At 61.1% G+C, this 56,072-nt stretch carries 54 protein-coding genes and 1 pseudogene; 32 read left to right on the forward strand and 23 right to left on the reverse strand.

All coding sequences use genetic code 11. The annotated features are described in order from the left end of the window. A pseudogene (locus ABIE13_RS27015) lies at positions 1-290 on the forward strand (SDR family oxidoreductase); the annotation flags it as partial. On the opposite strand, the gene ABIE13_RS27020 reads toward ABIE13_RS27015, so the two are convergent. After that, entirely contained in the window at positions 253-657 is a 405-nt protein-coding gene (locus ABIE13_RS27020) for a hypothetical protein (protein ID WP_354449330.1), read from the reverse strand. The pseudogene ABIE13_RS27015 and the gene ABIE13_RS27020 sit on opposite strands and share 38 nt — an antisense overlap. A gap of 294 nt (positions 658-951) precedes the next feature. After that, positions 952-2,277: a hypothetical protein gene (locus ABIE13_RS27025; protein ID WP_354449332.1), complete on the reverse strand. Its 1,326-nt coding sequence runs from the start codon at positions 2,275-2,277 to the stop codon at positions 952-954. A gap of 242 nt (positions 2,278-2,519) precedes the next feature. Between ABIE13_RS27025 and ABIE13_RS27030 the strand changes: the two genes are divergently transcribed. From ABIE13_RS27030 to ABIE13_RS27100, 15 genes are all read left to right on the forward strand, one after another. Then, a complete protein-coding gene (locus tag ABIE13_RS27030; protein WP_354449333.1) occupies positions 2,520-3,614 on the forward strand; it encodes a hypothetical protein in 1,095 nt (364 codons plus the stop codon). 75 nt (positions 3,615-3,689) lie between these two features. Further along, positions 3,690-3,860, forward strand: coding sequence for a hypothetical protein (locus ABIE13_RS27035; RefSeq protein ID WP_354449335.1), 171 nt, complete (start codon positions 3,690-3,692; stop codon positions 3,858-3,860). Positions 3,861-3,917: 57 nt separating this feature from the next. Continuing rightward, the gene (locus ABIE13_RS27040) at positions 3,918-4,277 is read left to right on the forward strand and encodes a DUF4148 domain-containing protein (RefSeq protein ID WP_354449435.1); all 360 of its coding nucleotides are present in this window, start codon (positions 3,918-3,920) and stop codon (positions 4,275-4,277) included. Then, positions 4,222-4,713 (forward strand): cation diffusion facilitator family transporter, encoded by a 492-nt coding sequence (locus tag ABIE13_RS27045; RefSeq protein WP_436278495.1) that lies wholly within the window; start codon positions 4,222-4,224, stop codon positions 4,711-4,713. The genes ABIE13_RS27040 and ABIE13_RS27045 overlap by 56 nt, the downstream gene beginning before the upstream one ends. Positions 4,714-4,749: 36 nt before the next feature. After that, positions 4,750-5,856 (forward strand): IS630 family transposase, encoded by a 1,107-nt coding sequence (locus ABIE13_RS27050; protein ID WP_354449339.1) that lies wholly within the window; start codon positions 4,750-4,752, stop codon positions 5,854-5,856. 111 nt (positions 5,857-5,967) lie between these two features. Further along, on the forward strand, positions 5,968-6,201 hold the full coding sequence (locus tag ABIE13_RS27055; protein ID WP_354449341.1) for a type II toxin-antitoxin system Phd/YefM family antitoxin: 234 nt from the start codon (positions 5,968-5,970) through the stop codon (positions 6,199-6,201). A 379-nt stretch (positions 6,202-6,580) separates the two neighbouring features. Next, positions 6,581-6,988 carry a type II toxin-antitoxin system VapC family toxin gene (locus ABIE13_RS27060; protein ID WP_354449343.1) on the forward strand — a complete coding sequence of 136 codons (408 nt, stop codon included), beginning with the start codon at positions 6,581-6,583 and terminating at the stop codon, positions 6,986-6,988. 2 nt (positions 6,989-6,990) lie between these two features. Further along, positions 6,991-8,928 (forward strand): tRNA uridine-5-carboxymethylaminomethyl(34) synthesis enzyme MnmG, encoded by a 1,938-nt coding sequence (mnmG, locus tag ABIE13_RS27065; protein WP_354449437.1) that lies wholly within the window; start codon positions 6,991-6,993, stop codon positions 8,926-8,928. Continuing rightward, complete coding sequence (locus ABIE13_RS27070; RefSeq protein WP_354449345.1) at positions 8,921-9,592, forward strand: hypothetical protein; 672 nt, start codon at positions 8,921-8,923, stop codon at positions 9,590-9,592. The genes mnmG and ABIE13_RS27070 overlap by 8 nt, the downstream gene beginning before the upstream one ends. Before the next feature lie 23 nt (positions 9,593-9,615). Next, positions 9,616-10,272: a 16S rRNA (guanine(527)-N(7))-methyltransferase RsmG gene (rsmG, locus tag ABIE13_RS27075; protein WP_354449346.1), complete on the forward strand. Its 657-nt coding sequence runs from the start codon at positions 9,616-9,618 to the stop codon at positions 10,270-10,272. 149 nt (positions 10,273-10,421) lie between these two features. Further along, positions 10,422-11,036, forward strand: coding sequence for a LysE family transporter (locus tag ABIE13_RS27080; RefSeq protein ID WP_354449347.1), 615 nt, complete (start codon positions 10,422-10,424; stop codon positions 11,034-11,036). Positions 11,037-11,038: 2 nt separating this feature from the next. Continuing rightward, positions 11,039-11,824, forward strand: coding sequence for a ParA family protein (locus tag ABIE13_RS27085; RefSeq protein ID WP_354449349.1), 786 nt, complete (start codon positions 11,039-11,041; stop codon positions 11,822-11,824). A 38-nt stretch (positions 11,825-11,862) separates the two neighbouring features. Further along, positions 11,863-12,396 carry an RBBP9/YdeN family alpha/beta hydrolase gene (locus tag ABIE13_RS27090; protein ID WP_354449351.1) on the forward strand — a complete coding sequence of 178 codons (534 nt, stop codon included), beginning with the start codon at positions 11,863-11,865 and terminating at the stop codon, positions 12,394-12,396. 1,162 nt (positions 12,397-13,558) lie between these two features. Then, positions 13,559-14,104, forward strand: a complete 546-nt coding sequence (locus ABIE13_RS27095) for an isochorismatase family protein (RefSeq protein WP_354449353.1) — start codon at positions 13,559-13,561, stop codon at positions 14,102-14,104. Positions 14,105-14,234: 130 nt separating this feature from the next. Beyond that, positions 14,235-15,206 (forward strand): ParB/RepB/Spo0J family partition protein, encoded by a 972-nt coding sequence (locus tag ABIE13_RS27100; protein WP_354449355.1) that lies wholly within the window; start codon positions 14,235-14,237, stop codon positions 15,204-15,206. Between the two features lie 147 nt (positions 15,207-15,353). Here the strand turns inward: ABIE13_RS27100 and ABIE13_RS27105 are convergent, their stop codons facing one another. Then, positions 15,354-15,779, reverse strand: coding sequence for an organic hydroperoxide resistance protein (locus ABIE13_RS27105; protein ID WP_354449357.1), 426 nt, complete (start codon positions 15,777-15,779; stop codon positions 15,354-15,356). 74 nt (positions 15,780-15,853) lie between these two features. Beyond that, complete coding sequence (locus ABIE13_RS27110; protein WP_354449359.1) at positions 15,854-16,306, reverse strand: MarR family winged helix-turn-helix transcriptional regulator; 453 nt, start codon at positions 16,304-16,306, stop codon at positions 15,854-15,856. A 155-nt stretch (positions 16,307-16,461) separates the two neighbouring features. On the opposite strand from ABIE13_RS27110, the gene ABIE13_RS27115 reads away from it, so the two are divergent. The 3 genes from ABIE13_RS27115 (at position 16,462) to ABIE13_RS27125 (ending at position 21,217) form a co-directional block, all read left to right on the forward strand. Further along, the gene (locus ABIE13_RS27115; protein WP_354449360.1) at positions 16,462-18,516 is read left to right on the forward strand and encodes a peptidoglycan-binding domain-containing protein; all 2,055 of its coding nucleotides are present in this window, start codon (positions 16,462-16,464) and stop codon (positions 18,514-18,516) included. Between the two features lie 289 nt (positions 18,517-18,805). Continuing rightward, positions 18,806-19,225, forward strand: a complete 420-nt coding sequence (locus ABIE13_RS27120; protein ID WP_354449361.1) for a type III secretion system chaperone — start codon at positions 18,806-18,808, stop codon at positions 19,223-19,225. A 12-nt stretch (positions 19,226-19,237) separates the two neighbouring features. Further along, entirely contained in the window at positions 19,238-21,217 is a 1,980-nt protein-coding gene (locus tag ABIE13_RS27125; RefSeq protein ID WP_354449363.1) for a hypothetical protein, read from the forward strand. Positions 21,218-21,252: 35 nt separating this feature from the next. Here ABIE13_RS27125 and ABIE13_RS27130 read toward each other — a convergent pair whose 3' ends face one another. From ABIE13_RS27130 to ABIE13_RS27180, 11 genes are all read right to left on the reverse strand, one after another. Next, a complete protein-coding gene (locus ABIE13_RS27130) occupies positions 21,253-22,437 on the reverse strand; it encodes an acetyl-CoA C-acyltransferase (protein WP_354449365.1) in 1,185 nt (394 codons plus the stop codon). A gap of 52 nt (positions 22,438-22,489) precedes the next feature. Continuing rightward, on the reverse strand, positions 22,490-24,598 hold the full coding sequence (locus tag ABIE13_RS27135) for a 3-hydroxyacyl-CoA dehydrogenase NAD-binding domain-containing protein (protein ID WP_354449367.1): 2,109 nt from the start codon (positions 24,596-24,598) through the stop codon (positions 22,490-22,492). A 98-nt stretch (positions 24,599-24,696) separates the two neighbouring features. Then, positions 24,697-26,325, reverse strand: coding sequence for a long-chain-fatty-acid--CoA ligase (locus tag ABIE13_RS27140; protein WP_354449369.1), 1,629 nt, complete (start codon positions 26,323-26,325; stop codon positions 24,697-24,699). Between the two features lie 227 nt (positions 26,326-26,552). Beyond that, positions 26,553-27,671 carry a CaiB/BaiF CoA transferase family protein gene (locus tag ABIE13_RS27145; RefSeq protein WP_354449371.1) on the reverse strand — a complete coding sequence of 373 codons (1,119 nt, stop codon included), beginning with the start codon at positions 27,669-27,671 and terminating at the stop codon, positions 26,553-26,555. Then, positions 27,671-28,327 (reverse strand): 3-hydroxyacyl-CoA dehydrogenase family protein, encoded by a 657-nt coding sequence (locus ABIE13_RS27150; protein WP_354449373.1) that lies wholly within the window; start codon positions 28,325-28,327, stop codon positions 27,671-27,673. The genes ABIE13_RS27145 and ABIE13_RS27150 overlap by 1 nt, the downstream gene beginning before the upstream one ends. A 2-nt stretch (positions 28,328-28,329) precedes the next feature. Continuing rightward, positions 28,330-29,205 (reverse strand): 3-hydroxyacyl-CoA dehydrogenase family protein, encoded by an 876-nt coding sequence (locus tag ABIE13_RS27155; protein WP_354449375.1) that lies wholly within the window; start codon positions 29,203-29,205, stop codon positions 28,330-28,332. A 34-nt stretch (positions 29,206-29,239) separates the two neighbouring features. Next, the gene (locus tag ABIE13_RS27160; protein WP_354449377.1) at positions 29,240-30,406 is read right to left on the reverse strand and encodes an acyl-CoA dehydrogenase family protein; all 1,167 of its coding nucleotides are present in this window, start codon (positions 30,404-30,406) and stop codon (positions 29,240-29,242) included. Between the two features lie 16 nt (positions 30,407-30,422). Further along, complete coding sequence (locus ABIE13_RS27165) at positions 30,423-31,169, reverse strand: SDR family NAD(P)-dependent oxidoreductase (protein ID WP_354449379.1); 747 nt, start codon at positions 31,167-31,169, stop codon at positions 30,423-30,425. Then, positions 31,169-31,936 carry an enoyl-CoA hydratase/isomerase family protein gene (locus tag ABIE13_RS27170; protein WP_354449381.1) on the reverse strand — a complete coding sequence of 256 codons (768 nt, stop codon included), beginning with the start codon at positions 31,934-31,936 and terminating at the stop codon, positions 31,169-31,171. The genes ABIE13_RS27165 and ABIE13_RS27170 overlap by 1 nt, the downstream gene beginning before the upstream one ends. After that, the gene (locus ABIE13_RS27175; RefSeq protein WP_354449382.1) at positions 31,937-33,607 is read right to left on the reverse strand and encodes a class I adenylate-forming enzyme family protein; all 1,671 of its coding nucleotides are present in this window, start codon (positions 33,605-33,607) and stop codon (positions 31,937-31,939) included. A gap of 24 nt (positions 33,608-33,631) precedes the next feature. Further along, on the reverse strand, positions 33,632-34,411 hold the full coding sequence (locus ABIE13_RS27180; RefSeq protein WP_354449384.1) for an enoyl-CoA hydratase-related protein: 780 nt from the start codon (positions 34,409-34,411) through the stop codon (positions 33,632-33,634). 411 nt (positions 34,412-34,822) lie between these two features. On the opposite strand from ABIE13_RS27180, the gene ABIE13_RS27185 reads away from it, so the two are divergent. The 3 genes from ABIE13_RS27185 (at position 34,823) to ABIE13_RS27195 (ending at position 38,056) form a co-directional block, all read left to right on the forward strand. Continuing rightward, positions 34,823-36,493, forward strand: a complete 1,671-nt coding sequence (locus ABIE13_RS27185; RefSeq protein WP_354449386.1) for a sigma-54 interaction domain-containing protein — start codon at positions 34,823-34,825, stop codon at positions 36,491-36,493. Positions 36,494-36,638: 145 nt separating this feature from the next. Next, positions 36,639-37,088, forward strand: coding sequence for a PaaI family thioesterase (locus ABIE13_RS27190; RefSeq protein ID WP_436278496.1), 450 nt, complete (start codon positions 36,639-36,641; stop codon positions 37,086-37,088). Beyond that, positions 37,085-38,056, forward strand: a complete 972-nt coding sequence (locus tag ABIE13_RS27195; RefSeq protein WP_354449388.1) for a 3-hydroxyacyl-CoA dehydrogenase — start codon at positions 37,085-37,087, stop codon at positions 38,054-38,056. Before ABIE13_RS27190 ends, ABIE13_RS27195 begins: the two co-directional genes overlap by 4 nt. Positions 38,057-38,182: 126 nt before the next feature. Here ABIE13_RS27195 and ABIE13_RS27200 read toward each other — a convergent pair whose 3' ends face one another. The 5 genes from ABIE13_RS27200 to ABIE13_RS27220 are packed head-to-tail and all read right to left on the reverse strand — an operon-like array spanning position 38,183 to position 42,651. Beyond that, complete coding sequence (locus tag ABIE13_RS27200; protein WP_354449389.1) at positions 38,183-38,971, reverse strand: SDR family NAD(P)-dependent oxidoreductase; 789 nt, start codon at positions 38,969-38,971, stop codon at positions 38,183-38,185. Continuing rightward, positions 38,968-39,852 carry an NAD(P)-dependent oxidoreductase gene (locus tag ABIE13_RS27205; protein WP_354449391.1) on the reverse strand — a complete coding sequence of 295 codons (885 nt, stop codon included), beginning with the start codon at positions 39,850-39,852 and terminating at the stop codon, positions 38,968-38,970. Before ABIE13_RS27205 ends, ABIE13_RS27200 begins: the two co-directional genes overlap by 4 nt. Next, a complete protein-coding gene (locus ABIE13_RS27210) occupies positions 39,849-40,286 on the reverse strand; it encodes a carboxymuconolactone decarboxylase family protein (RefSeq protein WP_354449392.1) in 438 nt (145 codons plus the stop codon). The genes ABIE13_RS27205 and ABIE13_RS27210 overlap by 4 nt, the downstream gene beginning before the upstream one ends. Before the next feature lie 27 nt (positions 40,287-40,313). Next, positions 40,314-41,450 carry an acyl-CoA dehydrogenase family protein gene (locus tag ABIE13_RS27215; protein ID WP_354449394.1) on the reverse strand — a complete coding sequence of 379 codons (1,137 nt, stop codon included), beginning with the start codon at positions 41,448-41,450 and terminating at the stop codon, positions 40,314-40,316. Positions 41,451-41,460: 10 nt separating this feature from the next. After that, positions 41,461-42,651 (reverse strand): acyl-CoA dehydrogenase family protein, encoded by a 1,191-nt coding sequence (locus tag ABIE13_RS27220; protein WP_354449396.1) that lies wholly within the window; start codon positions 42,649-42,651, stop codon positions 41,461-41,463. A 235-nt stretch (positions 42,652-42,886) separates the two neighbouring features. On the opposite strand from ABIE13_RS27220, the gene ABIE13_RS27225 reads away from it, so the two are divergent. Next, positions 42,887-43,336: a carboxymuconolactone decarboxylase family protein gene (locus ABIE13_RS27225; RefSeq protein ID WP_354449398.1), complete on the forward strand. Its 450-nt coding sequence runs from the start codon at positions 42,887-42,889 to the stop codon at positions 43,334-43,336. Beyond that, positions 43,333-44,115: an SDR family NAD(P)-dependent oxidoreductase gene (locus ABIE13_RS27230; RefSeq protein ID WP_354449400.1), complete on the forward strand. Its 783-nt coding sequence runs from the start codon at positions 43,333-43,335 to the stop codon at positions 44,113-44,115. The genes ABIE13_RS27225 and ABIE13_RS27230 overlap by 4 nt, the downstream gene beginning before the upstream one ends. A gap of 45 nt (positions 44,116-44,160) precedes the next feature. Here ABIE13_RS27230 and ABIE13_RS27235 read toward each other — a convergent pair whose 3' ends face one another. The 3 genes from ABIE13_RS27235 to ABIE13_RS27245 all read right to left on the reverse strand — a co-directional run bounded on the left by ABIE13_RS27235 (position 44,161) and on the right by ABIE13_RS27245 (position 48,333). After that, on the reverse strand, positions 44,161-45,891 hold the full coding sequence (locus ABIE13_RS27235) for a long-chain-fatty-acid--CoA ligase (protein ID WP_354449402.1): 1,731 nt from the start codon (positions 45,889-45,891) through the stop codon (positions 44,161-44,163). A gap of 19 nt (positions 45,892-45,910) precedes the next feature. Next, positions 45,911-46,897: a Bug family tripartite tricarboxylate transporter substrate binding protein gene (locus tag ABIE13_RS27240; RefSeq protein ID WP_354449404.1), complete on the reverse strand. Its 987-nt coding sequence runs from the start codon at positions 46,895-46,897 to the stop codon at positions 45,911-45,913. 272 nt (positions 46,898-47,169) lie between these two features. Further along, positions 47,170-48,333, reverse strand: coding sequence for an alpha-hydroxy acid oxidase (locus ABIE13_RS27245; RefSeq protein ID WP_354449406.1), 1,164 nt, complete (start codon positions 48,331-48,333; stop codon positions 47,170-47,172). A gap of 131 nt (positions 48,334-48,464) precedes the next feature. Between ABIE13_RS27245 and ABIE13_RS27250 the strand changes: the two genes are divergently transcribed. From ABIE13_RS27250 to ABIE13_RS27285, 8 genes are all read left to right on the forward strand, one after another. Beyond that, positions 48,465-49,334: an alpha/beta hydrolase gene (locus ABIE13_RS27250; protein WP_354449408.1), complete on the forward strand. Its 870-nt coding sequence runs from the start codon at positions 48,465-48,467 to the stop codon at positions 49,332-49,334. A 108-nt stretch (positions 49,335-49,442) separates the two neighbouring features. Then, positions 49,443-50,243 (forward strand): SDR family NAD(P)-dependent oxidoreductase, encoded by an 801-nt coding sequence (locus ABIE13_RS27255; protein WP_354449410.1) that lies wholly within the window; start codon positions 49,443-49,445, stop codon positions 50,241-50,243. After that, positions 50,240-51,190, forward strand: coding sequence for an SDR family NAD(P)-dependent oxidoreductase (locus ABIE13_RS27260; protein WP_354449412.1), 951 nt, complete (start codon positions 50,240-50,242; stop codon positions 51,188-51,190). Before ABIE13_RS27255 ends, ABIE13_RS27260 begins: the two co-directional genes overlap by 4 nt. 247 nt (positions 51,191-51,437) lie before the next feature. Further along, on the forward strand, positions 51,438-52,421 hold the full coding sequence (locus ABIE13_RS27265; protein WP_354449414.1) for a Bug family tripartite tricarboxylate transporter substrate binding protein: 984 nt from the start codon (positions 51,438-51,440) through the stop codon (positions 52,419-52,421). Between the two features lie 74 nt (positions 52,422-52,495). Then, positions 52,496-52,930: a carboxymuconolactone decarboxylase family protein gene (locus ABIE13_RS27270; protein WP_354449416.1), complete on the forward strand. Its 435-nt coding sequence runs from the start codon at positions 52,496-52,498 to the stop codon at positions 52,928-52,930. A 266-nt stretch (positions 52,931-53,196) separates the two neighbouring features. Continuing rightward, positions 53,197-54,108, forward strand: coding sequence for a CsgG/HfaB family protein (locus ABIE13_RS27275; protein WP_354449418.1), 912 nt, complete (start codon positions 53,197-53,199; stop codon positions 54,106-54,108). 104 nt (positions 54,109-54,212) lie between these two features. Beyond that, positions 54,213-54,851: a LysE family translocator gene (locus ABIE13_RS27280; RefSeq protein WP_354449420.1), complete on the forward strand. Its 639-nt coding sequence runs from the start codon at positions 54,213-54,215 to the stop codon at positions 54,849-54,851. Positions 54,852-55,032: 181 nt separating this feature from the next. Continuing rightward, positions 55,033-56,007 carry an NAD(P)H-dependent flavin oxidoreductase gene (locus tag ABIE13_RS27285; RefSeq protein ID WP_354449421.1) on the forward strand — a complete coding sequence of 325 codons (975 nt, stop codon included), beginning with the start codon at positions 55,033-55,035 and terminating at the stop codon, positions 56,005-56,007. The last annotated feature ends 65 nt before the right edge of the window (positions 56,008-56,072 follow it).

Here is a 56,072-nt window from a genome sequence, read left to right on the forward strand (position 1 = left end):
ACTTGCGAGAGCTCCTGGTACAGGTGGCACAACCCATTGGCTTGAAGCCTCCCAGGCATCACATTTCGCTCCGATTGCTGAAGTTGCTACTGAGGGTTCCTTTCGTCGCGCGGGTTTTGAATACAAACGCCGAAGCCTTGGACTTTATCCAGACCACTCGTTTTAATACAGCGGCGCTTGAGCAATTTGCCAACAGGCATGGAATAGCCAAACCGGACATACGTCAGTCTTTGCAGCACACTGCAACCTTCGTCAACTCATATTGCATAGCCAACGGCAGGGCCCGCTGACCTCCATGTGCAACCGGCTGCGCTGATGTTGTGCCCCCGACTTCCGGATTGATGCGAAATGCTCTCGCCAGGAGTTCACGACGCCAATGACTTCGGCAACCAATTCAGCTGCTTCTGTCTGCGTAAAGCCGAAAGCTTCCGTTTGCGTCATGGCGTTGGCAAGAGAGGACTCGTTGAGGTTGTCCCCACAAATGAAGTCCTGAAAGCCTTGCCCTGAATTTGCTGGCGCCGCAAGCTCTGCAATGGCACTGTCACGACTCATGAGCCACAGAGCACTGGCTACGATTCCTATGCTGATGGTCAGGTCACCGGACTCCAGGTGCAGCAATGTGGAGATGCTGACCCCTATGCGTTTTGCCCAGCTCACCAATGACTAACGGTTGTTTCAGGTGCAGTGGCGGGTGGGAATGTGAGGGCACCCCAGCTTGTTCACCCGTACTGATTGTCCAGACGCATCGCCTTGGCACTGCCGCGCGAGGGCTCCGGCCGGAGGATATCGTGGCCATGTGCGCAGCGTCGGCCATTGAATACTCGCAGCATCCCTCGATAGGGTGTGCGCAGGAGCGGTAATGGAGCCCTTCCCCCGACTGCTATTCCAGAGTCGCTGGCGGCCATGGTGCCCGACGGACCGGCCAGCCTGGTGTTTTTGCGGATTCGAGCGTTATAGGGCTGGCTCGCTCGTCTTCAATGACCATTGGGTGTTGAAACTGACGCTATCGCCACCTGCGGTGCAGGTGATTCCTCGTGCCCCTTCTAGCTTGGCGGAATCGGCTCCATATGAAGGAAGTGTTCCGCCTCCAGCGATCACCTCTTCAGGGCAGGAGTTGAGAAGCCCGTAGAGACTGAACCAGTATCGTCCAGCCAATGGCGTGCCGCTGCGCACTGGGTCGTAGACGATCAGGACACCCTGTTCTCCGCTCAGGCCCAGGGTTTCCGTTTCAATACGGCCCGACCCGTAGCGGGTCTTGATGGTCAGACTTCCGCGCGCGACATATTTCCTCAGATCACCTGGCAGGTCCTCGAACGGAATGAATTCCAGAGAGCCCGCCTGATAGGTGATTTCCGTGTCTTCCGTCGTGGCAGTGCCGGAAATACCCCCTTGATAGCCCATGAAATCATCCGTGATGGTGATGTTCGAGACCAACAGCAGCTTTCCTTTGGCGCCTTGCACTTCTGCCGCCACTGCCACAGGATTGGCTTCGGGCTTTTGCTTCGGCGCCGTGTATTGGGCGGTCACCTCGTTGCCGGTTACCGTACCCACCGTGTCATTGCCGCCACGCGCTCCATTGACAGACCAGGTAACCGGTGTATTCAGAGGTGCCGGAGCATTTTCGCTCTCGCAGTCAAACGCCAGAGGCGCGAGCAGATCGTCATTACTGTATGAAGGCGCATAGCAATAAGCGATCCGAAGAGCTACACCGCTGCTCACCTTGGCGGTGGCGCTTGGGGGGCGCAGCTGGAGCCCCTTGACCAGTGACCAATCACTGAAATGCGTGGTAGCGGCCGTCACGGTCCGGGCCGCCTCATTCAGGGCGCCCGCTTGCCATTTCCAGGTGCCATCGGATTGCTGGAACGCGATGCCCAGTGCCTGGGCATGGCTGCCAGATAAGTCGGCATTGTCATAGGCAAAACTGAGTTGCACTGGCTTGGCAAAGGTGACGCCTTCAGGCAGCAGGCGATACCCCGCACCGATACGCCCGGGTGCGTTGTTGGCAACGGGTTGAATGGTGAGGGTTGTGGCCGCCTTCAAGGCGCCCTCAGGCACGGTGACGGTCAACTTGCCGTCCGAACTGCTCACGCTTCCGCCAGCTGAGGTCAAAGCGGCGCTTGTGGGAGTTCCTTGAGCCGCACCAACAGGCGTTATGACTGGCTTGGGGCCGTTGGGGTTGGGTTGGGGCTGCGAATCAGAGTCCCCGCCACCGCAGGCCGTCAGTGCAAATGCAACAGAGACCGCCCAAGCCAGGCGAGAAAGTAGGGAGTATTTCATGGTGAAGTTGAGCAAATATTTTGAGAGAGCTGTACTGCAGGTAGCCAATCGCGTGCCGAGCCAAGCGCCCATTCAGGGCCTTCGCTGGGCTTGCGGATCGATTATTGAGCTCCCCTGTCTGTGCCTGCCATCCCCCAAGGGCTACCGTCATCGACCGCCGATTGCTTTGACGGCTATTTGCGTGACCAGAGGTCGTGCTTCATCTGTGCGCTGGAGATAATACGGATCTCCATGCTTCAAAGATGAAACCACCACCATCCACGAGCGCAGCCGAGCGGCAGCGGCTTTGGCATAAGCTAGACCTGCTTTGCCGGCTTGGCCTGGGTCTTGCGCCAATCGCTGCCGAGGTATGTGCCGTGCTGCGTGGGCTGGTGGGGGCAGACGCAGCCGCCTTGTTCTGGCTCGATGAGCAGGGCCTTCCGGCAGGCTTTCACCATGAAGACTCTCCGGCCAGCGTGCGCAACCTGTTCCTGAATGAGTTCCATCTGTTCACGGGACCTGGGGAAACCAATATCCTCGCCCTGGCTAGGCCCGAGGGTCCGCGGGTGGGGCGGCTGCTGTCGCCCGGCGCATCGTATTTCCGCTCGAACAGCCACAACCTTCTGATGCGGCCCAATGGCCATCACTACACGCTGGATCTGCGCGTGGAAGTGCCGAGCCCAACGGGGCCCGTGACCCGCGCCGTGGCTGCCTTGTTTCGCACGCGTAGCCCAGTCAGTGGATTCAGTGCAGCAGAAGCCAGCACGCTCGAGCGCGCCTCTGGCAGCCTTCAGCGCGCGTTCCTGCTGCAGAACAGTTCCTGGCCCGGCGGTGCTTACGGCGCCAGTGGCCATGTTCTGCTTGATGGCGCAAGCCTTCGTCCGCTGTCGGCCGATAGCGAGGCGCTACAACTGCTGCGGTCCGCTCATGTGCGCGGCTTAGGCCTGTATGGCGCCGGCGCCGCAATGCTACCGAAAGATTTGCTCGCCTTGCTGGGCCTGCAGCCCGGCGAGAACCGCATCCTGCCGGTGCCTCAGGGTCTGCTGGACATGCGCACGAGCCCGATGAACGCCATTGCGCAGCAGAACCCTGCGCCAACCGCCACCCACTTGCTGCTGACGTTGCAGCTCCAGCGCCCGTATCAGATCGATATGGTGCGGCGTATCGCGAATATGCCACTGACTTCGTTGCAGCGCGAAATCGCTATGCTCGCGGGCCTCGGGCATGCGCGCGCTGAAAGCCTGGCGCTGACCGGCGTCAGCAATGCGGCACTCAAGAAGCATCTTGGCACCATTCTCGATGTGGTACACGCAAGCGACTGGGAGGACTTGGGGCGCAGCTTGCGCGGTAAGCTCTGAACGTATCGCATGGTCACCGAAAACAAATTGAGCATCTCCCAACACAACACTCTCGTGCCCGCCTGAGCGCGGACCGTGCTCGGCACGCCCAGCCTCGAAGGCTTCATCGACGTGGAGGGCTGCGCGATCCACTACATCGCCTGGGGCGACGCCACCAAGCCGCCGCTGATGCTTATCCACAGCAATGCGGCAAGCGCGAGTGGTGGCGTTTCATTGCGCCTCTTCTGGCTGATCAATATGAAGTGATCGCCACGGACCTGGCAGGCATGGGCGATCATCGCCGGTCTGCTTGCCGCGCCGTCTCTGGCACAAGCAAGTTCCGCCTGGCACCAGGGCAATGGCGATATCGTTCGCTTCACGCCCGAACATGTGGCCAGCACCAAGACACGCGCACAGGTGAATGCTGAACTGAACGCCGTCATCGCCAACGGCACGCTGCGGTATTACCAGTGGAGCGTGCCCGTGCCGGCCAAGGCCACTGCTCAGTCCGTGACACGCCAGCAGGTGATCGAGGACATGCTCAATCAAACTCCCAAGCAACAGCGCGCTGAGCGGGTTGCCTGCGGTGGCTTCCACCGGCATGCTTGCGGTCGCCACGCTGGGTCTGATGGTCAATCTGATTTCCATGAGGTTGCTCAAGGCGGGCAGTGGCCAAACCCTTAACGTCAAGGGCGCCTATCTCGAAGGCTGGGGCGACATGCTCGGCTCCGTGGGCGTCATCGCTGCTGCGGTGATTATCAAGGTGACAGGATGGACCCTGGCCGACCCGGTGGTCGCCGTGCTCCTGGGCCTCTGGGTGTTATCGCGTGCCTGGGTGCTGCTGCAAGGAGTTCCGGAAGGCGTGGATACAGAGGCCATTCGGCAGGCCATCCATTCGGTGAATGGCCCTATAGACGTTCACGAGTTTCATGTGTGGGCGCTCGCGTCCACGGAACCGGTCCTGACGGCCCATGTGGTGGCGGATCAAGCGGTCACTACGGCCGACACCTTGCGCGCCCAGCTTACTGACTTACTGCATGAAAAATTCGACATCGAGCGGGTCACGCTTCAGATAGAAGCTACTGCTTGCGCCTGTTGCGGTGTCTCAAAAATAATTTGAATTAAGTAGAAATAGGGTGATCGAAGGAGTTTGCATATGGGAGACTGCGCTGATGGCCCGTACAGGACGCCCGCTACGCAGTTGCAAATCACCGACGCCGAGCGCGCCAAACTCAAGGCGCGTTTGCAAGTGCGCAAGGCGCCAGAAGACGAGAAGCTGCGAAGGCGCATTGTGTTGGGCTGCGCAGATGGACAGTCAGGTACAGTGATTGCCCGGCGCTTGGACACCACGATTCAGACTGTCTCCAAATGGAGGCGGCGCTACCAGGCCTACCGGCTGGCTGGTTTGAACGATGCACCGCGTGCAAGCCGATCGCGCAGTGTGGGTGACCAGCAGGTTCAGCAGATCGTGGACAAGGTGCGCCAGAACACGCCCGGCAACGCCACGCACTGGAGCGTGCGCCAGATGAGCCGCGAGACAGGTGTGTCGCCAGCGAAGGTGCAGCGCATCTGGCATGCGTTTGGTCTGAAGCCCCACCTGCAAGAGACGTTCAAGTTGTCCACCGATGCGCATTTTGTGGACAAGGTGCGCGATGTCGTCGGGCTGTATCTGGCCCCGCCCGATCGTGCCCTGGTGCTGTGCGTGGACGAGAAGAGCCAGATCCAAGCGCTCGACCGCACCCAGCCCGGCTTGCCCCTTACCTTCGGCAAGCCGGCCACGCGTACGCACGAATACAAAAGCCATGGGACGACCTCGCTGTTCGCAGCGCTCGATGTGGCCACGGGCAAGGTCATTGGGCAGCTCAAGCGCCGTCACCGCAGCGCGGAATTTCTACAGTTCCTCAAGGCCATTAATGCGGCAGTACCGGGCCAACAAGAGATTCACCTGATCATGGACAACTACGGCACGCACAAAACGGAGAAAGTGCGTGCGTGGTTAGCTGCTCATCCTCGCTATCACGTGCACTTCACCCCGACCTCCGCGTCGTGGCTCAATCTGGTCGAGCGCTTCTTTAGCCAACTGAGCGAAAAGTGGATCAAGCGCAACATCCACACCAGTGTCAATGAGCTGGAGCAATCCATCAGGCAATACATTGATCGTCACAACGAGAATCCAAAGCCTTTTGTGTGGCATACAAGCGCCGACACCATCCTGGCATCGGTTGCTCGGGCTGCATTTTCAATTAATTCCAATTATTTGTGAGACATCACACTAGGAGGGGGTTGAACCGTGCGTTTTTACCCAAAACACCCTTGAAGACGCCCCTGAGGCGGCCTACCCATATAAAATGTACAAAATATATTAATTTGTACAATGCAAACAATCTCAGTGACTGAGTTCCGCGCCCGTGCGGCTGAAATGGTGGAACGCGTACAAAACGGCGAAACCGTACGCATCTTGCGTCATGGCAAGCCCGTGGCCGAGCTGGTGGCCCCTAGTGTTGAACGGACGCATCTCCCCCGCTGGAAGACGCCCATAGAGCGCCCGTTCGTCATTCAGCGGCCTGACGGCAAGTCTGGCGCCCAGCTCATTATTGAGGGAAGGTAATAGACCCCCCTGAGTCGCTGACGCGCCATCCCCCAGGGGACGCCACTAACGGCCGGGCCAAGCCAGAGATAAGGTTCCCCCTGAGTCGCCGACGCGCCATCCCCCCGGGGGACACCACTGACGGCCGGGCCAAGCCAGAGATAGGGTTCCCCCTGAGTCGCTGACGCGCCATCCCCCAGGGGACGCCACTAACGGCCGGGCCAAGCCCGCTCCGTGGTGGCACTGGAAAGACTTGGTTCGCAGCCAGCTGTGTTTGCTCCCTCTCCCGCTGGCGGGAGAGGGTAGGGGTGAGGGCAGGGGTGTAGTGAAGGAAACGGTTGGTGGTCGCTCTGGCGCTGCCCTCCCAGCATTAGAGGTTTTTTATATTATGAGAATTTTATTGGACACCTCCGCACTCTATAAGCGCTACGCCCAGGAGGGCGGTAGCTTGCAGGTGCAGAAGGTTTGTGAGCAAGCCGATGGCATTGTGCTGGCCGCTCACTGCATGGCCGAAATTGCCTCGGTGTTCGCTCGCCATCTTCATGACGGTGCTATCACGCAGGCTCAGTTCCGGGAAGCCTTGGCTGTGGTCACAGGAGATTTCTGTGAGTTTGATGTGCAACCTCTGAACCCTGCAACTGAGCGCCACACTATAGAGACCATGCAGCGCAGCCGGCTTCAGACCATGGATGCACTTCATATTGGCACGGCCCAGGCAGCCGGTGTAGATTTATTCGTTACGGCCGATCGCGATCAAGCGCGGGCGGCAGAGCAGGCCGGGCTGGCCGTGGAAATGGTGAACGCATGAGCATGATTTATCCCCAAACCTTTGATGTCATCGTAGTCGGTGGTGGCCATGCGGGCACTGAGGCCGCCCTGGCTGCAGCCCGCATGGGCTCCAAGACACTGCTGTTGACTCACAACATCGAGACCCTGGGTCAGATGAGTTGCAACCCCAGCATTGGGGGCATTGGCAAGGGTCATTTGGTCAAAGAGGTCGATGCACTGGGCGGTGCCATGGCGATTGCCACGGATGAAGGCGGCATACAGTTCCGAATCCTCAACAGCAGTAAAGGCCCTGCTGTACGGGCTACTCGCGCACAGGCGGACCGCGTACGCTACAAGGCGGCCATCCGCCATCGCCTGGAGAATCAGCCGAATCTGTGGTTGTTCCAGCAAGCGGTAGATGATCTGATCGTTGAAGGCGACAAAGTGGTGGGCGCGGTGACGCAGGTCGGCATTGCGTTCCGCAGCCGTGCGGTCGTGCTCACCGCAGGTACTTTTCTTGATGGCCGCATCCATGTGGGTCTGGACAACTACCAGGCGGGCCGCGCTGGTGACCCGCCTGCTGTGTCACTCTCGGCTCGCCTCAAGGAACTGAAGCTGCCTCAAGGCCGCTTGAAAACCGGCACCCCACCCAGGTTGGATGGCCGCACGATCGATTTCAGTCAGTGTGAAGAGCAGCCTGGAGATCTTGACCCCGTGCCCGTGTTCAGTTTCATGGGTAATGCCAGCATGCATCCTCGGCAGGTGCCGTGCTGGATCACCCACACGAACTCACGCACCCACGACATCATCCGTAGCGGGTTTGACCGCAGCCCCATGTTCACAGGCAAGATCGAAGGCATTGGCCCTCGCTACTGCCCCAGTGTGGAAGACAAGATCAATCGCTTCGCGGACAAGGAAAGCCATCAGATCTTTCTGGAGCCGGAGGGGTTGGACACGCACGAGATCTACCCCAACGGTATTTCTACCAGCCTGCCGTTCGATATTCAGTACGAATTGGTGCGCTCCATGAAGGGCCTGGAGAACGCCCACATCCTTCGTCCGGGCTACGCCATTGAATACGATTATTTCGATCCACGCTCCCTCAAGAGCAGTTTCGAAACGAAGCAGATTTCAGGTTTGTTTTTTGCCGGACAGATTAACGGCACGACGGGCTATGAAGAGGCTGCTGCTCAAGGCCTGTTCGCCGGCATTAATGCAGCCCTGCAGTGCAGGGGGGAAGAAGCTTGGCTGCCTCGCAGGGATGAGGCCTATCTGGGTGTATTGGTGGATGATCTGATCACCAAAGGGGTCACCGAGCCCTATCGCATGTTCACCAGCCGGGCAGAGTACCGGTTGCAACTGCGCGAAGACAACGCGGACATGCGTCTGACTGAAATCGGCAGGCGTCTGGGTTTGGTAGACGATGCACGTTGGGATTCATTCTCCCGCAAGCGCGATGCTGTTTCACGTGAAACAGAGCGCTTGAAAGGCACATGGGTCAATCCTAGAACTCTGCCTGCTTCTGAGTCGGAGCGGGTACTGGGCAAAGCCATCGAGCATGAACATAACCTGTTCGATTTGCTTCGCCGGCCTGCGGTCAGTTATACCGACCTGCTTTCACTTGATGGTGGAAAACACGCCTCATCCGATGTTTCACGTGAAACATTGGGGGAGCTTTCAGATTCCGTCATCGAGCAGATTGAAATTGCGGCCAAGTATTCGGGCTACATCGATAGGCAGAAAGATGAGGTGGAGCGTGCTGCCCACTACGAAGGACTTCGCTTGCCGGAAGATCTGGACTACCTGGGCGTGGCCGCGCTGTCATTTGAGGTCCGGCAAAAGCTTCAGAAGCATCGCCCAGAGACCCTCGGGCAGGCCTCAAGAATCTCCGGCGTGACCCCTGCGGCTATTTCATTGCTGCTCATTCACCTTAAAAAGAGTGGGTTCAAAGGCTTGATTGCAGACGCCGCGCATGCTTGAGATTTTGGGCGCCAAGCGGGGCCATAGGATGGCTCTCGCATGCTGTCTGGTTGTCGCCGGCTGCGGGGGAGGGGGATCCGACAGCTCATCGCCAAGCTTGGCCGACTACACGCTGTATGGACGGGGAGCCAGTGTGGCCCGATCCGCCGTGTCGGGCGAAATTCCCTCTTCGGGCATATTCCGTAAGCTTCCCGATGGCGCTGAAACCACAGACATCTTGATGCATTGTGTTAGCGCAGCTTCGACGGTTGGGTCTCAAGCCCCTGTCCAGCAAAGCGTTTCAGCAGGCGTGCGGACAACGAAGGCCTCTGTCATTGGCAACTTCAACGCCTTGGTGACTGCTTCCGCGGGCAAGACATTTTTCTATGCCGAGAACTGCAATTACCTCGCCGCAAACGGTGAACCGTTGACCCCTCCATTAGGCGCATCTGCCATCTCCATGGTGGTAAATGACAAGGGATCCCACATCCTGAGCGGCCCATCCAATACTCCTTCTGAGGTGGATGCTGTACTTTCTCCACGCGGCATGGTGGTGAAGGAGGGGCCCACGATTCACTGGTTTGCCTACCAGGTGGGTAGCGCTGTTGTCATAGTGAACACCACTCATCACTCCACAAGTGCTGTACCCGCCAGTGATCGGGTCGGCGCGTGGATAGCTCCATAACTGTCCCCATAAAGCCAGAACCCGTGTCTCATCCGTTTCAAGACCAGCTCGTAAAAGGCCTGACTCAGTTAGGCCTGTCATTGTCTTCCTCGCAGCAGCAGAAGCTTCTGGCCTATCTCGACCTTCTATCCAAATGGAACAAGGTCTACAACTTAACGGCAGTCCGTGACCCCGGAGAGATGCTTACCCACCATCTCCTTGACAGCCTTGCTGTCATCTTCCCTTTGCGCACCCACACCCAGGGAAAGCCTGTTCGCTTGATGGATGTGGGCTCAGGTGGTGGCCTTCCAGGTGTGGTCATTGCAGTGTGCTGCCCGGAGATAGAGGTGGTGTGTGTCGATGCCGTTGCAAAGAAAGCAGCCTTTATCCAACAGGCCGCAGGGACGCTAGGGCTGCCGAATCTCAGGGGTGTTCACTCCCGGGTGGAATCCATCGGGCAGGAGTTTGATGTCATTACCTCCCGAGCTTTCGCATCCCTGGTTGACTTCACCCAATGGTCCCGTGCGTCCTTGCGGGAGGGTGGGGTTTGGATGGCCATGAAAGCCAAGCATCCAGTGGACGAGTTGGCGCAACTACCATCTGATGTCTCAGTGTTTCACGTGGAACAACTGGAGGTACCCGGACTAGGCGCGGAGAGGTGCATTATCTGGATGAAACCTCATGTCGAGGATGCCTCTTGAGCGTTTACAAGCAAGTCGGACTGCCTGTTTCAAGACACTCAGCTGTGCTTTGCGGGTTTAAACCTTGAAAGCTTCGTTCCCGTGTGCGTGGGAACTCGTTTAGGCCATTACACTTCTTTGGACCGAGTTCGATCCCCACTAGGTGAACCATGCTTGCCATTACCGACTACCCTGCGTTTGTTGTCGCGATATTGATTTTTCTGGCCATTCCCGGACCAGGAAATCTGGCGTTGATTTCCAGCACGGCGCAGGGCGGTATCAGAGGTGGTTTGGCCGCGACGCTGGGGGTTATCGCCGGTGACCAGATTTTGATGTGGTGTGCCGTAGCCGGTGTGGCCGCCTTACTCAAGGCCTATCCGACAGCCTTCGCGCTCGTGCAATGGCTGGGAGCGGCCTACCTGGCATGGTTGGGGATTCGCATGCTGCTGGCCAAGCCAGGGGAGGGGGCTGTTCTCAAGATAGCTCCACACCACTTTGCCAGGCAGGCCTTCTTCATTACTTTGCTCAATCCCAAGGCGATTGTCTTCTACATGGCCTTCTTCCCGTTATTTGTCGATCCTGCCCGGCAACCCGGTCTGATGACGTTTGCGGTCATGGCGTTGACCATTGCCGCATTGACATTCATGTATGGCCTGGCGGCTACCTTGATCTCTCATTTCATGGCAGAGCGCGTGCGCTCAAGTCCGCGTCTGTCGGGCGCTATCACCAAACTCGCTGGTGTATTCCTGATAGGTTTCGGTGTTCGGCTGGCATTAACCAAGTGATCATGGCGCAAATTTTCTGCATCGCAAACCAAAAGGGCGGCGTCGGTAAGACGACAACCACCGTCAATCTCGCCGCCGGCTTGGCGAAGATCGGTCAACGCGTCCTGCTGGTCGACCTGGATCCTCAGGGCAACGCCACCATGGGCTCCGGGGTAGACAAGCGAGCCATGGAGCTTTCTGTCTACGATGTCCTTCTGGAGTCGGCCACGGTGGCTGAGGCGGCCGTCATCCCCGAGAAGCTGAAAGAGGCAGGCGCTCCTTACGCCGTGCTGGGTGCCAACCGTGAACTGGCCGGGGCGGAGGTTGAGCTGGTGGCAGAGGAGCGCCGCGAGCGTCGCCTCAAAGACGCCTTGGCTCAGGTCAGCTCCGAATATGACTTCGTACTGATTGACTGCCCGCCCTCTCTCAGCATGCTCACCCTCAACGGCCTTTGCGCTGCTCAGGGGGTGGTGGTGCCCATGCAATGCGAATACTTTGCTTTGGAGGGCTTGGCTGACCTTACCAACACCATCAAGCAGGTCCATGCGAACCTCAACCGTGACCTTCGCCTGATTGGCCTGCTGCGCGTCATGTTTGACCCCCGAATCACCCTGCAGCAGCAAGTCAGTGATCAACTCAAGAGCCACTATGGCTCCAAGGTGTTTGACACCGTCATCCCTCGCAACGTGCGCTTGGCGGAAGCGCCCAGCTATGGTTTGCCTGGCCTGGTGTTCGACCCCTCCGCCAAGGGCAGCCAGGCTTTTCTGGCTTTTGCCAAGGAGATGGTTGCGCGAGGCTTGCAGGGTTGATTTTGCTATTAAATAAGTAGCAAGTTAACGTTGACGTCATGAACCCTCAAGTCTTGACCCTCCCCGGCTGGCAGGGCAGTGGCGCAGAACATTGGCAAAGCCGCTGGGAGGCTCTATACGGCTTCCAGCGCGTGGAGCAGCACGACTGGATGCGGCCCTTGCGCGGTGACTGGACTGCACGGTTGGAAGAGGTGATTCTGGGTTGTGACCAGCCCGTCGTGTTGGTCGCTCACAGCCTGGGGTGCATCCTGGCTGCGTGGTGGGCTGCGCATTCGCGTCATGCCAGCCGCGTGACGGGGGCATTGCTGGTAGCGCCTCCTGATATCGAGCGCGAAGACCTCAGGCAGGTCCTGCCGGGCTGGTCGCCGGTGGAGCGCAGACCCTTGCCTTTCAAAAGCATTCTGGTGGCCAGTAGTGACGATCCTTATTGTGGATTGGGGCAGGCTGAGCGGTTGGCTTTGGATTGGGGCTCGGCGCTTCATGTCCTGGGGGCCAGGGGGCATATTAATGCGGAGTCTGGGGTGGGGGATTGGGAAGAGGGGGTTGGGTTGATTCGGACTTTAGGTATTTGATTTTTGGCTTGTTGGTGGGTTTCTCCCTCTCCCTTTAGGAAGAGGGCAAGAGGCGGTTGAATTGTTGTCTGTGCTTTCTAGTTAGCTTCTGTTCTTGTATTGAGGTCGGAGGCCGGGGAGTGCGCCCGGCAGCGCAGCCACCTTCTTTTGCTCCGCCAAAAGAACCTGGCGCAAGAAAAGGCGGCCCCAAGTCCGTGTCCCTGCGCTTCGCTACGGGCAACCTGCGGTACTCGTGCCCAAGGCGGTGCGGCAGAACTCGCGGCGTTCGCTTCGCTCTCTCTGCTCAAACAGCTGCCGCAAGCTAGTTCACGAAGCAAGAGCATCTTGCAGTGCTCTTGCCTGCCTCGGGCACTGCGCTCCTCGGCACGGCCACAGGGGTGGGAGCCTGATTCGGGCCATTGCTTCGCTCGGCCCTCGAATAACCAGTCGCTGGCGCGAGGATGCTGCCCCCTCTCCTGCTTGCGGGCGCCCGGGTAGGGGGGAGGGTTAGGGGCCGGCCAACCGTTGAGGGGCTGCGGCGTCGCCATGCAAACAACTCGTCGTCGATATCGCAAGCGCGTCTCTTGGGGAAGTTTCAGAAAAAGGCGACACTTAAAACACATCTCTGATTGTTCGGTGTTCCAAGGCCGAGCGAAGCAATGGCCCGAATCAGGCTCCCACCCCTCTGGACGTGCTGAGCAGCGCAGAGCGAGGGGCGGGCAAGGGCACTGCAAGATGCCCTTGCTTCGTGATCTAGCTTGTCGCAGTTGTTTGACCGAAGTGAGCGAAGTGAACGCAGGGAGTTTCTGCGACACCGCCCCTCGCACGAGCAGCGCAGGTTGCCCGTAGCGTAGCGCAGGGACACGGACTTGGGGCCGCCTTTTCTTGCGCCAGGTTCTTTTGGCGGAGCAAAAGAAGGTGGCTGCGCCGCCGGGCGCACTCCCCGGCCTCCGACCTCAAGAGAAGAGCAGAAGGTAATTAGCCACTGCAGCGACTCAATCAACCGCCGCCTGCCCTCACCGGTTGCCGGCCCCGCACCACCCTCTCCCAGAGGAAGAGGGAGAAAGAGAAACCCCCATCAAGCGCAAAACACCATTAGAAGCAAAAAACCAAACACCAAGAGACCGAATCAACCCAATACCCTCAAAATAAACCCCATACCCCAAGCATCCAGAAAGCCCCCATGACCCCAGCCCTCCTGATCATCGACATGCAGCAAGCCCTCTGCCAGGGCTCCGCAACCCCCCTGGACTGCAGCGCCATCATCCAACGCATCAACGCCCTGGCCAAAGCTGCCCGCGCAGCAGGCGCCCCTGTAATCTGGGTGCAGCATGAAGATGCAGGGGAGCTGCGTGCCGACACACCCGGTTGGGAAATCGCCCAAGGGCACGACATAGACGCAGCGGACCACCGCATCCGCAAAACCACGCCGGATGCCTTCAACCGCACCGATCTGGATGCTCTGTTGAAAAAGCACTCCATAGACACTTTGATCGTCTGCGGCATGCACACGGAGTTCTGCGTAGACACCACTTGCCGGCGTGCTTTGGCATTGGGCTGGCCCGTTATCCTCGCCCAGGACGCCCATACGTCTGCAGGCAATCTCGTGCTGACGCCCGCACAAGTCATCGCTCACCACAATGCCACGCTGACCGCGATTTCCAGCTTTGGCCCTCGCGTGCAGACCTGGCCTACCCAAGCGCTTTTGCGCGCGCTACAGCCCGCTTGAGCCGGTAGCTACCGTATGGCCAGCAGCGTCCAAAAGCTCTGCCAGCATGGGGATAGCTCAGTCCTAGGTATAGTTGCGCCTCGCGCAGCACTCATGCACGCGCAACCGCATTCCACACAGGTTCAGTTAAATGGTCACTAAAAAACCCAAAGGCTTAGGCCGCGGCCTCGATGCCTTGCTCGGCCCCAGCCTGTCGCTCGGAGGTGCTGACAGTACGCCGGCAACGCCCGCGGGCACCCCCATGATGCTGTCCCTGTCAGACATGCGCGCGGGCCAGTACCAGCCCCGCACGCGCATGGACGAAGGTGCCTTGTACGAACTTGCGGAGTCGATCAGGTCGCAAGGCATCATGCAGCCCATCCTGGTCCGCAAGCTCGGTGAAAGCGCCAGGAATTCCGCCAATAAAGACTCTGATGCTCCTGATTCAGGAGCAAGCTATGAAATTATCGCGGGCGAAAGGCGTTTTCGCGCTGCCCGCCTGGCTGGCCTTACGGAAGTGCCTGTCCTGGTGCGTGAAGTGCCGGACGAAGCCGCCGCCGCGATGTCCCTCATCGAAAACATCCAGCGCGAAGATCTCAACCCGCTGGAAGAAGCCCAGGGCTTGCAGCGTCTGGTGAATGAGTTCTCGCTTACCCACGAACAGGCGGCCAAGGCGGTGGGCCGCAGCCGCAGTGCAGCCAGCAATCTGCTGCGCTTGCTGGCGCTGGCAGAGCCCGTGCAGACCATGCTCATGGCGGGCGATATCGACATGGGGCACGCCCGCGCGTTGCTGTCACTGGAAGGCGCAGCGCAGATCACGGCGGCCAATCAGGTCAATGCCAAGAAAATGTCCGTGCGGGAGACCGAGAGTCTGGTCAAGCGCCTGGGAGCCGAATTCAACCTCACGGCTTCCCGCAAAGCGGGCGGACCAGCGGAAAAATCGGGCGACGTTCGCCGGGTGGAAGAAGATCTGTCGGATCTGCTGATGGCGCAGGTTGAAGTGCGGATCAAGAAGAAAACAAAACGCGCCGGCAAGCTGGAGCAGGCGGGTGAACTGGCCATTCATTTCGGTTCACTGGAAGAGTTGAACGGACTGATTGACCGACTGCGCGGCCAATCCTAGCCCCCAGCCCCAGCCCTAGGGCGGAAACTCAAAAAAAGCGCTCTAGAACCTTTTCAGTTCTGAGCGCTCGGGTCGCTCCCAAGATGAAAAAGCCCCCTTGGGGCAGCGGACCCCATGGAATGGGGAAGCGTGGGGGCCATTTCTCTTTTAGGCGATCACCAGTTCAACTGGGATGTTGCCGCGGGTGGCGTTGGAGTAGGGGCACACTTGGTGAGCAGTGTCCACCAGCTTTTTCTTGGTGTCTGCGTCCAAGCCAGGCAGGGTGATCGTCAGTTTCACCGCAATACCGTAGGCCGCGCCGCCGTTGGTTGGGCCCAGGGAAACATTGGAGTCAATCGCCACGTCGTCCGGAACCTTCACGCCAATCTTGGGGCCTACGGCTTTCATGGCTCCGATGAAGCAAGCTGCGTAGCCCACTGCGAAGAGCTGCTCCGGGTTGGTGCCTGGCTTGTTGGTGCCGGGTGAGCTGAGCGTGACTTCCAGCGCGCCGTCGCTGGTCTTGCCAGTGCCTTCGCGCCCGCCAGTGGTGTGGGCTTGAGCGGTATACAGAACTTTGTCGAGTTGGGTGGTCATGGTCGTTCCTTCAGTGGTGGTGAAAAATGCTTCGAATGAAGCGGGAGAAAAATAGAGGAGGCAGGCCCCGAGTTTCAAGCCGCCTTGATCTGTTCGCGCAACCCACGCAACTGTTGCGTGAGGTTGACCAAGTCATCTATGGAGCGTGTGGTGGCAGCCAGCACGCACTGAGGTACCTGCACAGCTTTGGCCTTGAGCCGGCGGCCTTCAGCCGTCAGGACGATGTGCACACGGCGCTCATCAGCGGCATCGCGAATTCTGGAGACCAGGCCTGATGCCTGCAGGCGCTTGAGCAATGGCGTGAGCGTGCCCGAATCCAGCGAGAGCCGCTGCCCCAGGGCGGAGACCATCTGTCCATCTTCTTCCCACAGCGCCAGCATGACCAGATACTGCGGGTAGGTCAGGCCAAGAGAGTCGAGCAAAGGCTTATAGAGCTTGGTCATCGCCAGAGAGGTCGAGTACAGGGCGAAGCACAACTGGTTGTCCAGCTTGAGCAGATCGTCGGCGGGGATGGTGGTCTCGGGCATGGATGAATTGTAGCGTCAAATTAAATTGTGTGCAATGTAATTTAACGGTCAGTCAACACGCCTCGTCTGGGTGCCGTCAATATTTTGTTCCGATGGAGCAGCATGCAAGCAATATGTCGTAATCTCCGAGCATCTCTGTTGTGACCTGTAACGCCATGAGCAAGCCCGCAAAAATTCGAGTCATCGCGCGCGCAGCGCTTCTGTGTGCAGGTGGCTTGACGCTCGCTAGTGGTGTGCACGCTGCGTCGCCCAACGAATGTTTCGCCACCATCCTGACGCCAGCACGTTTCGAAACCCGGACTGAGCGCGTCTTGGTGGCACCGGCTACGCGCCGCGAAGAGCTGGTACCTGCCACTTACAAGACTATCACCGAGCAGGTGCTGGTCAGCCCGGAAATACGCCGCCAGGTGCCTGTACCGCCCACCCTTCGTACTGTGACGGAAGACGTGGTGGTTCGGCCTGCCGGCACGCGTGAGGAGCCGCTGGCGCCCACTTTCAAGACCACCACGGAACAACTCATCACGCGAGAAGCAGCGACCCGCATCGAAGTGCTTCCAGCCACCTACCGTACAGAGATGGTGCGCGTCGTGGACGTGCCTGAACACACCATCACACGGGTCATCCCTCCGGTCTACGAAGAAATAGAAGAGCAGGTCCTGATCAACCCTGCGACCACACGTACCGAAACGATTCCTCCAAGCTACCGTACGGAAGTCGATCGCGTACTGGTGCGGCCGGAGGTAGTGCAGTATGTGCCCGTGCGCATGCCCGTGCGCCAGGTTGCCGAGCCGCGTTTGCGCAGCGAAGCAACCACCCGGGTTGTACCTTTGCCGGCACTCATGCGCACAGAAGTTGAGCAAGTCGAGGTGCGTGCCGCGACGACGCGACAGGTCGAAATCCCGGCGGCCTATCAAATCGTGACGGAACAGGTCAAGGTCAGTGAACCATATCGTGAATGGCGCAGAGGCCGAGCCTGGGTTGGCCAGGCCGTGCAGGTGGTGCCGCTGCGTGGTTTTGTGGTGGATTCACAAGGACGCTTTGAGGGCCACGCCCTGGGTGCAGGACAGTCCCTGGTGCCCGCGGCGACGGGAGGCGTCTCCCGCGGCGTCATCGATCCAGGCGCTACGGCCTCGGACAATGCGCAACTGGAAGACGATGTCATGTGCCTGGTTGAGATACCAGCGCAATACCAGAGCGTGACACGACAGGTGTTGAAAGCGGCGGCCACCACCAGTGAAGTTGTGGTGCCAGCTGAATACAAGTCGGTCACACGCCAGGTGATCGATCGACCTGCCGGGCAACGGGTGGACTCGATTCCAGCGGTCTACCAGAACGTGTACAGATACGAGCTTGATCTTGAACGCGCGCGTAAGCTCGGCTTTCAAATAGACGCCAGCGGCGAGCCGCGCGCTACCCCGGCCGGAGAGCGCATGCTGAGGGCTTCTGCCGTGTCGGGACAGGCGGGATCAGCGCTTGACCGCGCCGTGACGGCGGACGCCTGGGTGCGTGAAGTGCGCATTGCCGCAGACTACCGAAACGTCAGCCGCTATGTGGTGGATCAACCTGCCAGCGTACGCATCATTGACGTGCCTGCAGCCTACCGCACCATCAAAAAACGGGTCCAGGTGAAGCCCGCAATGACCGAATCAGTGCCCGTCCCTGCGACTTTCAAAATGGTCGCCAGACAGGTCATCGACACACCAGAGTCCACGCGTCAAATCGCAGTGCCCGGTGAAGTGCTGACGGTGGTCAAGCGCGAGCTGCTGCAACCAGCCCACCTGCGCACCGTACCCGTACCAGCACTCACGCAAACGTTTGCGCGCCAGGTGGTGGACCGGCCCGCCACCCTGCGTGAGGAGATCGTGCCCGCCGTCTACCGGACAGAGACTCGTCAGGTCGTGGACCAGCCGGCCACCACGCGCTGGGTGGACGTACCTGCGCAATATGATCATCTGACCTGGCAGGTCAAAGTGGCCGAGGCCCACGAGGACCGCCGCGCCGTGCTGTGCGAAACCAATACATCGCCGGAGAAGGTCACGGAGATCCAGCGTGCACTCCAGGCTGCAGGCTTTCATCCAGACCCTGCAACCGGAATTTTGGCCCAGTCCACGCTGGATGCCGTCGCCCGCTACCAGCAAGCGAGGGGCTTGCCTGTCAATGGCTATCTTGACGTGGAAACAGTTCGCGGTCTTGGTGTAGCCCCCCAGTAAGCCAGCAGACCGTGCCTCCGGACGCAGAGCGCTCTTCGGGCCTTGCAGCTAGGGCTGCAAACGGAGCGCCGGCTGTCACGCATCTTTGGCCTTTGTCTTCTCTGGCTTGAGCGGGCGCGTCTTTTGAATGTCTGAGAAGTTGGCTGATGCGGACCGCATCGGCCAGCGTCGGCCATCGCATGGAACCGACTTCTCGCTGCGGTTACTAAAGAAAGAATGTTTTTTGCTTCATTCCTAAGGCGTTTCTGACGCCTGGAGGCATTTCCGCTTTGTTTGGGGACATCGAACCGTGACACGCTACAGCGCGCTACTTCAAGACTATGCACGCCACACCGGATTGCCGGTGGAGGAGTTTCTGACCAACCAGGAGATCGTATTCGCCGACCTCGAGATTGCTCTGGCGCCTGAAGGCGACGAAGACACGGGAGATATCGCCTTCTTTGCGAGCCTGGGACATCCATCTGCAGGCGTCGACAAAACGCAATTGATGCAGCTCATGCTGGAGGCCAATGGCCTTTGGGTCGGTACCGGAGGCTGCACGCTGGGTCTGCAGGCGGGCACAGGCGTGGTGCTTTTGTGCGCCCGCCTGCCATTGGAATTGACAGACGCAGCCTCCTTGTCTGCTGCGTTGCAGGCATTTTCGACCGTGGCCATGATGTGGCGCGAAGTTGTAAGAGGCAAGGTCATGCCTCAGTTGCAAATGGTTTGAAAGAGGTCGTTCATGCCAGTCAATGAATATCAGCTTCAAGGGGCGATCGCGCCTACCAGGCCCATTTCGCCGAAAAACGCGGACTCACCCGGCACTGCGGAATCAGGGGGCCGAGAGATCTCAGTAAGCGTTGAAACCCAGGCCCCATCCCAGGAGGGCCCGAGCCTTGCCCCGCTTGATTGGGCTACCTGGTGCAAAAGCCTGCTGCCTTGCACGAGGCCAGTGAAAATCCTGGATGCTGAAAGCGAAAAGAACTTCATATCCACATTCAGTGCAGTGCCTTCGCGCAGCGGAATGAGCGCGGCGGAGTTGGCCCGTGAGGAGATGGCAGACATCGAAGAACAAATTCTCAGCCAGGGGAAACTTCTCATTCAGCTTCTGCGCAGCCTCCACCACAGCGCGAAGCTGGAGGCCGAACTGGACGCGGATTTTCGTAGCATTGGTATTCGGAGCGGCATCGGCTACTTTGAGGGCAGCGGTAGTCTCGCTAGCTCGAATGCGGCGGCGCGACGCAACGCCCTGTCGTGGTGGGACGTGGGGATTGGCTTTCAGTCCACGGTGGGACAGGTGATCAACTCTGGCACCAGAGTGGGCGCTATCATCGTAGCGACTTCAGTGGCTGGGTTCTTCGCCTCCTATTTCGTGGGCGGGGTGGCAGTGCATGGTGTGCACCTCTTGGGGGGAGGGCTGGCGCTGAGCCAGGCCTACACCACGATCACGCAGCTTCCTCAGACCGTGAACGAAGAGGCCTTCAAACACCGAGTCAGAACCAGCATGCCAGTCCTTGGGGATAGGGTGAGGAGACTGGCTGAGTTGGAAGGACAGGAAAAAAGGCGTGAGCCTTTGAGCGACATTGCGAATGTGGTCGCGCAAGAAAATCAAAAGCACATAAAACAACTGACTGCTCAAAGCGAGCAAATAGAGGCTGTATTGAGTGAGCGAGGCCCCAATGATCCCAGCCTTGAGCTTCTGTTGGGATCTGGGGGCACGGGCCAGAAACTCTTGCGTGCGTTCAGGCAGGCGAAGGCGGCGTTTGTATCCTTCTTTTCGCCCATTGTCCGCAGCTTGTCGATTATTGGTGGGCTCTTGACCGGGCTGCCCGATGTGGTCCGCCGAGCCTGTGCGCGCAGGCGGGCAGACAAGCAGGAACAGGCCTTCCTGGTGCAATACCAGTCGCAGGTTGAAGTGTTGGCGAGACCGCTCATTCCCACCGTCAGGGAATGTCTCATCGAACACCGCGACGTCGCAAACGCGACCCGCCGGGCTCGCTACCATGGGTCAGGCAGAAATCGGACAGCCGAAAGCGTGGCGCGCCAAGCCCAGATGGGAGCCAACTTGGCATACCTCATTCGGAACAACCCCAAACCGGTTTACCTTGAAGTCCAGGTCAACGCCCACGGAGCAATCCCAGCGAGCCTGACTCTCGCGCGCGCGCTGAGTTGGTATCTCGAGATCGAGGCTCATAAGGAGAGCACTGCTGACGACGGCGGTTCCATCACGGTCAGCGATCCTGATGGAAAGCTCTACGGATTCCTGACCAGCGTACCAGTGGCCTACTCCGGCACCATGGCTGCCGTGAGCGATGGCCGTGCACCACTGGGTGTCTTGAACATCGACGACCATGGCGCTGGTTTTCCGCAAGGCGCAAGCTGCATGCAATTCGAGCAAGAGCTCGGCGACAACGACCAGCTTCGCCTGCGCATGAGCTTCGTCGAAGATCCTGTCGCGCATGTCTATGCTCCCCTGGGCAACGCCGGTGGCATCTGGAAAGAGCTGGAATCGTCCACCAGCCCCACGGAGATTGGCTTGCAACAGCCAGGTGAGGCTGATTTTTCAGAAACCTCCAACGTGGCCTTGCAACGTCAGCAGGAGGCGCTGCATTTGCAAATCGCGATGAAAAAGAGACTCCAAAAGCTGACTGAAGCGCACATCATGGGGGCAGAGAACTGGTCCCAGCTGCGTTTCATGAGGCAGGGTTTGGCGCAGGCATAGGGCAGCGAGTAAGGCGTACGGGTAGGGGATAGGTTTCAGCAGATCTCGAATAGTCCGGCAGCCCCCATGCCCCCGCCGATGCACATCGTCACGACGACATAGCGAGCACCCCGACGCTTGCCTTCGAGTAGCGCATGGCCGGTCAGGCGCGCTCCAGTCATGCCATAGGGGTGTCCAACCGAGATGCCGCCGCCGTCCACGTTGAACAGCTGAGGGTCTATACCCAAGTGATCACGGCAGTACAGGGCTTGAACGGCAAAGGCTTCGTTCAGTTCCCACAAACCGATGTCCGACACCTTCAGACCGTGCTGCTTGAGCAACTTGGGCACAGCGTAAATGGGACCGATGCCCATCTCTTCTGGCGCGCAGCCGGCTACGGCGATACCGCGGTAAATTCCAAGGGGCGTGAGGTCCCGCTTTTCAGCCAGGCGGCGGTCCATGAGCACGCATGCCGATGCACCATCGGACAGTTGGCTAGCGTTGCCGGCCGTCACGGTGCCGTCTTCAATGACTGGCTTGAGCTGGGCCAGCGACTCGTAAGTGGTCTGCGGACGGTTGCCTTCGTCCTGACGCAGCTCAACATCGCGATAGCTCACTGCACCGGTTTCCTTGTCCGTCACCGCCATCGAGGCGCGGATGGGCACGATTTCATCATTGAAACGGCCGGCAGCCTGGGCTGCGGCAGTGCGTTGCTGTGATTGCAGCGCGTAGAGATCCTGCGCCTCTCTGGAGACCTTGTACTTTTTGGCAACGAACTCGGCCGTTTGCAGCATCGGCATGTAGACGCTCGGGCAGGCAGCGATGACGTTCGGGTCTTGCGCGGCACCGGCAAGCTCGTAGTAGACGTTCTGAACCGCTGAGATGTTTTCTTGACCGCCAGCCACGACGACGTCCATGCCGTCCAGCACGATTTGCTTGGCACCGGTGGCGATCGCCATGAGGCCCGAAGCGCACTGGCGCTCGATAGTTTGCGCGGCGACGCTGACCGGCAGACCACCGGCCAGCGCAGCATGGCGACCGATGTTCATCCCAGCGGTGCCTGCAGTCAGAACGGTGCCGACGATGACGTCGTCGATTTCGGCGCTATCGATCCTGGCGCGCGCCACGGCATGCTCAATGCTGTGGCCCATCAGCGTGGGCGATTTGATGTTGTTGAGTGAACCACGGAACGCACGGCCAATGGGCGAGCGTGCGGTGGATACGATGACGGCTTCTCTCATGGTGACTCCGGAATTGAATGAGTGGATTGAAATGGAAGGCGAGACGTTGGTGTTAAGGCGCGCGTTGTTCGCTCAGGCGCCCGCCCTCCAGGGCCAGGCCCCGCAGCAGTGCGCTGATGTTCCAGTAGCCAAAGGCATTGCCTCGACTTTCGCCATAGTGCTGCAGTGTTTGAACAATGTGCGGCAGGCCCAGTTGGTCGGCCATGAACAGGGGGCCGCCCTGGTGGTCGGGAAAGCCATAACCCTGGGCCCAGACGACATCCACATCGCCACCGCGGTAGGCAATCCCTTCCTCGAGAATGCAGGCGCCTTCGTTGATGAGCGGGTACAGGCAGCGCTGCACGATCTCGGCGTCGCTGATCTCGCTGCGCCGAGCAATGCCATGCTGTCGTGCGAGTTCCTCGCACATTGTCGTGAACCCGGGGTCGTCGGTTGGAGTGCGACCCTCGTAGCGGTAGTAGCCGGCGCCAGTCTTCTGGCCATGGCGGCCGGATTCAAGCAGCCGCACGACTACAGCGCGGTAGCTCGGGTCCGCGGGTAGGCTACCGGCCTTGGCGCGCTCAAGCACGATTTTGCCCGCCACGTCGGTACCGGCCATATCCAGCATGCGACACGGACCCATGGCCAGGCCCAGTGCTTCGATGGCGCGGTCGATCTGCGCGGGCGAAGCGCCTTCCATGAGCAGGAAGTCGGCCTCACGCAGATAGCTCTCCAGCATGCGATTGCCGATGAAGCCATAGCAAACTCCGGAGACGACCGGCACTTTGCCGATGGTGCGCGCAATATGCATGGCAGTGACCAGCACGTCGGGTGCCGTGCCAGCGCCGCGCACGACCTCCAGCAGCTTCATGACATTGGCGGGGCTGAAAAAGTGCAATCCCAGGAAGTCAGCCGGACGGCCACTGGCCTCTGCGAGCAGGTCGATGTCCAAGGTCGAGGTGTTAGAGCCGATGATGGCGCCGGGTTTGCATATCCGACCCAGCCGCTCGCAGACATCTCGCTTGATCTCAAGGTTCTCAAATACCGCTTCGATGACGAGGTCGCAATCGGCTAGCGCATCGAAGGAGAGTGCGCCTTGCAGCAACCCCATGCGGGTTTCCACGTCCTGGCTGCTCAACTTGCCCTTGGCTGCGGTGATCTGGTAGTTGTCGCGAATGCGGGCGAGGCCACGCTCCAGCGCTACCTCATTGTTCTCGACAATCACGGTGGCGATCCCGGCGTTCGCGAAGTTCATCGCAATACCGCCGCCCATGGTGCCCGCACCCACCACGCCAACTTTCGTGATGGCGCGCGGGCGCACCGAGTTGTCGATTCCGGGCAGTCTTGCGGCTTCACGTTGGGCAAAGAAAAGGTGGCGCAGCGCGCCGGAGACACTGGAGCGACGGCATTCGTCGAACAGCTGTGACTCCACGGCCATGCCTTCCTCGAAGGGAAGGTGAACCGCCGCTTCCACGCATTGCACGATGCGCTGCGGCGCCGGGTACGCGGCCCTTTTGTTTACCTGCGCTCGGGCTTGGCTCAGCACTTCTTCGACGCCCGGCGTGGGCAAAGCACGGTCGCGTGTGCGAAGCGGCTTGGCACCGCGCTCGACCAGCGTGCGTGCGAAGCTGCTACCGACGTCCTGGGGTTCGCCGCTCACGACGGCATCAATCAGGCCGGCCTTCAACGCATCATCGGCGCCGATCTGGCGGCCGCTGAGCATCAGGTCCAGCGCGAGCTCCGCGCCAACCAGGCGCGGCAGGCGCTGTGTACCGCCTGCACCTGCGAGCACGCCGAGCAGCACCTCGGGCAACCCCATGCGCGTGCCAGGTGCAGCCACGCGCCAGTGGCACGCCAGCGCCAGCTCCAGTCCGGCGCCTAGCGCAGTTCCATGTAGCGCGGCCACTACCGGGCGGTCCAGCGCTTCGACCTCGCGCATGAGGTCGCCAAAGGACTCGTGAGTGAAGTCCGGCTTGGAAAACTCACGGGCGTCGGCGCCGGCAACGAAGGTGCGGCCGGCAGCGCAGATAACCAGGGCTTGCAGCTGAGCGTTCGCGGCAAAACGGCGCACTTCGTCGCGCAGACGAGCCACGATCGCGAGTGAGAGCGCATTGACAGGCGGTGCATCAATGCACAGGATGGCGATACCATCGTGTTCGTTCAAGGTGACGGTAGGGTTCATTTTTTTCGGGCAAATGGAGGGTTGGCAATGGGGCAATCACACTTTTCGCGCACGAACGCCGGGACGCCCGGGATGTAGGCGCGTGGGTGTGAAATGAGTCAAGCGGGTCCGGGCGTGTAGTGACTGGCGTAGGCTTGGCGTATGGCGGCCTTGTTGATTTTTCCAGTGGCCGTGTGAGGGATTTCGGGCACCGTCACGACGTCATCGGGTAGCCACCAGTTAGCAACGCGAGTAGCGAGAAAGTCGAGCATGGCCTGCTTATTGATCAGCACGCCCGGCTGGGGCACGACCAGCAGCAGCGGTCGTTCATCCCACTTGGGGTGGGTAATACCAACCACTGCGGTCTCCTTGACGCCGGGAAAGCTCATCGCGTGGTTCTCCAGGTCAATCGACGAGATCCACTCACCGCCGGATTTCACGAGGTCCTTGGCGCGATCGGTCAAGTGCACGAAGCCGAGTTTGTCGATCACGGCAATGTCCCCGGTGTCGAAGAAGCCATCTGAATCTAGCGCGCTTCCCGCGGGTTTGCCGAAGTAGGCTCCGGCGATGCAGGGGCCGCGTGCGCGCAAGTGACCTTGGCTGCGCCCGTCCCAGGGCTGCACTTCGTCGGTATCGTTGACTAGCTTGTATTCGACCAGGAAGGGCGCGCGGCCTTGGCTCTGGCGAATTGCCATTTCCTGTTCGGGCGGCAGATGGAGGGTCTCGGGAATGTGTGAGCCGATGCCCGACATCGGGCCCATCTCGGTCATGCCAAAACCTGAGCGTACTTCGACGCCGTGCTTTTGCAGCTCTTCGAGCAGCGCGCGGGAGCAGGCCGAGCCGCCCACGTACACGCGCTGAAGGCTATCGAGCCTCACCCCTTTGGCCGCACAGTGGCTCAAAATTGTCTGCCACACGGTGGGCACGCCGCCGCTCATGGTCACCCGTTCGGCTTGAATCAGTTCCAGCAGCGATTCGGCATCCAACTTCGCGCCTGGGAAGACCAAGCCAGCGCCAGTCATCGGCGCTGAGAAGGGCCAGGACCAGCCATTGGCATGGCTCATGGGGATGACCTGCAGCACCACGTCGTGCGAAGAAAAGGCGTACATGTCAGGCGCGGTGCCCGTGAGTGACATCAGCGTAATCGAGCGGTGGGAATACAGCACGCCCTTGGGCTGGCCTGTGGTGCCCGAGGTGTACGTCAGCGCAGCGCCCGTGTTTTCGTCGAAGACCGGCCAGCTGAAGTCGGCGTCGGTGCCGGCTAGCCAGTCCTCAAAGCTGATCGCGTTGCGCAACGTGGTGACCGGCATGTGCGCGCGATCGCACAGGATCACGAAACGTTCTACGGCCGGGATCTTGTCGGCCACACCTTCGAGCATGGAAACGAAGGTGCTGTCCACCAGCAGCAAGCGGTCCTGGGCATCGTTGATGATGTAGGCGATCTGTTCGGCGAACAGCCGTGGGTTGATCGGGTGGTAGACCGCTCCCAGACCAGCAATGCCATACCAGCAGGCCAGGTGGCGCGCCGTGCTCCAGGCGACCGTGCCCACGCGGTCGCCGTAGCCGATGCCTTCGGCAGCGAGGCGCTTGGAGATGCGCAGTGAGAGCTGGTGAAGCTGCAGGTAGTCCGTCACCTCGATCGGACCTTCGGGCGTGCGCGTCACAATCCGGCGACCACCATGTTGGCGCGCTGCGTGTTCGATGATCCGCTGGCACAGCAGCGGCCAGTCTTGCATCAGACCTCGCATGGAATACCTCCTGTATCTAGTGATTCAATGTCATGAGGTGCAAGCTCCGTGCCACGCGATGGGGGTGTTTGGCTGGGAGCACAGAGGCGTAGGCAGTGCGTGGTGCGCAATGCGCGGACACGGCGCCAGGCCGGTGTCCGCGCGAGCTACACAGCGTCGTGCTCGTTCCGAACCTGTTTCGTTTGCCCGGGGAATGCGTTTGGATGGAGGCAGCCGTCCTGCGCAGATCAACGTGGCAGCAGGGTGTCGTTGCCTTCACCGAGCGCAGGGAACGTCGGCAATGCGGTGGTGCACAAGCTTGCATCAATGGGCAGCGGCAGCGCCGGCAGTGCGTGCCCTTGTGAATCTTCCACGCGCTGTCCGAACAGCCCACGGTTTTGGAAGTGCGGCTGTTGTACCGCATCCTCCAACGAGCGAACTAGCGACACGCAGGCGTCCTTCCCTTCGAAGCGTTGCAACCATTCGTTGGCGGCTCGTTGCGCAATGATGGCCGCGATGGCTGCCCGAGTGCCTTGCGGATCTCTCGCGTCGTCAAGCAGGTGCGGCGCTTCCAGCACGTTGAGGAAGCTCTCCCAGAACTTCTGCTCCAGCGGCGCGGCGGCAAGGTAGCGCCCATCGAGCGTGCGGTAGATCTGGTAGCGCGGCGTGCCGCCAGTCACCAAGCCATCGTTGGTCGCAGGCCAGCCCGCGCCGGACCAGCCGTTGCCTAACCCCCAATACATCAGCGTGAACAGGTTGTCCGCCATAGCCACGTCCAGGTGACGACCCAGTCCATCACTGTCCCGTGCGCGAAGCGCGAGCATGATGTTCATCATGGCTGGGTAAGCCCCGCCTGCGATGTCGGCTACCAAGGCCTGTGGCAGGCCAGGTGTGCCATCGGAGCCTGCCGCAAGGCCTACCAAGCCGGTTTCCGCCTGGTAGTTCAAGTCGTGTGCGGCTACGTTCGCAAGTGGACCTTGCTGACCCCAACCGCTGATGGAGCAATAGATCAAGCCGGGATTGATGGCTCGCATGGCCTCGTAGCCCAAGCCAAGGCGGTCCATTACGCCGGGTCGGAACTGTTCGATCAGCACATCGGCCTCGCGCACCAGGGAGATGGCCTGGTCACGCGCGGCCTCCGTCTTGAGGTCGAGGGTGACCGAGCGCTTGCTGCGGTTGAGCAGCGCGAAGTTCACGCTTTCGCTGCCAAAGCGAGGCGTATAGGAACGCATTTCATCGCCGCGTTCAGGACGTTCGACCTTGACGACCTGTGCACCGGCCTGGGCCAGCATCAGGCTGCACATAGGACCGGGCAGCAGGGTGCTGAAGTCCACTACTCGTATTCCGGCGAGAGGGGCCTGGCTCATCACGTCGCGCGTTCCACGCGTTGCTTGGCCACCTGTGCCCGGCGTGCCGGCGAGTAGGATTCCTGGCCGAGCGCGGCATGTAACGCAGCGCTCACGTCGTGGTGGTGTACCAGGCCCGTTCGTTCGAGCAGGGTGATCGGGCCTTCGGGATAGCCCAGGCCTAGGCACAGGGTTTTGTCCAGGTCGTCAGCTGTGGCGAGCTTTTCATCCAGGCGACGCAGTGCGGCGTTGAAGTAAGGACGGATCAGGCGGTCGACGATGCGACCGGGAAAGTCGTAGCACACCGCAACCACCATGCCCGCCGACTCGAAGGCGGCGCGTGCTGCGGCCAGCGCGTCAGCCGAGGTGCCAGGCTGTCGCACCAATTCGACCAGTTCGGTGGGCTCGGCATCGCCTAGGCGGTAGCGCGCGAAGCCCAGCACATTCGAGCCTTCTTTGCCACGAGATTCACCCGTGTGTACGCCCAGGCACTCGGTGCCCAGCTCAATCGCGACGAAGCTGCGTGCAGCGAAGTCCTTGCACTGCGAGAAGACCGCCCCAGCATCGCAGCCTGTGATGATCAGGCCGGACCCCTTGGCATCCGCCGCCGCATGCAGCGCGTGCGGCGTGGGAAAGGAACGGCTGTCGCCGGCAGCTTGGATTTGATAGCTCAACATCTTCAGGCTCCAAACATCTTGTTGTCGCCGTAGCTATGGAAGCCGCGACCGCTCTTCTTGCCCAGGTGGCCTGCGGCAATCATGCGTTTGACCAGAGGTGGGCAGGCTGCACGCGGTTCATGCGTGAGGCCATGCATGGCCTCGCATAGCAGGCGCTGTGTGTCCATGCCAACTAGATCGAGTAGCTCCATTGGGCCCATGGGATAGCCCAAAGCCGTCTTCATGGCCTTGTCGATGTCGGCTGGCTCAGCCACGCCTTGCTCCACCAGCCGGATCGCGTCGTTGTGATACGGGATCAGAAAGTAGTTAAGAATGAACCCGGGCGTGTCTTGTGTGCGCACGGGCTTTTGACCCAATGCTTCACAGAAAGTCCAGGCACGCTCGAAGGTAGCCTCGCTGGTCACAATGCCGGGCGACATTTCCACCAGTTTCATGAGCTGTGCTGGCAGGCAGAAGTGCATACCAACGAAACGGTCGGGCCGCCCCGAGCCGCCCGCGATTTCGGTAATCGAAATGGTCGAAGTGTTCGACGCGAAGATGGCGTCGTCACCGCAAAGTGTGTGCAGCTTAGAGAAGATTTCGTGCTTGACGGGCAGGCTCTCGAACACCGCCTCAATAACGAGGTCGCAGTCGGCTAGATCGCTGAGCTCGGTGGTGCCCAGCCAGTTGTCCATAATCTGCGGCAGTTTCTCGGCTGCGAGCTTGCCACGTTCCACTGACTTGCGCAGGAAGGCTTCAGTCTGACCACGTGCTCGCTTCACCGCGTCGGCGTGGGTGTCGAACACGCGGGTGCGAAAGCCTGCACGTGCGCAGACAATGGCAATGCCAGCGCCCATCGTGCCGCAGCCGGCGATGCCGACAGTCTTGATCTCTTTCATGGTTTCTCCGTTGTCTTCGGGGGGGGCGCCGTGCTCACTTCTTCAGGAAGCTGCGGCCGATGAGCTGTCGATGGACCTGGTTCGTGCCTTCCCAGATCTGGGTGATCTTGGCATCGCGCATGAGCCGCTCCACGCGGAAGTCCTTGCAGTACCCGTAGCCGCCCAGCAGCTGAACGGCATCGGTGGTCATCCGCATGGCCAGATCCGTGGCGCGCATCTTCAGGATCGAGGCTTCGATGCCGAAATCCTCAGCGCCCTCGTCTACGGCCTGGGCCATGCGCCACAGCCAGCCTTCACACAGCGCCAGCTCGGCTGCCAAGTCGGCCAGCATGAACTGGATGCCCTGGAACTCGATGATCTTGCGGCCTGACTGGCGCCGCTCGTTGATGTAGTCCACCGCATCCTCAAACGCTGCGCGCGCGATGCCCAGCGCGTGCGCAGCGATGCTTGGACGCGAGCGGTTCAGCGAGGCAAACAAGATGCTCAGGCCGGCGCCGGGGCCCACCAGCAGATTGCTGCGTGGAACGCGGCAGCGGTCAAAGGCCAGCGTGGCGGTGCTTGAGGCGCGCGTGCCCATTTTGTCTTCTAGCCGCACCACCGACAGGCCCGGGGTGTCCTTCTCCAGGATAAGCGCAGAAATCGACTTTTTCGGATCGTCAATGCCCGCCCACTTGCCGAACACCAAGTACAGGTCAGCCACATCTCCATTGCTGATGAAGGTCTTGCCACCCTCGATGAAGATGTGATCGCCGTCTTCGTGGAAGCTTGTCTGCATGCCTGTGGCATCCGAGCCGGCGTTGGGCTCGGTAATGGCAAGCGCGCCCAGGCCGCCAGCGGCTATGCGTGGCAACAGCCTTGCTTTTTGCTCCTCATTACCGAATTCCACGAGCGGCTTCATGCCGTGGAAGTTGGTGGCCCAGATAATGCCAGTGGCCGCGCATGCTTTGGAGACTTCGCGCACACAGGCCAGGTAGCAGGTATACGACAGCGGTGTGCCGCCGTAGGCTTCTGGAATGAACATGCCGTTCAGTCCCAGTGCGTTGAGGGCGCGCACGTTCTCCCATGGAAACTCGCCGCTGCGGTCGTAGTGCTCCGCGCGCGGAGCGATCTGATCGCGGCATAGCGCACGCACGCTGTCGAGCAGCATCTGTTCATCTTCGTTCAGACGCAACGAAGCGTCCAGCCGGTCAAAAATCGTCATGGTGTTGGAATGCGGTTCAGTGGGCGACGCCCTGCGCGCCGTCGATGGTGATGGTCTCGCCGCTCAGGAACGGTACGTCCATCGTGAATAAAGCGGTGACCAGGCGGGCGACCTCGTCGGCCGTCCCGGGCTGCTTGCCTGGAATGCGCTTGTCCAGGTACGCGCGCAGGGGGCCGGCGGTCATGGCCTCATGGTTCAGGTCGGTGTGGATGTAACCCGGTGCAATGGCCAATACGCGGATACCGTCGCCGGCCCATTCGACGGCCAAGCATCGCGTCATAGCGCCCACGGCGGCCTTGGATGCACAGTAGGCCAAGTTGCGCTTGACACCCAGCTTTTCGAAGAACGAGCCCATGTTGACGATCAAGCCATTCTTACGCTCAGCCAGGTAAGGATAGACCGCCTGACAGGCAAGGAACACCGAGGTGGCGTTGGTGGACATGACCTCTTCATAGTGCGCGAGCGAGGCGCTGGCCGCGGGCGCATCCAGGTGCACGCCAGCGTTGTTGATGAGGCCGCCTATCTGAAGGCCGCGGCGGGTCAGCTCGGCCAGTGCCTCGACCATGGCGCCGGTACGCGTGATGTCACAAGCCATCGGGACCAGAAGTTCGGATGCAGGCGCGGCAACGCCGCCCAGTGTGGGTAGAGCGCCTGAGCGTGACAGGCAGGCGACGGTGAAGCCGGCCTCGGCCAGACGCACCGAGATGGCAGCGCCAATGCCGCGGCTGGCGCCAGTTACGACAATGCAAGGACGTGTGGACATCAGCAACCTTTGAAGTGGGCGGGGCGTCGTTCGATGAAGGCACGCATGCCTTCTTCGGCATCGGCGGTGCGGTAGGCGAGCGTAGACAAGTCCGCCTCGGCGCGCAGGCCTTCGGCCAGCGTGGTATTTCCGGCGCGCTGTACGGCCTCGCGCGCGAATTGCAGTGCCAATTGCCCGTAACCCGTGAACTCACGCGCAAATGAGCAGGCCGCTTCTAGCAGCGGGGCTTCCACAATGCGGTTGACCAGGCCGATGCGCAAGGCTTCTTCAGCGTCCACGGTACGGCCGGTCAGGATCAATTCCATGGCGCGCGCTTCGCCCACCAGTCGCGGCAGGCGCTGCGTTCCACCATACCCCGGGATCAGGCCGAGCTTGATCTCGGGCAGGCCGAAACGGGCCTTGGGTGCGGCCAGACGGAAAGTACAAGCCAGGGCGATTTCGCAGCCACCACCGAAGGCATAGCCGTTGACCATCGCGATCGACGGGATGCGTAGCTGGTCGAGGCGGGCGAACACGCGCTGGCCGAGTTCGGCGCCGCTTTTTTGTTCGGCCAGCGAGCGATTCATCAGCTCCGGGATGTCGGCGCCAGCGCAGAATGACTTCTCGCCTGCCCCCGTGACGATCAGTGCTCTGGCGGCCGAGGCATCCACGTCGTGCAAGGCACGGTCGATGTCGCGGATCAATGCGAAGGTGAGCGCGTTGAGGGCCTCGGGCCGATTGATGCGCAGCAGTGCGAGTTCGTCTCGGAATTCGAGCTCTATCGACATTTAGTTCTCCGATGCGGTGGAAGCATGGCGCACGGCCATGGGTTGCAGCCGGCCGCTGTCCACCCAGGCCACGAGTTCGCGCTTGAGCACCTTGCCGCTGGCCGTGAGCGGAAACTCCGGTGCGACCACGTAGTACTCGGGCATGTCAAAGCGCGACAGTCCCAGCCGCGCCAAGTGCGACAGCAGGGATTCGCAAGAGGGCGCGAGGCCCTTTGGCACGATGGCCAGGCAGACCTTCTCGCCCAGGCGTTCGTCGGGTACGGCAAAGGCTGCAGCCTTGGCAACTTCAGGGTGGCGGTATGCCAGGTCCTCGATACGGGCCGGGTGAATCTTGTGGCCACCGCGGTTGATGAGGTCCTTCTTGCGGCCCACCACTTGCAGATTGCCCTGGGCATCAAACTGCCCCAGATCACCACTCATGAACCAACCGCCAGCATTGAAGGATTGTTCGGTCGCTTGCTGATCGGCAAAGTAGCCCAGCATCAGCACGCCGCCACGTCCGCCGATCTCTCCCACTTCGCCGGCAGCCACCTCGATGTCGGGGTCGTCCTGGCGAAACAGGCGCACCTCGTAGCCCCGGCAAGCCGTGCCACAGGTGGCCGAGATCGTTTGCACGTCGTCGCCAGGCCTTGTGTACTGGTGCGAGCCGGTCTCGGTCATGCCGTAGACGTTCTGCGGTGTGATACCCAGTTGTAGTAGTCGCAAGGCGATCTCGCGTGGGATGGGCGCTCCGGCCATGTAAAACACAGAGACTTGACCTAAACCTGGGCGCGCGCGCGCGTCCAGCGCGCGCAGCAGGTCCATGGCATGGGTCGGCACACCCAAGACATAGGTCGCACCTGTCTGTTCAATCCACTGAAGTGGCTGAATGCCGGAATGCCGGTCAGTCACGGCTAACTCGCAGCCGGCGACGAGCCACTGGCTCATGGCCACGACCCCGATGTGGTGGCTCATCGGGCTGAGTGTGAGAATGACGGTACGCTCGTCGAGGCGCCAGTCGGCAACCATCGGGCGGCCATTCGCCAGAAGCGTGTTGTCGCTGTGCATGACGCCCTTGGGCTCGCCCGTGGTGCCTGAGGTGAACGCGATGTAGACGACCTGGTCCGCATCGAAGCGGGGCGCGGGCAGTGCCGGCGTTGCCAATGTGCGCGGAAAGGGCGCCGCACCTTCAGGCAGGGCGGATGGGGCGTCGGTCTCAAGTGCGTAAACGGCCTTGAGGGAGGGCATGGCATCGAGCTTCGCAAAGATGCTGTGCAGGGCCGCGTCGGCACCGTAACCGGCCTGCGCGAATAGCGCACGGCTGCCGATGCGCCGGGTCAATTGGACGACCTCAGCCACGGTGTAGTTCTCGTGCAGCGAGGGGTTGCACACGTAGCCCATGCGCGAGCAGGCCAGGAAGATCGCCAGTACTTCGGCGCGGTTGGGCAGCCAGACCGACACGCGGTCGCCCGGGCGCAGGCCAGCGTTGTCCAACGCCTGCGCAATGCAGTCAGCTTCTTGAAGCACCTCTGACCAGCGAAGACGCCTTTGGGCGTCACGCAGGGCGAAAGCATCGCCGTGCTCCTGCGCATGCTTGTGCGCCAGAGAATAGAGCGTTTCCGCGGCCCAGGTTCCGTGCAGATAGTGCGTGCGTGCGGCGCGAGGCTCGTGCAGGGTAAGAATCTTGCTCATGTTGCCAGTCTGCGTACTGACGGTTCAATGGCCGAATTTGCTGCTGTCGGGCGCACGGCGCTCGGCGAAGGCCTGAGCCAGCTCGGTATGCTCTTCGGTGCCGAGGTAGCCGCGCAGCAGCAGGTCATGCGCCATGCGGGACAGCCCGCTCACGCCGCCATGGCGTGCGTTGAAAGCCGCTTTGATTGAGGCCAGCGCAAACGAGCCTCGGTCGGCGATTTCCAGCGCAATCTTGCGCGTGAAATCGTTTAACTCGTCATCGGGAACCACGTGGTTGACCAGGCCCCAGTCGAGCGCTTCGCGAGCGCTGAGCTTTGGGTTGCGGTACCACATCTCCTTGGCGCGTTTCTTGCCGATCAAGTCCTCAAGATACCAGGTACCGTAGCCCGCGTCGAAGCTGCCCATCATAGGGCCGACCTGTCGGAACACTGCACTTTCCTTGGCAATGGTGATGTCGCAGACCACATGCAAAACGTTGCCACCACCAACGGCGAAACCGTTGACCATCGCGATAACGGGCTTCTGCACACGGTCGATAGCCTCATACATCTCCAGCGTGGGAAGCACTCCGGCATAGAGCAGCGTGTCCTCCATGCCCTCCTTGCGCCCCCCGATGCAAAAGAACTTGTCGCCTGCACCCGTGATGACGATCACACGCGTGCGCGTTTCGCGGCGGATTTCGTTGATGCAGTCGCGGACTTCATGACACATCAACGGCGTGAACATATTGCCGTCTTGGGGGCGGTTCAATGTGATCGTGCCGATTGGGCCGTCTTCGGTATAGGTGATCTCCTGGTAGCGCATGATGGTGTCCTCAACTTGTGGAATGCGCTGAGTAACAGCACACTTTGTGCCAGCAATGTATCGGACGCCTTCAGGCCCAAATCTTGCAACGCCAGGAGTCTGTGCGGCTGAAGGCTCCTTGGCGAAATGAGTGACATGCAGCATTGCGAAGTAATAGTCAGAAGCCCGTCGTTGCTCTATCGGCGCAGGAGGATTTGTCGCGATGGGCCGTTTTTTCTGCGCGGTGCGGTCTGCGATGTCACCCTGAATCCTGGGGCAGGGGTACTGGACTGTCCATTCGGCAGACAGCTTGGTGTGTCCTCTAAAAAGGCATAAATTCGTAAAAAAAGCTGATGCTATACTGAATATGTTCACAATAAGGACAGGCAATGGTGACGCAGACCCTTCTGCTGCGCGGCATTGAGACGAAAAATGAAGTTTGAGACAGCTGGTGTGTTGGTGGTGTCTGCCCATGGAGAACCGGTGTTTTCCTCGGGCGTGGCGCGAGATCCGGCTGTTTCCGAATGCGTGATTCGAACGCGGCAGAGCCGGGCCAACATGTCACGGGGACTTTTTTCCGTGCCGGTTGGCGACAAAGGTTACGCGGTGGTGGCGGTGGGTTCGGAAGACGCCAGTGCGCTGATCCTGTTTGAGCGCAGTGCCAACGATGTGCTGTTCGACTTCGCCGCCACGGTGGACTGCGCCGACGACATCCTTCGCCACCTGCTTACAAACCCTTACGAAGCGCTCACCGTCGTCGATCGCGAGGGATTGCTGCGCTTCATCAGCCCGATTCACGAACGGTTTTTCGGCCTGAACCGCGGCGATGCCATTGGCCGCGCCGTGACCGATGTGATTGAAAACACGCGACTGCACGAGGTCGTGCGCAGCGGCAAGGCCGAAATCGGGCAGATCCAGCGCATGCGCGGCACGACCCGCATAGTCTCACGCAGCCCGGTACTCGATCTGCAGGGCAATGTGGTCGCGGCCATTGGTCAAGTTATGTTCAAGGGTCCCGACCAACTGCAGCGCCTGAGCGCAGAAGTCGTGCGTCTGAAAAGCGAGCTGAGTCATTATCAGCAGGCACTGTCGACGCAGGTGAGCCAACGCCATGGTCTAGACCGCATCATCGGCCAAAGCAAGGCGATCCGACGCCTGAAGGAGCAGATCGCGCGCATCGCACCGCTGGATGTCCCGGTACTGCTCGTGGGTGAAAGCGGTACGGGCAAGGAACTGGTGGCCCATGCGATCCACCTGCTTAGTAAGCGGCGTGAGCAGTCCATGGTCACCGTGAATGCGGCGGCGATTCCATCCACGCTGGTGGAAAGCGAGCTGTTCGGCTATGAACCGGGTTCGTTCACGGGTGCCGAGCGAAAGGGCCGACGTGGCAAATTCGAGCAGGCGCATCAGGGCACGCTGTTCTTCGACGAAGTCGGCGACATGCCGCTGGAGATCCAGGTCAAGCTGCTTCGCGTGTTGCAGGACGGTTCATTCGAGCGGGTGGGCGGAGACAAGGCCCGGGTCTCTGACTTCCGGCTGGTCTCGGCCAGCAATCGCGATTTCGAGGCCATGATCGATTCGGGTGAGTTCCGGCTCGATTTGTTCTACCGCATCAGTGCCGTGAGCCTTCATCTGCCGCCCTTGCGCGAGCGCCTGGAAGACATCGAACTGCTGGCCAACCAGGCCCTGTACGATTTCGGGATCAAGCACACCACACGGCAAAAGACCATGGCGCCCGATGTCGTTCCCTTCCTGCAAAGCCAGCGCTGGCCCGGCAACGTACGACAGTTGATCCACGCTGTGGAAACAGCAGCGATCTTTGCCGATTCGGACGTGATCACGATCGAGGATTTCGAAACCGTCATTCGATCCAGCGACGCCATGCCGCCACACACCGGCCCATTCGCAGCGTCGCCCATCGAAGTGGGGCCGATTGGCGTCCAGTCTCCACCAGCGGGCGTACGCGACGCGCTGAGCCAAGTCGAAGAGCAGATGATTCGCGAAGCCTTGAAAAGCTTTGACGGCAACAAGAAACGTGTGGCTCAGGAGCTGGGTATATCTCGCTCATACCTATACAAGAAGCTGGCACACATGGGTTTGTGAACTCATGTGTCTTTTCTGAACACGCTGTGTAGTTGGCGCAGCCAGTGATCCCGTAGCGGAATGCGATTTCCAGAGTGTTCGACCCCCAAGTGAGTGGCATGTCAATTGCATTCCCCCGTCCGAGCAACAGGACAAGGTGGAAGTTTTGGGAATCGGTGCATCGACTCAGCAGACAGAACTCGCAAAGCCGCGAGGACGCCAATTTTTCGGCATTGAAGTCCCCTTTATGGACTACGTTGGCCTCGAGCCAGTGTCGTTGTCCGACGGGCTGTGCGTCACGCGTTTGAACTGGCAACCGCATCTGACCAACAGTCGTGGAGATGCCCATGGTGGCCTGATCATGAGCGCAATGGACTTTACGCTCAGCACGGCAGCGCGCGCGCACGACCCGGATGGACTAGGCGTGCTCACGATTGACATGGCAACGCAGTTCTATGCGCCGGGACGTTCCACCCTGACGATCGAAGGGCGCTGTAAACGCCGTGGCCGATCGCTGGCATTTTGTGATGGGGAAGTGCGCGACGAGAACGGCACCGTGGTGGCGGTTTCACGCGCGGTGTTCAAACTCATTGCTTTGAACAAGGAGGCAGCATGAGCGATCGTGTGCATGGGCAGGCTGCCATAGTCGGCGCGGGCAGTATCGGCGTGGCATTCGCTGTGGTCTTCAGTCGTGCGGGCTGGCAGGTGCGCATGCAGGACCCGGATGCGGCGCGGCGGATGGCCTCGTCTCAGGAGCTGCGCGAGTGCCTGGACGATCTTCGTCAGAACGGTTTGCTCGATGAAGAACCTGGCGAAGTGGCAGCGCGGGTGACGGTGTGCGAAAGCCTGGCGGACGCGCTGACCGGTGCAGACCTGGTGCAGGAGTGTGCGCCCGAACGCGAGGAAGTCAAACGCGCGCTATTCGCGCAGATGGACGCACTCGCACCCGCACATGCCGTGTTGGCGAGCTCCAGCTCGTTCCTGCCAGCTTCGGTCTACAGTTCGGGTCTGGCGGGTCGAGCGCGTTGTCTGGTGGCCCATCCAGGCAACCCGCCCTACCTGATTCCGGTCATCGAGATTGTGCCGACACCCTATACCGACCCGCAAGTCATTGCACGGGCACTGCAGATATATCGTCAGGTAAGTCTGGCGCCCATTCAGGTTCGCAAGGAGGCCGAAGGCTTCGTCTTCAATCGTCTGCAGGGCGCGGTGTTGCGTGAAGCCTATTGCCTCGTGCGCGACGGCGTGGCCGATGTGGACGATGTGGACACTGTCATTCGGGAGGGTCTGGGTTTGCGCTGGAGCTTCATGGGCCCGTTTGAAACTGTGGACCTGAACACGCGCGGTGGCATTGGCGCGCATGCGCTGAAGATGGGTCCGTCATATGAACGCATGGGTGCAGAGCGAGGCCAGAATGACCCTTGGACCCCCGAGCTTGTGGCCCGTGTGGAGGCTCAGCGCCGCGCCCAACTGCCGCTGGAGCAATGGTCGTCGCGTGTGCGATGGCGCGACCTGATGCTGATGTCATTGCGTAAGCTGCGCCAGGCGGCCACGGTGCAGTGGCCGCCTGGCGTCAAGGACTGAAGACCCATTGTCCCTGCGTCAGTATCCAGTGCGAATCAGCGACTTTGACCAAGTTCGCCGTTTGCACAGATGAAGAACCAGGTCAACCATGGAAGGAACGCGAAGGCTGCAGTGCGCCGGGGCGGCTCAAAGCATCCAGCCGGCGTCCACAATGAGGTCACGGCCGGTGATATTGCGAGCGCGCGCGCTTGCCAAAAACAATGCCGCGTTGGCAACATCATCGGCTGTGGACAAACGGCCCAGCGCGGTCGCCGCTTCGAGTGCCTGGCGCCGCTCCTGCGCGAGCGTTCCTCGTTCGGCCGCCATGCGCTCGAGGCTGGCGTCGGCGCGTGGGCCTTCTACATAGCCTGGGCACACCGCGTTGACGTTAATGTTGTAGGGACCCATCTCGCGTGCGAGCACCCGCACCAGACCCTCCACGGCCCACTTGGAGCTGCAGCCAGCCGCATGCCCCGGCTGGCCCTTGAGCCCGAACACGCCGCTGATGGCGACGATCTTGCCTTGGCGGCGTGCCTTCATGAACGGCAGTACGCAACGAACAGGCAGCAGCGTGCCGTTTAAGTTGCCCTGGATGACAGCATCGAACTGCGCAAGGTCCAACGCATCGACGGTGGCTTGCTGCGTGTCGCGCGTGCCGGCGGCGGTCACCAACACATCGACCTGCCCGGCGCATTCGGCATCGATGGTGGCACCGAGGCGCGCCACCTGCTCGGGCTGCGTCACATCAGCGGCCACAGCGATGCCGCGCTGACCCAGTGTTCGGATGGCCGCACAGGTCTCTTCCAGCGCTGCGGCATCTCGGCCCACGACCAGCACATCGGCGCCTTCGCGTGCAAGGGCCAACGCGATGATGCGGCCAATGCCCTTGCCGCCCCCAGTGACGACCGCGACCTGAGTGGCGAAATCGCCACTCATGACTTGCCGCCCGCCTGCGCGATGAACTCGTAGATTCGCGACAGGTCATCGCTGCCATGCCCTTCGGTCACCGCTTGAGTCCATAACTGCTGCACAGCTGTGGCCGCATGGTGCGGCGTGCCGAGCGTTCGGGCTTGCTTGATGGCCAGTTCCGTGTCCTTGGCAAGGATATCCAGCCGTGCTCCGGTGGAGAAACTGCGATTCAGGATCTGAGCCTTGAAGGTCTCTTCGGTTGCGCGGCTGCGGCCCGTGCTGACGTTGATGACTTCGATAGCCGTGGCCTCATCGATGCCGGCACGGCCGGCCATGAGCACCATCTCAATGGCCAGGGTCAGATTGGCGGCGTTGAGCATGTTGTTGGCCAGCTTGAGAACCTGGGCTTGGCCCGGGCGCTCTCCGACGTGGAACAGTCGGTCCGACATGCCACGCAAAGCGGCCTCGCAGGCTTCGAACTGCGCGCGCGGCGTAGCCACAAAGCAGGTCAGCCGCCCCGCGCGTTCCCCCGTCGGGCCGCCGCTGACAGGCGCGTCGAGAAGGCCGATGCGGCGTTCGCCAAGGCCTTGCGCCAAGCGTTCCATCGTGGCACCACCGATGGTAGACATCTCGATGTAGTGGCGTACTCTGCTGCCTTGAGCCACACCGTGCTCGCCCAGTGCCACGCGCTCGCTGATGGTTGGCGATGGGAGGCAGGCAAACACGATCTCGACCGCGTCAGCGACGGCCTGCGCACTTGGCGCGGCGTCCGCGCCATCGGCTACGATGGCAGCCAGCGCTTGGTCGTTGGTGTCGTGCACCGTCAGCGCAAAGCCGGCGCGCAGCAGGCGTCGTGCCAGCGGGCGACCCATGTCACCCACACCGATGAAGCCTAGACGCACGTTCATGCGACCTCCGACTGGTCCAGCTGCGACAGATCGACGCCTTCTTCCTTGAGGATGCGGCGCGCGATCACGAAGGCATCACGCGCGATAGGAATGCCGCAGTACATACCGATGTGCAGGAGCACCTCGCGCAGTTGCGCGAGCGGCACCTTTGTGTGCTTGAGCGCGATGCGAAAGTGCATCTCGAATTCATCCATACGGCCCAGACCGGCCAACATGCCCATGGTCAACAGGCTCAACTGTTTGTGCTCAAGGATGCCACGCGACCAGGTGCGGCCCCACAGTTGGTTGGTGCAGTAAATATTCCATTCGCGGTCGAAGTCATCCATCTGCCCGAGCATGTTGTCGACGTACTTGTCACCAACGATGGTGCGACGCGTTCTCTCGCCCTCGGCAGAGAACGGGCTTTGACTGTTGGTCGATGCGGTGATGTCCATGGTAGATCCTCTGTGAACCGTGCGGCCTCAGGCCGTGAGAAAGTTGGGCTGCGCCTGAAAACGCGCGACATGGTGGTCGGTGTCGCCAAGGCTCAGTTCGATGGCGACTGCGCGGCGGAAAAAATGCGTGAGTCGCATCTCGTCGCTGACGCCCAGGCCACCGTTGAGTTGCACACATTGCTGGCCCACGAAACGCAGGGCCTGGCCAATGTGGGCCTTTGCGGCCGACACACAGCGGCGGCGATCCACCGCGTTGTCGGTGTTGACCTGCGTCATGGCCAACCAGGCCATGGAGCGGGCCTGCTCTAGCTGGAGAGCGACTTCGGCCATACGGTGCTGCAGAGCCTGAAACTTGCCGATGGGCTGGCCGAACTGTCGGCGTGTTCGCAGGTGCTCCAGCGTGTCGTCGCGCATGACTTCCATGATGCCCAGAGCCTCGGCACACAAAAGCGCTGCGCCAAAGTCATTGGCTCCGTCCAGAATTTCCCAGCCTTGGCCGACGTTACCCAGCACGGCACCCGCCAGAACCTGCACGTTGTCCAACTGCACGCTGCTCGCGCGCAGGCCGTCGAAGGTCGCGCTGTCCGTGATCTTCAAACCTGGGGCCTTGGCATCCACCGCAAACAGCGTGATGCCCTCGGACTCGGCGCCGGCGCCAGCTGTGCGGGCCGAGACTATCAGTAGATCGGCTTGCCCGCCATGCAACACCGTGGCCTTGTGTCCGCTCAGGCACCAGCCAGTGGCGTTCCGATGCGCCTGGGCCTCAACCCAGTCAGCATCATGACGGCCCGCGGCTTCCGACACCGCGCATGCCAAGCGCAGCTCGCCTGCGGCCACGCGCTCGAGCAAGGCGGCTTGGTTGCCTGACGCTCGCAGGAAGGCGCTGCCCCACAGTGTGGTGAACAAGGGCTCGGCCAGCAGCATGCGGCCGGCCTCCTGCATGGCCACGAGATGGTCGATTCCGCCAGCGCCCAGACCCCCTTGTTCTTCGGGTACGCCCAGGGCCGGGAGGCCCAGTTCCACGAGCGCGTTCCAGTCTTCGGCGCGGCTGCCCTGTCCGCCGCGCACAAGCTGCTGGCGGTGCTCAAATGGGTAGGCCCGCTCGGCCCACTTGCGAAGGGCGTCAGAAAATTGTTGTTGTTCGTCGCTGAGTTTGAATTGCATGGCGATCTGTTCACAGACCCAGCACATGCTGGGCAATGATGTTCTTCTGGACTTCGGTGGAGCCGCCGTAGATGGTGGTGGCACGACAGGTGAGATAGGCTGGCACCAGGCCGGCGGCTTCGTCGTCGCCACTCAGGCTGTGGGCGCTGTGGCCGTCGAGGAAGGCTGTGTCGTAGGCCAGTGCGCCGGGACCGGCGGCCTTGACCATCAGCTCAGTCAGCCGCTGTTGCATCTCGGTACCTGTGATCTTGATCATCGAGGACAGCGCCCCTGGAGCGGAGCTGGACTCCGCGGCTACGCGCAGCACCGTGATTTCCAACGCCATGAGATCAATCTCCAGCCGCGCGACCTGATCGGCGAAAACCGGGTCGTCCATAAGTGAACGGCCACGCACGCGGCGTTTGGCTGCCAGCTGCTTGAGCTGGCGCAACTCGCGCTTCGAGCGGCCCACGCCGGCAATGCTGGTGCGTTCGTGGCCAAGCAGGTATTTGGCGTAGGTCCAACCCTGGTTTTCCACGCCAATCAGGTTTTCGACCGGAACCGCCACGTCTTCAAAAAACACATCGTTGACGTCGGCCTCGCCGTTCATGAGGTGGATTGGTCGTACCGTGATGCCCGGCGTGCGCATGTCCACCAGCAGGAAGGAGATGCCTTCTTGCTTGCGGCCTTCACTGTTGGTGCGCACGAGACAGAACATCATGTTCGCATGCTGCGCCATCGTGGTCCAGGTCTTCTGTCCATTGAGGATGTAGTCGTCGCCCTGGCGCTGCGCCTTCAGGCGTAACGCAGCCAGGTCAGAGCCAGCGCCGGGCTCTGAATAGCCCTGGCACCACCAGTCCTCACAGCTTAGGATGCGCGGCAGGTAGTAGCGCTTTTGCGCTTCGTTGCCGTAGGCCATGATCACCGGGGCGACCATGTTCACTCCGAAGGGCTGGATGATCGGGGCGCCGGCCTGGCTGCACTCCTCATCCCAGATGTGTTGCTGCAAGGCGGTCCAGCCGGTGCCTCCGTAGACTGTGGGCCAACTCGCGCCGGCCCAGCCACGCGCATGCACTATGCGGTGCCAGCGCACAAAGTCCTCGCGCGTCAGGCGTAGATGGCCTGTCACCTTGGCACGCAAGTCGGCGGGTAGATGGGTCGAAAGAAATTCGCGCAGTTCTCGCCGGAAGGCTTGCAACTCCGGAGTGTCGTCCAGATTCATGAGGTTCCTCGAAAATGTCAGGTTCATTCAGCAACTTTGGTGCCACGACCTGTGGGGCCGCAACGCGGGCCTTGGCGGGGATGGCAGCTGATTTGTGTCTGCGCGGCGGACAGTGGTGGGCACAGTTGCTGGCTGTAGCGGCGACACTTTGGGCTCGGAGAGGGATGGCGAAGCCTATTTGCGGTTTGGCATCGATATTGCTCCTAGGGTGGGCAATCTACACAGGAGAGATTCAGTGAGTTCTTCATCCCCCACTACCAGCGGCGTGCCGTTCGACGCGCGCGGCGAGCAGGTGCGCCGCCAATTGCTAGGCGACGCGGCAATGGACGCTTCGATCGCTGCGATGACGCCGTTTGACCGCGAGTACCAAATCTTCGTGACCAACCAGATTTTCGGCCGCACCTGGGCGCGTGGCATCCTGAGCCAGCAGCAGCTGAGCCTGCTGAATCTGGGCATGTTGGCCGGCAAGGGCTGCATGGAAGAGTTCGAACTGCACTTTCGTACCGCTCTAAAGGTCACCAAGGTGCCCGTGATCCAGTTGCGCGAGGCTATTTTGCACATCGGCATGTACTGTGGCATTCCTATCGCGCGTGAGTGCTTCGTGATCGCGCGACGAGTGTTCAAGGAAGAGGCCGTGGACCTGGCCGAGTTGGAAGCGGAAGACGCCAGGCGAGCTGCACCATGAAGCGCGTGGATGAGAGCGTGTTTCGGCTGGACGGTCGGGTAGCCGTAGTCACGGGCGGTGCGGGAGGCATCTGCAGCGCGATCTGCCGCGCCTATGCCAATGTGGGTGCCAAGGTGGCATGCCTGGACTACGACGGCGAGGCCGCGCAGGCGCTAGCCGCTTCGATCCGAGAAGCCGGTGGCGAGGCCATCGGTCTGGCCTGCGATGTCAGCGATGAACAGGCTACGCTGGCGGCCGTGCAGAACATTAAGCAGCAACTGGGCGCGCCCACGGTGCTGCTCAACGGCGCGGCGGTGCTGGACCGCACGGGCAGTATTTTGGAGATCGACCCGCAGGAGTGGCAGCGTGTGATGTCGGTCAACTTGACCGGCGTGTACTTGATGTCGCGTGCAGTGCTGCCCGAGATGATCGCCGCTGGTGGCGGCTCCATCATCCATCTGGCCTCCATGCACGGGCGCGTGGGCCGCGCCGGTCGCGTCTCCTACACCACGGCCAAGGCCGCGCTGATCATGCTGGCTCAGAACATGGCAATGGACCATGCCGACGACGGTGTGCGCGTTAACTCGCTGTCCCCAGGGGCTGTGGCCACGCGCCGCATCACCTACCGCTATGGCGAGAATGCGCAGGAGCAACTCAAGGCTGCGGCGCAGAAGTACCTTATGAAGCGCTTTGCCGATCCCGATGAGATGGTCGGCGCGGCCCTGTTCCTGGCCAGCGACGCCTCTTCGTACATGACGGGAGCGGACCTGCTCGTCGACGGGGGTTACTGCGCGGCCTGAGCGCCGCGCCCAGCCACCCGCGCGGCCGGGCGCTGAACGGCTGATTCAGCGTGGCGTGGCCGCACTGCCGCGCCGCAATTCCTGTTCCTGCAACTCGCGCCACAGGACCTTACCTGTGGCCGACTTGGGCAATGCTGACACGAACTCTACGTCGTGCGGCACCTTATAGGCGGCCATGTGCTCGCGGCACCAGCCAATGATGGCGGACGCGTGCACATCCTCGTGACCGGCACGCAGCACGATCAGCGCCTTGACCGATTCGCCTCGGTAAGCGTCCTGCGTGCCGACGATGCAAGCCTCCTGCACGGCCGGGTGCTGGTAGAGCTGTAACTCGACCTCGGCGGGCCAGACCTTGAAGCCGCTTGCATTGATCATGCGTTTGAGACGATCGACAAGGAAGAAGTAGCCCTCGCTGTCGACCACGCCGATGTCGCCGGTGCGAAAGTACCTGCCCCGCGGAAGGTCGATGAAGGCCCTCTCGGTGGCTTCGGGCTGGCCCCAGTAGCCGTCAAAAACGCCAGGGCCACGAACTACGATCTCGCCGGCTTCGCCAACAGGGAGCTCGACAAGCGTGGCTGGGTCGATCACACAAGCATCGGTGCTTATGAACGGAATGCCCAGGCATTGCTGCTTGGGTCGTTCAAACGGATTGAGGTGCGAGGGTGCAGCGGTCTCAGTCAAGCCGTAGCCTTCGACGTAGACCAGCCCGTACGCATCCAACAGCCGTTGTGCTACGGCTTTGGGCATGGCCGCGCCGCCGCCCCCGATGTAGTGCAGGCTGGTCAGGTCAAAACTGTCAAAGTGCGGGCTGGCCAGCAGGTCGATGACCATCGTGGGGATGTTCGTCCAGTTGGTCACGCCGTAGTGCGAGATGAGTCGGCCCGCGAGGTCGCGGTCCCAGCGGGGCATGATCACGAGTGCGCCGCCGCTCACGATGGTCGTGTGCAACAGGCTGACGATGCCCGTAATGTGAAACATTGGCACGGCCGCCAGCATGATGGTCTCTGACGAAGACGCCGTCCAGAGCTGCGTGGCCATGGCGTTGTGCATGAGACTGCTGTGGCGGTGGCGGCAGCCTTTCGGTTGGCCCGTGGTGCCGCTCGTGTAGGGCAGTAGCGCCAGGTCGCTGCCGCATACTGTGAGAGCAGGCGCAGCGGGTGCAGTCCCCGATGCGTCCATCAGCTCTTCCCAGGGTGTCACGCGCGTGCCGTCCAGCTCAGGCAGAGGTGCGGTAAGCAGCAGCCAGTCGCGCCAGGCCGCAGGCGGGCTGAATCCAGCGCCCAGGTCCGCAGGCAGACCGTCGACATACTGGGTCACGATGAGCTCGGCCAGTCGATCATCAGGCGCTAGCACTTCGCTCGCCCTGGCAAGGGCTGGCGCCACATCGGCGCTGGCGATGGCGACCTTGGCTTGCGCGTTCTGGATATAGTGGCGCAACTCATCTGCCCGATACATCGGGTTGACGGGTACGACAACCGCATTGGCGCGCATGACGGCGAAATGCGCGATGACCAACTGCGGGCAGTTCTGCATCGCCACCAGTACGCGGTCGCCTTGGCGCACGCCACGCGCATGAAGGTGACCGGCCAGCGACAGCGCGGCATCGCGCACCTGGGCGTAGCTGTATGCGCGGCCTAGGAAATGCAGAGCAGCCTTGTCGGCGTAGCGCTCGGCATTGACCTCAAGGTTGTGCCACAGTGAGGTGTCGGGTACCGTGATGGCCCGCGGCAGACGCCTGGGCCAGTGAGGATGGTGACGGGGCAGGTTCATCGGCATACGCATGTTGCGTTGGGGATCAGTCGTTGACCATACCCAGTTCGGTAGCCGTCTTGCGGTACAGGTCGCGCTGCTCCCCAACATACTTGCCCAAGGCTGCCGGCGAGGCGTATGCAGGCGTGTAGACCAGACCGCTGGCTTGCAGCTTGGTCTTCACGTTGGGATCCTGGTAGGCCTTGGTGAATGCGGCCTGCAGACGCTCCACGATAGGTTGGGGCATGCCTGCGGGGCCGAGGATGCCAAGCCAGCCCCCGCCGAACTCGCCGCCGCGGTGACCTTCCTCGCGTAGCGTGGGAACTTGCGGAAATACTTCGCTGCGTTGTGGCAACGTCGTGGAAATCACGCGAAGCTTGCCCTCTTTGGCGAAAGCGCTGACACTGGTTGTGCCCCACATCGCGTGCACGCGATTGGCAAGGAGATCCGGGGCTGCGCCCATCTCACCCTTGTATTGCACGCGGACCATGTCGAGACCGTACTTCTTTTCGATGTCGGCCATGGTGAGCAAGCCCTGATTGTTGCCAGTCGCGTACGTTACCTTGCCCGGATTGGCTTTCACGTAGTCGATGAACTCTTTGAAATTCTTGGCAGGAAAGCTCGGGTGTACGTAAAGGAAGAACGAGAAGTCCACCGTACCAGTGATCGGCGTAAAAGCCGTTTGGGGGTCGAATGGCGGGTTCTTGCGCAAGGCTGTTGCCACAAGGAGCGAACCAGCGCCGCCCCAGAGAATTCGATAGCCATCAGGCTGAGCCTTGAGCACGTCCCCCGCGCCGATAAGGCCCTCAGCGCCCGGTTTGGATTCGACCACCACGGACTGCCCGAGCTCTTTTCCAGCTGCTTCGGCAATCGCCCGCGCGATCCCGTCCGCACTTCCGCCGGCCAGGTAAGGCGACACCAGTACGATCGGACGAGTGGGATAGTCCGCCGCGTTTGCTTTTATGCTGGGCACCGTCAGCGCCAGTGCGGCAAGGGAAATGAAGTGGCGGCGAAACAGGGGCCGTTGGGTCATGGAGGTCTCCTAATAAGAAAAAAGCGAGCGCCACGCGGCACAGGTGAAGTCGACGAGGCTGACACCCTTTGAGCAAATTGGGTGCCAATGCCGAAGGAGGGGGCTGCATGGGCGCTCCAGCTGCGCTCGTGGCTACTTTCTTCCAGGGATACTGATTCGGATGTGGGCAGGAAATAACCCACGTGGCGTGCCTTCGGATGTGTTCCTGGCGGTCACATGTGTCTGTTGAGGGGACAACTCTGTTACTCGGGTGACACTGTCACGCACGAGCTTTAGTGGGCATTCAAGCGGGCGGTGGAGACAACGAGGTCCGGCGGTAGATCGCGCAGAGAGTTGTTTCCCGTCATCCCCATGATGCCTACTACGTCCTCAGTCAGTAGATCAATAACGCGCCGCACGCCTGCCTCGCCGCCAGCGGCTAACCCATACAGGGTGGCGCGCCCCGTGAATACGAACTTTGCGCCGAGTGCATAGGCAGCCACGATATCGGCACCCGTACGTATGCCGCTGTCCAGCATCACGCACATACGCGCACCGACCGCGGCGACCACCTCGGGCAGGGCCTGCAGCGAGGTGATGCTTTCATCGAGTTGGCGCGCGCCATGGTTGGAGACAATGACGCCATCCACGCCGAGCCGCTCGGCCTGCTCGGCGTCCTCGGGATGCAGGATGCCTTTGAGTACAAAGCGGTGGGGCCAGCGCTCACGGTAGCGCGCCACATCGTCCCATGACTGAATCGCCGGCGACTCACTCTGAAAGAGTGCCACGGCCTGACGTTTGTCGTTGCCGGCGTAGGGTTCCCAATTGCGAAAACTGGGCGGGCCACCATGGCGCAGGTAGTCGAATAGCCAGGCGGGATGTGACAGGCCGTCCCATACCAGCCGCGGTGTGTAGCGCGGAGTATAGGTAAAGCCGTTGCGGCTGTTGCGCTCGCGCCGGCGCCGTGCGGGGGTGTCGACGGTCAACACCAGCGTTTGCAAGCCCGCGTTGCGGCATCGGTCGATCATGCCCGTCACGATGTTGCGGTCCTTGGCGCAGTACAGCTGGTACCAGGCGTGTTCTGGCGCCAACTCGGCCGCATCTTCAATGCGGATGTCGGCCGCCCCCGAGACCATCATGGGTATGTTGGCCGCACGCGCGGCGCGCAGAAGCATCCAGTCACCACGCGGACGTAGCAGACCGATACCGCCCGTGGGCGCGATGCCGAATGGGCGCGTGTACGTGCGCCCGAACAACGTGACTTGCGTGTCGCAGTTCTGTACATCGCGAAGAAATCGAGGCCGCAGGAGTACCGAGCGGAACGCGGATTCGTTGCGATCCAGTCCGAGCTCCCGCCCCAGCCCGCCTTCGACATAGTCGAACACCACACGAGGTAAGCGCCGTCTGGCCAATTTCTTCATTTCGTCGACGCTCAGGGCACGCTGTATTGCGTTCACGGGGATATCTCCTGGTTATAAATGCAGTCGTGTCAAGCAGAAAGCACGCCAGCAGATGCGCGTGGCATACAGATTGCTTTTGAGTTGCTGCAGTTGGGCCCATGTCGGCGCCCAGCGTCAAAGGAGACAAAGTGAATCCACGCGAAGAGGTGAGCTTCCGCACGACAGATGGCCTGCGTTTGGCCGGCTGGCTTTACCGACCCGAACGCACCCAGCCTGGGCCGGCCATCGTGCTGACGCATGGTACGGGCTGTGTTAAGGAGATGGGTCTGGCGCCCTACGCCGAGTTTTTCTGCGCCGCTGGCTACACCTGCCTGGTCTACGACCACCGTAACCTGGGCGCTAGCGAAGGCGAGCCCCGCGCTGAGCTGGATCCCTGGCAGCAGGTCAGTGATATGCGCGATGCGCTGACCTTCCTGTCGATGCAGGATGGCGTGGACCCTCAGAAACTCGGGCTGTGGGGCACGAGTTATGCGGGTGGCCATGTGATCGTGGCTGCGGCCATGGACCGGCGTGTGCGCTGCGTAGTGGCCGTGGTTCCTACGTTGAGCGGTTATCGCAGCAGCACCATTGGCATGTCACAAGAGCAAATAGATACGTTGGTGGCTAGTTTCGCGGATGACCGTATGGCGCGCATGCGCGGCGAGCCACCGCGGCGCCAAAAGCCCACGCCACCCGGAAGCGAAACCGGCGATTGGCTGCATGCTTTTGGCGCTGGCACCCTGTACCGCGGGGATCTCACCTTGCGCAGCAAGGAGTTGCGCATGAGTTACGAGCCCGTCGACTTCATAGGACGCATCGCGCCCACGCCCTTTCTGATGGTGGCCGTCACGCATGACGAGCGCTGCCCGCGTGAAGAGCAGCTTTCCGGGTTTGAACGTGCGCAGGAGCCCAAACGCATGGTCATGCTCGAGGGGGGGCACTATTCGGTCTACGACAAGATCCTGACTGAATCAGCCCAGGCCGCTGTGGACTGGTACCGCGCCCACCTTCCCGCTTGAACCCTTCGTCGGGACCTGCTCTGCAGTCGCGGCGCTGTGCAGCCGCGTCGGCCAGTGGCCCGCACACGCCCGTGTGTTTCGCAAACTTTGGCAATGGAGCCCAAATCAATGTCTGAATCTTCTTTGGTGGTCGTAGTAGGGGGTGCCCATGGCATCGGCGCGGCAACCTGTCAAGTGATGGCCGAGCGTGGTTGGCGCGTGGCCGTTGTCGACCGTGACCTCGCGGCGGCTGAGCAACTGGCCACATCCCTGGGAGCGCAAGCTTACGGAGTGGATGTCACTGACCACGCAGCCATCGACGCTTTGGTGCAGCAGGTTCATGCTCGCCAGGGCGCGGTGCGCGCGCTGGTTGTGGCATCGGGTGCCTTCCAGGCTGTGCTGGCGCCTCAGGATGTGGACGCAGCGCTCTGGGACCAGGTCTTTGCGGTTAACGTGCATGGGTTGTACCGGCTGAACGTGGCCTTTGGTCTCCATATGGTGGCGCAGGGTGGTGGCAGCATCGTCAACGTGGCCTCGGTCACAGGCTCAGCCGGCGCGCCAACCCATGCCTACGCACCGAGCAAGTCGGCAGTGATCACGCTGAGTCGCAACCTGGCCTGCGAGTGGGGCCATGCCGGCGTGCGTGTGAACACAGTCTCGCCCGGCGTGACGCTGGTTAAGCGTATTTTGGACCGCTGGGCGACCGGTGGCGGCACGCGCGCCACGAGTGACCCAGCCTCGCATGCGGCGCTGATGCGATGCGTGGACCCTGTCGAAGTCGCGCGTGGAATCTATTTCTTGGCCAGCGAGGATGCCTCCGCGATCACTGGCGTGGACCTGCCCATCGACGCGGGCTGGCTCGCCGCGTCGGGCTGGGAGATGTATGGCGGCGCGAGGCGCGCGACGGCCAAGTCCGAGGAGACTGTATGAGCTCCGGTGAACCTGGTGATGGCGCTGCAGTAGCCGCCGGTGCATTGCAAGGCAAGGTGGCGCTGGTCACGGGCGCTGGCCGTGGCATTGGCCGTGAGATTGCGCTGCTCATGGCGCGTGAAGGGGCCCGGGTGCTTGTCAACGACCTGGGTGCCAGCGTAAGCGGCGAGGGCGTCGACAGCAACTGCGCGGCGCAGGTTGTCGAGGAAATTTGCGCAGCCGGAGGTCAAGCTGTGGCGCATTCGGGCGATGCCTCAGTTCCGACGCAGGCCACTGACATGGTGCAATCGGCGCTGCAGGCTTTTGGCCGTCTGGACATCGTGGTGAATAACGCGGGGATCCTGCGCAAGGCAGCTTTCACCGAGATCAGTTATGAAGCATGGCAGGCCCTGCACCGCGTTAACCTGGACAGCGCGTTTCTTGTAAGCCAGGCCGCCGCACGTGTGTTCCAACGGCAGCAGGCCGGTGCCTTCGTGCACATGACCTCTACCGCCGGGCTGATCGGCGCGGCCGAGCAGGCTCACTACTGCAGCTCCAAGCTTGCGATTGCGGCGCTGTCCAAGTCGATTGCACTGGAACTTGGCACGCAGGGCATCCGCTCGAATTGCATCTCGCCGATCGCGGCCACGCGGATGATGGTGGCGGCCACGGGACGCGCGCTTAACGCACCTGGTCAGCTGGCTGCCAACGCGGTCGAAGGCGTTGCCGCGATCGCACCGCTGGCCGCGTTCCTTGCTAGCGATCTGGCTACCTCCGTGAACGGCCAGATCATCGGTGCGCGAGGCAATGATGTCTACCTGTTCAATCAGCCACGACCTCAGCGTCTGCTCCAGCGTTCCGATGGCTGGACCATTGCGCGCCTCTCCGAAGTCATGGAGCCGGCGTGGCGCAATGCCTGGGTGCCGCTGGAGCGTACGCGCGATGTGCTTAATTGGGTCGCGAGTTGAGGCTCGCGTGCGTGTGTTTCAGGTACATGGGCTTGCGTGCAAAAAAGACATCAGTGTCGTTAGTGCGCACGCGGCAGGCATCCCTCAGCGCCTGAATAGTTGCGTAACCACCCATCCCCAGGCGCTAGGGGCGCAGCACTGGAGCCACCCTGCGTTTGCAGGTTGGCACCGGATTTGCTGATGCTCAGGGCACCCTAGCACAGGCTGACGGTGCGCATTGCAAGAGAAATTTTGGAGACAAGACAACATGACGAATTCTTTGACTGGCATCACCCGCCGCCTTCTAGTGGGTTTCGGCCTGGCATCGCTGGGGCTCGTGGCCGCGGCGCAATCGAGCTATCCCAACCGACCGATCACACTGGTCTCCCCATTTCTGGCTGGCAGCAGCGCTGACAACACGGCGCGCCAGATCTCAGAGATCGCCGCCAAGGATCTTGGCCAGCCCATCGTGATCGAAAACAAGCCCGGAGCCGAGGCCTTGATTGGCATGACCGATGTGGTGAGGGCCCCGGCCGACGGCTACCGACTGTTGTGGGCTGGCGGCGGATCTCTGATGGGCGTGCCGGCCATGCGCAAGAAGCCTCCGTTTGATCCAGTCAAAGACTTCACCCCGATCGCGGCCAGCGTGGATTTTTCGTTCTTCATGTACGTGCACCCGGACCTGCCGGCCAAGAGCATGAAGGAGTTCATCGCCTATGCACAAGCTAATCCCGGCAAGATCTCATACGCAGTGGGCAACGTGCAAAGCCGAATGATCATGGGTGACTTGGCGCGACGCTACAAGCTGGACATGGTGCAGGTCCAGTACAAGGGAGAGGTGGCCGCGGGCGCCGATTTGATATCTGGTCGCGTTCAGGCCATGTTCGGCACCACGACCCAGTTGCAAATGGCCAAGTCGGGCAAGCTGCGCGTGATCTCGACGTCGCTGTCAAAGCGCTCGGCCATCATGCCCAATGTGCCCACACTGCGCGAGGAGGGTATCGAGGGCGCGGAGTTCGGCGGTGGCTGGCTCAGCATCGTAGCGCCGGCCGGTCTGGACGCGGCTATCACGGCCAAACTGCACGCGGCCTTCACGAAGGCCCTTGCCGACCCCAGTGTGACGCAACGTCTGCAGGACGCGGGACTGGTCTACACCCCCCGCGGAAATGGTGCGGCGCTGGGTGAATTCATGCGCAGCGAATACGCGTTGTACCGCAAGACCGCCATCGAACTGGATCTCGTGCGCGATTGACCCACATGCTGTCTGGGGCAGTGCGGCGCGCAATGGACCTTAGCACTTAATTCCTATTTTTCAGGAGAGACCCGATGAAGTTAACCGAAACGCCTGCCTCCGCGGCTGTCCCCTATGACGCCAAGGCTGTGGAGGTGCGCCGGCATTTGCTGGGTGACGATGTGTTCGAGGCCATGCAGCGCGACATGACTGCCCTGGACGCAGAATGGCAGGCCTACACTACGAATCAACTCTTTGGTCGCACCTGGGCGCGTGGCATTCTCAGTCACCAGCAGTTGAGCTTAATAAACTTGGCCATGCTCGCTGGACTGGGTCGGATGGAGGAATTTGAGCTGCACTTGCGCATTGCTGTGACGCGCACTCAAGTGCCCCTGGTGCAATTGCGCGAAGTTATTTTGCACATTGGAATGTACTGCGGCATTCCCATAGCGCGTGAATGCTTCGTGATCGCACGACGCCTGCTAGCTGAGCTCAACGTGGATTTGTCAGGAATTGACGAGTTGGCCTGAGAGAGGTGGCCTTTTGGTCCAAGGACATATTGTGGAGAAGAGAAGATTCTCTGACCCAAAGCGTTTAGATACGATTTGTGTCTAAAGGCACTCCTGCATACGTCTTGTAAACGCTATCATGTGCGTCCTTGCCGGACTAATTGATCCGGTAAGGGAGGATTGCCCGGCCGCGTGCATTGCCATGGGAAGGTTCGCGCGCTGGACTCTAAACAGAACGGAGCCGGCTTTGCCGATGCGCACGCCGGCCGAACGAGGGAGTGATCAGAATGCTGAAGAGGAAATTGGCCGTTCTCGCGGCCGCTGGCGTGGCTGTTTTCCTGGCTGGTTGCGAAACCACCAACATGAAGATGGGTAACCCAGAGGCCAAGACTGTGGCCACCGGAGCCGCGGGCGGCAGTGCCACCTCTGGCGAAAACACCCAGCTCGAAAAATGCGCGTCGCCGCTAGGCACGGTCTCTCTGGTTGAGAATGAAACCGCTGGCTGGTACACCATCCTGCGCAACGAATACCGTCTGCCCCCCACAGCCAACCTCTTGCGTTTGCTGGTGCAGCAATCCAACTGCTTCGTGGTGGTAGAGCGCAGCGCCGCGGGTATGCGCGCCATGAACCGCGAACGCGAACTGATGAGTTCCGGGCAAAGCCGCCAGGGCAGCAACTTTGGCGGTGGCCAGATGGTGGCCTCCGACTACGGCCTGTCACCCGAAATCATTTTCAGCGAAGGTAACACCGGTGGCGGTGTGGCTGCACTCGGTGGATTGCTGGGCGGCGGCCGAGGTGCTGCCTTGGCAAGCATCGGCGGCAGCATGAAAACCCGTGAGGCCAGCACCATGCTGACCCTGGTCGACAACCGCTCAGGTGTGCAAGTGTCTGCCTCCGAAGGCAGTGCCTCCAAGACCGATATGAACCTGTTTGGCGGCATTGGCGGCTGGGCAGGCGCGGGCGGCCTGGGCGGCTATCAGAACACTCCTCAAGGCAAGGTCATTACCGCCGCCTTCATGGACGCTTACAACCAGATGGTGCGCGCACTGCGCAATTACAAAGCGCAAAGCGTGCAAGGCCAAGGTCTGGGTGGCGGTGGCCGCTTGGGCGTAGATGGCGCAGCGCCACCGCAGCAAACCTACACACCACAAACTGCGCCTGCCAAGTCTAGAACTACCAATCAGCGGAAAAAACGCTAATTTCCTAGTCTTAGACAGAAAACAGCAGCATAAAGGCAGCTAAGGCCGCTCAAAGCGGCTTTCATCCCCGGCGTAAACTGTAGGCGAGATACCTTGGAGTTTGTATGCTTCCTGAGTCACCTTTGCTGCTCGCGTTTGTAGGTGCCAGCCTGCTATTGGCAATCACCCCTGGACCTGCCGTTGTATACATCGTGGCACGGACCCTCGCGCAAGGTCGAGCATGCGGGCTTTCGTCCGTGGCGGGCGTGGCGCTTGGCAATCTTGCCAACGCTTTGGCTGCTGCGCTCGGACTCGCCGCCTTGTTCGCTGTGTCTGCGGTAGCGTTCACAGCAGTCAAGTGGGCCGGTGCTGCATATCTTGTTTACCTTGGCGTGCGAATGTGGCGAACAGCGTCCCCTGACGCCCACACTGCGCCTCAGGTGTCGGCGCAGCCTTTGCGGCGCGTCTTCCGGGATGGTTTCCTGGTTGCCATGTTGAACCCGAAAACCACCTTGTTCTTCGCTGCATTTCTGCCGCAGTTCATGGATTCGCACGGCAATGCGTTGATGCAAACGCTGGCACTTGCGGGCGTCTTCATTGCTATCGCCGCTTGCACGGACGTCATTTATGTGCTGACAGCAAACCTGGTAGCACCACGCCTGGGGCGGGTTGCACGCCACAGCCTCTGGGGTAACCGGCTCGCAGGCACCTCGTTCATCGGTTTGGGTCTGCTCACGGCCATGGGCACGCGCCCATCTCGCTGAATCCCCTGTCCACTGTCTGCTTCTAGCCGAGCGCTGAAGTCTGGCCTTGGAGTCCACGAGGGGCTTCCCATCAAGGTGGAATCGCCAGGCGGTTCCACACGAGTTTGCTGCGGTGCGCAAGGTCGGGCAGTAGAAGTTATGCCAAGATCGTGCATTCACCTACACGCAAAGGAAGGCTGCCTTGAAAACCCGCATAACTGAACTCTTCGGCATTCGCCACCCGATTATTCAGGGAGGCATGCACTATGTTGGTTTCGCGGAGCTGGCGGCTGCGGTGTCCAATGCCGGTGGCCTGGGAATCATCACCGGTCTCACTCAGAAAACGCCGGAACTCCTGGCTCGCGAGATTGCACGGTGCCACGAGATGACCGACCAGCCTTTCGGCGTGAACCTGACTTTTCTCCCGACGTTCGCCTCGCCGCCGTACCCTGAATACATCGCTGCCATCATAGAAGGCGGCATCAAATCCGTGGAGACCGCCGGGCGCAGCCCCGAAGCCTATATGCCTGCCTTGAAGGCTGCCGGTATCAAGGTGATTCACAAGTGCACGTCGGTGCGTCATGCATTGAAGGCAGAGCGCATTGGCTGCGACGCCGTCAGCGTGGATGGCTTCGAATGTGGTGGGCATCCAGGTGAAGACGATGTACCCAACATGATCTTGCTGCCACGCGCTGCCGAAGAACTGAAGATCCCCTTCGTCGCCTCCGGGGGTATGGCCGACGGCCGCAGCCTGGTGGCGGCACTCGCGTTGGGCGCCGAGGGCATGAACATGGGCACGCGCTTCATCGCCACCAAAGAGGCTCCGGTGCATGACAACGTCAAGCAGGCCATCGTCAAGGCCTCGGAGCTCGATACGCGCCTGATCATGCGCTCTTTGCGCAATACCGAGCGCGTGATCAACAACGCCGGGGTGGAACGGTTGATGCAGATCGAGCGCGAAAAAGGCGATGCGCTGAAGATCGAAGACATCATGGAGCAGGTGGCAGGCATCTACCCGAAAGTCATGACAGAGGGCGACATGGATGCGGGCGCCTGGAGCTGCGGCATGGTGGCCGGGCTCATCCATGATGTGCCGAGCTGCGCAGAACTCATTGACCGCATCATGGCGCAGGCGCACGAACTCATATCCAGGCGGCTGACCGGCTTGCTGCAGTAGGCCCCCGGTTTTCACGTCACGTTCTGGGCGATAGCCGTGCGCGAGCTTGGAAGAGGAACCAATCC

Source organism: Ottowia thiooxydans (genome assembly GCF_040548795.1).
Taxonomy (GTDB): Bacteria; Pseudomonadota; Gammaproteobacteria; order Burkholderiales; family Burkholderiaceae_C; genus Ottowia; species Ottowia thiooxydans_A.

Excerpts from the sequence above, each read along its gene's own strand:
- ABIE13_RS27155 (WP_354449375.1), bottom strand. The coding sequence starts at position 29,205 with ATGAAAGAGATCAAGACTGTCGGCATCGCCGGCTGCGGCACGATGGGC.
- ABIE13_RS27255 (WP_354449410.1), top strand. The coding sequence starts at position 49,443 with ATGTCTGAATCTTCTTTGGTGGTCGTAGTAGGGGGTGCCCATGGCATC.
- ABIE13_RS27270 (WP_354449416.1), top strand. The coding sequence starts at position 52,496 with ATGAAGTTAACCGAAACGCCTGCCTCCGCGGCTGTCCCCTATGACGCC.
- ABIE13_RS27220 (WP_354449396.1), bottom strand. The coding sequence starts at position 42,651 with ATGAATCTGGACGACACTCCGGAGTTGCAAGCCTTCCGGCGAGAACTG.
- ABIE13_RS27095 (WP_354449353.1), top strand. The coding sequence starts at position 13,559 with ATGACCCCAGCCCTCCTGATCATCGACATGCAGCAAGCCCTCTGCCAG.
- ABIE13_RS27090 (WP_354449351.1), top strand. The coding sequence starts at position 11,863 with ATGAACCCTCAAGTCTTGACCCTCCCCGGCTGGCAGGGCAGTGGCGCA.
- ABIE13_RS27145 (WP_354449371.1), bottom strand. The coding sequence starts at position 27,671 with ATGAGCCAGGCCCCTCTCGCCGGAATACGAGTAGTGGACTTCAGCACC.
- mnmG (WP_354449437.1), top strand. The coding sequence starts at position 6,991 with ATGATTTATCCCCAAACCTTTGATGTCATCGTAGTCGGTGGTGGCCAT.
- ABIE13_RS27240 (WP_354449404.1), bottom strand. The coding sequence starts at position 46,897 with ATGACCCAACGGCCCCTGTTTCGCCGCCACTTCATTTCCCTTGCCGCA.
- ABIE13_RS27070 (WP_354449345.1), top strand. The coding sequence starts at position 8,921 with ATGCTTGAGATTTTGGGCGCCAAGCGGGGCCATAGGATGGCTCTCGCA.
- ABIE13_RS27185 (WP_354449386.1), top strand. The coding sequence starts at position 34,823 with ATGAAGTTTGAGACAGCTGGTGTGTTGGTGGTGTCTGCCCATGGAGAA.
- ABIE13_RS27275 (WP_354449418.1), top strand. The coding sequence starts at position 53,197 with ATGCTGAAGAGGAAATTGGCCGTTCTCGCGGCCGCTGGCGTGGCTGTT.
- ABIE13_RS27110 (WP_354449359.1), bottom strand. The coding sequence starts at position 16,306 with ATGCCCGAGACCACCATCCCCGCCGACGATCTGCTCAAGCTGGACAAC.
- ABIE13_RS27210 (WP_354449392.1), bottom strand. The coding sequence starts at position 40,286 with ATGGACATCACCGCATCGACCAACAGTCAAAGCCCGTTCTCTGCCGAG.
- ABIE13_RS27135 (WP_354449367.1), bottom strand. The coding sequence starts at position 24,598 with ATGAACCCTACCGTCACCTTGAACGAACACGATGGTATCGCCATCCTG.
- ABIE13_RS27130 (WP_354449365.1), bottom strand. The coding sequence starts at position 22,437 with ATGAGAGAAGCCGTCATCGTATCCACCGCACGCTCGCCCATTGGCCGT.
- ABIE13_RS27215 (WP_354449394.1), bottom strand. The coding sequence starts at position 41,450 with ATGCAATTCAAACTCAGCGACGAACAACAACAATTTTCTGACGCCCTT.
- ABIE13_RS27045 (WP_436278495.1), top strand. The coding sequence starts at position 4,222 with ATGGTCAATCTGATTTCCATGAGGTTGCTCAAGGCGGGCAGTGGCCAA.
- ABIE13_RS27200 (WP_354449389.1), bottom strand. The coding sequence starts at position 38,971 with ATGAGTGGCGATTTCGCCACTCAGGTCGCGGTCGTCACTGGGGGCGGC.
- ABIE13_RS27080 (WP_354449347.1), top strand. The coding sequence starts at position 10,422 with ATGCTTGCCATTACCGACTACCCTGCGTTTGTTGTCGCGATATTGATT.
- ABIE13_RS27100 (WP_354449355.1), top strand. The coding sequence starts at position 14,235 with ATGGTCACTAAAAAACCCAAAGGCTTAGGCCGCGGCCTCGATGCCTTG.
- ABIE13_RS27105 (WP_354449357.1), bottom strand. The coding sequence starts at position 15,779 with ATGACCACCCAACTCGACAAAGTTCTGTATACCGCTCAAGCCCACACC.
- ABIE13_RS27025 (WP_354449332.1), bottom strand. The coding sequence starts at position 2,277 with ATGAAATACTCCCTACTTTCTCGCCTGGCTTGGGCGGTCTCTGTTGCA.
- ABIE13_RS27115 (WP_354449360.1), top strand. The coding sequence starts at position 16,462 with ATGAGCAAGCCCGCAAAAATTCGAGTCATCGCGCGCGCAGCGCTTCTG.
- ABIE13_RS27175 (WP_354449382.1), bottom strand. The coding sequence starts at position 33,607 with ATGAGCAAGATTCTTACCCTGCACGAGCCTCGCGCCGCACGCACGCAC.
- ABIE13_RS27280 (WP_354449420.1), top strand. The coding sequence starts at position 54,213 with ATGCTTCCTGAGTCACCTTTGCTGCTCGCGTTTGTAGGTGCCAGCCTG.
- ABIE13_RS27180 (WP_354449384.1), bottom strand. The coding sequence starts at position 34,411 with ATGCGCTACCAGGAGATCACCTATACCGAAGACGGCCCAATCGGCACG.
- ABIE13_RS27055 (WP_354449341.1), top strand. The coding sequence starts at position 5,968 with ATGCAAACAATCTCAGTGACTGAGTTCCGCGCCCGTGCGGCTGAAATG.
- ABIE13_RS27160 (WP_354449377.1), bottom strand. The coding sequence starts at position 30,406 with ATGACGATTTTTGACCGGCTGGACGCTTCGTTGCGTCTGAACGAAGAT.
- ABIE13_RS27235 (WP_354449402.1), bottom strand. The coding sequence starts at position 45,891 with ATGCCGATGAACCTGCCCCGTCACCATCCTCACTGGCCCAGGCGTCTG.
- ABIE13_RS27050 (WP_354449339.1), top strand. The coding sequence starts at position 4,750 with ATGGGAGACTGCGCTGATGGCCCGTACAGGACGCCCGCTACGCAGTTG.
- ABIE13_RS27260 (WP_354449412.1), top strand. The coding sequence starts at position 50,240 with ATGAGCTCCGGTGAACCTGGTGATGGCGCTGCAGTAGCCGCCGGTGCA.
- ABIE13_RS27150 (WP_354449373.1), bottom strand. The coding sequence starts at position 28,327 with ATGTTGAGCTATCAAATCCAAGCTGCCGGCGACAGCCGTTCCTTTCCC.
- ABIE13_RS27230 (WP_354449400.1), top strand. The coding sequence starts at position 43,333 with ATGAAGCGCGTGGATGAGAGCGTGTTTCGGCTGGACGGTCGGGTAGCC.
- ABIE13_RS27140 (WP_354449369.1), bottom strand. The coding sequence starts at position 26,325 with ATGCGAGGTCTGATGCAAGACTGGCCGCTGCTGTGCCAGCGGATCATC.
- ABIE13_RS27125 (WP_354449363.1), top strand. The coding sequence starts at position 19,238 with ATGCCAGTCAATGAATATCAGCTTCAAGGGGCGATCGCGCCTACCAGG.
- ABIE13_RS27085 (WP_354449349.1), top strand. The coding sequence starts at position 11,039 with ATGGCGCAAATTTTCTGCATCGCAAACCAAAAGGGCGGCGTCGGTAAG.
- ABIE13_RS27195 (WP_354449388.1), top strand. The coding sequence starts at position 37,085 with ATGAGCGATCGTGTGCATGGGCAGGCTGCCATAGTCGGCGCGGGCAGT.
- ABIE13_RS27170 (WP_354449381.1), bottom strand. The coding sequence starts at position 31,936 with ATGTCGATAGAGCTCGAATTCCGAGACGAACTCGCACTGCTGCGCATC.
- ABIE13_RS27030 (WP_354449333.1), top strand. The coding sequence starts at position 2,520 with ATGAAACCACCACCATCCACGAGCGCAGCCGAGCGGCAGCGGCTTTGG.
- ABIE13_RS27205 (WP_354449391.1), bottom strand. The coding sequence starts at position 39,852 with ATGAACGTGCGTCTAGGCTTCATCGGTGTGGGTGACATGGGTCGCCCG.
- ABIE13_RS27165 (WP_354449379.1), bottom strand. The coding sequence starts at position 31,169 with ATGTCCACACGTCCTTGCATTGTCGTAACTGGCGCCAGCCGCGGCATT.
- ABIE13_RS27265 (WP_354449414.1), top strand. The coding sequence starts at position 51,438 with ATGACGAATTCTTTGACTGGCATCACCCGCCGCCTTCTAGTGGGTTTC.